This is a genomic window from Mesorhizobium sp. LCM 4577, from assembly GCF_001854795.2.
Lineage (GTDB): Bacteria > Pseudomonadota > Alphaproteobacteria > Rhizobiales > Rhizobiaceae > Mesorhizobium > Mesorhizobium plurifarium.
On record NZ_MDDU01000003.1, the window covers coordinates 1 to 56,046 of the forward strand.

Consider the following 56,046-nt stretch of genomic DNA (forward strand, 5'->3'; position numbering starts at 1 on the left):
CCCGGAACCGCTGCACACTTCCGGGCGACATGCATTTGTTTTGATGCATGTCGTTGCCCCGGAACCGCCACACACTTCTGGGCGACATGCATTTGTTTTGATGCATGTCGTTCTCCCGGAACCGCTACACACTTCTGGGCGACATGCATCAAGCCTTGGCGAGCCGCTTCTTCCAGTAGCGGATCTGCTTTCGCACTTCCGACGGCGCGGTGCCGCCGAAGCTCACCCGGCTCTTCACCGAATTCTGCACGGCAAGCACCGAGAAGATGCCGTCGGTGATGCCGGAATGGATCGAACGCAGGTCGTCCAGCGAGAGCTTCTCCAGCCCGACCTTCTTTTCCTCGGCGAGCGCCACGGCGCGGCCGGTGACATGATGGGCCTCGCGGAAGGGCAGGCCTAGATTGCGCACCAGCCAGTCGGCAAGGTCGGTCGCGGTGGCGTGACCGGCGCCGGCGGCCTTCTTCATGGCGGCGGCGTTGACGGTCATGTCGCGCACCATGCCGGTCGTCGCCGCCAGCATCAGGTCGAGCGTCTCGGCGGCGTCGAAGACCGCTTCCTTGTCCTCCTGCATGTCCTTGCCATAGGTCAGCGGCATGCCCTTCATCACCGTCAAAAGGCCGACGAGATGGCCGTTGACGCGGCCGGTCTTGCCGCGCACCAGCTCGGCGGCGTCCGGGTTCTTCTTCTGCGGCATGATCGAGGAGCCGGTGGAAAAGGAATCCGAGAGCCGGATAAAGCCGAATTGCGGCGTCGACCAGATGATGATCTCTTCGGCCAGCCTGGAGAGATGCGTCGCGCAGATTGCGGCGAGGCTCAGGAACTCGAGCGCGAAATCGCGGTCAGAGACGCTGTCCAGCGAATTGCGGGTCGGCTCGCGGAAACCCAGCGCCTTCGCCGTCATATGGCGGTCGATGGAAAAGCTGGTGCCGGCAAGGGCCGCCGCGCCCAGCGGGCTTTCATCCATGCGTTCGATGGCGTCGCGGACGCGCGAGAGGTCGCGGCCGAACATCTCGACATAAGCCATGCAGTGGTGGCCGAAGGTCACCGGCTGCGCCGCCTGCATATGGGTGAAGCCGGGCATGACGGTCGCCGCGTGCTCCTCGGCGCGTTCGAGGAACGCGGCGATCAGCTCTTTCAGCGCCTGGGCGAGGCGCTGGCATTCCTGCTTGACCCAGAGCCTCAGATCGACGGCCACCTGGTCGTTGCGCGAGCGCGCGGTGTGCAGCCGTCCGGCCGCCGGGCCGATCAGGTCGGCAAGGCGGGCCTCCACATTCATGTGGATGTCTTCGAGCCTGGTCGAGAATTCGAACGTGCCGGCCTCGATCTCTTTCAGGATCGTGTTCAGCCCGTGAGCGATTTTTTCTTGATCGGCCGCCGAAATAATGCCCGTTTCGGCCAACATCTCGCTATGGGCGATCGATCCGCTTATGTCCTGCGCATAGAGCTTGCGGTCGAAGCCGATCGACGCGTTGATCGCTTCCATGATCGCGGCCGGACCCGAGGCAAAACGTCCGCCCCACATCTGGTTGCTGGCCTTCTTGTCGCTCATCGCTATAACCCGTGCTCCGGAGCAGTTTTGAAATGGCAGACGGCAAGAGATTCTTTTTTCCGGCTACGCGCCTCATCCTTGCCGCCTTGGTGGCGGGCGTGCTGGCCGGCGCGGTGGCGGTATATGTCAGCGAGAGCGGTTCTGGCAACAACGCTCCCGAGAAGGTCGCCGCAACCGCCGACAAGGACGATGCCGCCTGCGCGGCCAAGGCCGGGCGCGCCAAGCAGATCGCCGCCAAGGCCGTCGGCCAGGTCGCGGCGCTGCAGCCGGCCGATCCGCCGCAGTCGCTGAAGAGCCTGGCCTTCAACGGTCCCGACGGCAAGCCGATGACCATCGCCGACCATGCCGGCAAGACGGTGCTGCTCAATCTGTGGGCGACATGGTGCGCGCCGTGCCGCGCCGAGATGCCGGCGCTCGATGCGCTGCAGAAGGAGAAGGGCAGCAACGCCTTCGAGGTGATCGCGGTCAATGTCGACACCGGCGACGATACCAAGCCGAAAAAGTTCCTCAAGGAGATCGGCGTCGAGACGCTCGGCTTCTACCGCGATCCGACGATCGCCCTGTTCAACGAGGCGAAAACGCGCGGCCTGGCGCTGGGGCTTCCGGTCACCATGCTGATCGACGCGGACGGCTGCCTGATCGCGCACATGAACGGCCCGGCCGAGTGGTCGAGCCCCGACGCCAAGCGGCTGGTGGAAGCGGCGCTCGCGCCGTGACCGTGTAGTCTTTTTGCATTGACGCAATTCCGGACGGAAAACCGCTACGCACTTTTCCTGGAATTGTTTAGGCTGAACGCGCGGCCGCGGCCGGCTGCAGCATCAGGATGCTGCCACTGCGGACGTTTTCGACCTTGGCGGTTGCCTCGACGACGACGTCTTCCATGATGCTGTCATCTGCCGCCCGAACACCCGTCAGCTCACCGAACGCCTCGATCGGGCCGGGCCTGCCCAGAAAATATCCCTGACCGATGTCGCAATCCTCGGCGTCGAGGAAGCGCAGTTCGTCCAGCGTCTCGACGCCTTCGGCCAGAACCGGCAGGCCGAGGCCGCGTCCGAGGCCAAGCACGGCGCGCACGATGGTCGCGACCTGGCCGTTGCGGTCGACCGACTTGATGAAGGAGCCGTCGATCTTGATCTTGTCGAAGGGGAAGGCGCGCAGGTTGGACAGCGAGGAATAGCCGGTTCCGAAATCGTCCATCGCCACGCGCACGCCGAGCGCCTTGATCTGACGCAAGGTGGCCAGCGCGCGCGGCATGTCCTTCACCAGCGCCGTCTCGGTGATCTCGAGCTCGAGCCTGCCCGCCATCAGGCCGGTACGCAGCAGCACCTCATGCACCTTGCGACTGAAATCGGGATTGTGGAGCTGCACCGCCGAGACGTTGACGGCAATCGTCAGCGGGTTCTTCCACGTCGCAGCCTCCTTGCAGGCGGTCGCCAGCACCCACTCGCCGATCTGGGCGATCGAACCGCTGTCCTCGGCCACGGGGATGAACACCGAAGGCGAAACCTCGCCGCGTTCGGGATGCTGCCAGCGCAGCAAGGCTTCGAAGCCGACCATCCTGCCGCTGCTGATTTCCTTCTGCGGCTGGTAGACGAGCCGGAATTCGCCGCGCGCCACGGCCTGGCGCAGATCCTGCTCCAGGCTGCGCCGGTCGCGTGCCTCGGCGCCCATCGAGGCCTCGAAATAGCGGAAAGTATCCTTGCCTTCGGCCTTGGCGCGATAGAGCGCAGTGTCGGCATGGCTGACCAGCGCCGCCTGCTCGTCGGCGTCGAGCGGATAGAGCGCGATGCCGATGCTGGCCGACACCATGCCGCCGGGCGACAGCCGGTTTTCCTGGCGCAGCGCCGAAAGCACGGCTTCGGCGATGCGGCCGGCCGCCTGCGGATCGGGAAGGTTAGGGGCGATGATGGCGAATTCGTCGCCGCCGAGCCGGGCCAGCATCTGGCCGTGGCGCAGCACGCTGGAGGCGCAGTGCGCCACCTTCTGCAGCACGGCGTCGCCGGCGGCGTGACCGAACAGGTCGTTCACTTCCTTGAACCTGTCGAGGTCGAGCAGCATGAGCGCCAGCTGGCCGCCTTTGCCGCCTTCAGCTGACGCGGCGATCTCGGCTTCCAGGCGGCTGGTGAAGCTGCGGCGATTGGCCAGTCCGGTGAGCGGGTCGTAATGCGCAAGCCGCATGATCTCCTGCTCGGCCTTCCTGCGTTCGCGTATGTCGCGCACGGCCACGACCAGATGCCCCTTGCCGCAATAGTCGATGCTCCTGGCGATCAGCTCCACCGGCATCCGGCTATCGTCCTGACTGCGGAGGTCGGCTTCCTGCGCCTGTCCGTTACCGGCGGCGATAGCCGACGCAATCCGCTCGCCGAACAGGTCGCCCAGCGTCATCGTGTTCAGCGTGCCGGCGGCGATGCCGCTCAGCGCAGCGATGCTGTCATTGGCGCTGACGATGCGGTTGCCGTCGCAGACGATGAGGCCTTCGACAGCGGCATTGGCGAGGCCATGCATGCGTTCCGCCTCGACCCTGTGACGGCGGAAGCGCAGATCGATCCATAGCGCCGTGGCCGCCAGCACCAGGATGACGAGGCTTGCCGTGGCGGCGGCGAAGGCCTGCGACATCGGCGCTATCGTGAATTTCGAGATCTCGATCGATGAATCCGGATAGATCGATACGGCGGCCATGGCGATGAAATGCAGCGTGCAGATCGCCAGCGTCAGCAGGACGGCGCCGAAGACCGTCGCCAGGGTCGATGGCCGGCGAAGCACGACAAGCAGCGAGAGCGCGGCAAGCACTACGCCCGAAACCAGCGAGGCGGCGACCAGCAGCTGGTTCCAGCCGATCCGGCCTTCGACCTCGAAAGCCGCCATGCCGGTATAGTGCATCGCCGCGATGCCGATGCCGAGCACGGCGCCACCGACGAGATAGTGGTCGATGCCGCCGCGCACGGTCGCAATCCACATGCCGGCGGCCGTCAGCAGAACGGAAACCGCCAGCGAAGCGACCGAGAGCTCCGCGTTGTAGGCGTTGGGTATCCCCGGCGTGAAGGCGATCATGGCGATGAAATGCGTCGCCCAGATGCCGAACCCGGTCGAGGCTGCCGCAATCAGCAGCCACGCATAACGGTTCCGGCTGGTGGATTGCACGACATGGCGGAGCAGATTGACAGCGGCGAAACAGGAAATTCCACAAATGAGCGCCGCGAGCGCGACCAGTCTGAGATCGTGCTCGTTCACGATACAATTATAGACGGTCAGCATCTTCCTTCACCTGATCTTCCCGCATCAATCAAGGCAACGGGATTGATTAGGGCCGGACGCCTGAAGAATCGATTATGCCGCCCGCAACCAATGCGTGCGTCCCAGGTTGTACCTCCGGACGGATAGAGCGGCTCGCTCCGTGCTGCATCCGTCCGAACGCCGTCACCTCACCCGCACCGTCACCACCAGCGCCTCGTGGTCGGCGCTCGGGCTGCCGTCCGGCAGCACCGCCGGCAGCGTCGCCGGCGCGCTTGCCGAAAGGCCGCGGATAAAGAACCAGTCGATGTGGCCGGCAGGTGTGGCGTCGCCTGCCACGCGCCGCTGGGTCGGCTTGTCGAACGCGTTGGCATCGCGCCAGTCGTAGCCGCGTTCAGCCATGATCGCGAAGAGGGGCTCGTGGCGATCGGGGCACATCAGCCGGTCGGGTTCGGCGGCAATGCGGGCCCGCCATGCGGCCGGATCGGCGTGACGCTCTTCATAGGTGGCGGTCAGCGTGTTGAAATCGCCGCCGATCAGCACCGGCGCTTCCGCATCATATCTGTCGATGGCATCGAGCAGATGGCGCGTCTGGTCGGCGCGGCCGGCGGGATTGGTGCGGTTCTCGAGATGCACCGAAACGACGGTGACCCGGCGCTCGCCGACCATCACCTGGCCGCCGAGCGCCATGCGGCCGCCGACGCGCGGCTGGCCGTGCTCCGGCAGGAACCAGGCGCCGGCCGCGTCCAGGCGAACGAGAAACGGCCGCAGCAGCGGGACGGCGCTGGTTATGGCGTTGCCGTGGAAGCCCTCGATGTTCTCGGCGCCGCCATTTGCCGCCTGCTCGGCCTCATTGCCGGTGCCGAGTTCCAGGAACTCGACGCCATAGGCATAGGAATGGCCCAGACGATCGGCAAGCCGGCTCAAAAGATGGCCGTTGCCGGAGCGCGCCATGCCTTTGTCGACTTCGGACAGCAGCACGACGTGCGGCGCCTGGCCGGCGATCGTTGCGGCGACGGCATCGACGTGACGCAGCCGCTCGACGTTCCAGGCCATCACCGTCAGGCTCTCGCCGGCGCTCCCGCGCGACGCCTGGCCGCCGATCTCGATCTCGCCGAGGGCCGGAACGGCGGCGGCGTGGCGCAGATGGGTGGCGCTGTCGCGCGGGCCGTCCCGCATCGCGTTGCGGGCGGTGACGGGCACGTGCGTGAGCTGCGGGACCAGCATGTCTCTTCTCATCCAGTTAGCCAGTTAACGACGTAGGTCTTTTCGCCGCTTCGAGGCGCCCTAGCTTCCTAGAGCGCCGATGTGACGTTTTCATGCCGGCGCGGCCGCTGCCAGGGGAGGAGAGACTGGCTGTCCACAGGGCCTTCGGGCCCACAACAGAACTGTCACATACCTTCTCTATGAGAGCGGGCAAGGACTTGCGCAAAAACCCTTGTCACACTGCCACTCAAGAGGGAAAACCATGACGATCATCAAGCGGGGCTTCACTGCCCTTGCCGCCGGCGCGCTCAGCACCGCGCTCGCGGTTCCTGCTTTCGCGGAGCCGGTCAAATTCGATTTCTGGTTCGGTCTTTCGGGCGATCTCGCCCGCGTCGTCGACACGCTGTGCAAGAACTTCAACGATTCCCAGAAGGACTACGAGGTCGTCTGCACCAGCCAAGGCAATTACGACGCCACGCTGCAGAACACGATCGCCGCCTTCCGCGCCGGCAAGCAGCCCACCGTCGTCCAGGTCTATGACGTGGGCACCGCCACCATGATGTTGTCGGGCGCCTACAAGCCCGCCGACAAGCTGATGGAGGAGAACGGCTACAAGATCGACTACAGCGACTATTTCCCCGGCATCGCCCGCTACTACGCGACGTCGAAGGGCGAGATGCTGTCCTTCCCGTTCAACTCGTCGACGGCGCTGATGTACTGGAACAAGGACGCCTTCGCCAAGATCGGCAAGACCGAGGCGCCGAAGACCTGGGAAGATGTCGGCGCCGACCTGAAGGCACTGAAGGACGCCGGCTATGATTGCCCGATGGCGATCAACATCTCGGCCAACGAGAGCTGGCAGCTGATGGAGCAGTTCTCGGCGCTGCACAACCAGCCGGTCGCCACCAAGAACAACGGCTATGACGGTCTCGACGCGCGTCTGGAAGTCAACAAGACCAAGTTCGTCCAATACGTCACCGACTTGAAGAAGTGGTATGACGCGGGCCTGATCAAGATCAAGTCGAAGGATCTCGGTCAGGACATGGTACAGGCCTTCGCGACCGGCACCTGCCAGGTCATCCTGACCTCTGTCGGCGATCACGGCACGGTCGGCCGCACCCAGAAGGAAGGCATGAACTGGGACGTCGCCGAGCTGCCGGTCTATGCCGGCACCGAGCGCAAGAACTCGCTGGTCGGCGGCGCTTCGCTGTGGGTGCTGTCGGGCAAGTCGGACGCCGAATACAAGGGCGCGGCCGCGTTCCTCAACTTCATCCACGACCCCAAGACCGCTTTGTTCTGGTCGACCAACACCGGCTATATCCCGGTGACGAAGTCGGGCTTCGATTTCATGAAGTCCAACGGCTTCTACGACAAGGCGCCTTATAAGGGCCGTGAAGTGGCGATCGAGAGCCTGACCGCGTCGGAGCCGACCGAGATCACCCGTGGTGTGCGCCTCGGCAACTTCACCCAGATCCGCGCCGAATTCGGCACGCAGATGCAGGCGATCTTCGCCAACAAGGTCAGCGTGCAGGAAGGCCTCGACACGCTGGTCAAGAACGGCGACGCCATCCTAGAGCGCTTCCAGCAGACCTATCCGGGTAAGACCCTGCCCTGATCCCGGATAGCGGAACGGCCGCCCGTCGAACCTCGACGGGCGGCCATTTCATATGGTTTTGATTCCACGCATGTCTTTGTCCCGAAACCGGTTCCCACTTTCGGGAGACATGCTCTAATCTGTCCCGCGAAGGCGGGCTGATGGTTCCACTGCATCGGCGGATCGATGGAAAAACGCGTCACTTTCGGCAGATGGACGATCGGCATCCTGTTCGCGGTGCCGCAACTGTTCCTGATCTTCACCCTCTTCTACTGGCCGGCCGGCCAGGCGGTCTACTGGTCGCTGACGCTGCAGCAGCCCTGGGGCGGCGGCAACATCTGGGTCGGGCTCGACAATTTCCGTTCGATCCTCGCCAACGCCGACTACTGGAACTCCATCACCGCCAGCATGATCTTCGCCGGCATCAGCACGGGCCTGGCGATGGTCATCGCGCTGGTGCTCGCCGCCCTAACCGACCGGCAGCTTGCCGGCTCATGGCTCTACCGCGTCGTTCTGATCTGGCCCTACGGCATCGCCGCGCCGGCTCTGGCGCTGGCGTTTCGCTTCATCCTGGCGCCGGAGGCCGGCTTCATGGCTGTCGTCAACAAATTCTGGCCGGGCCTCTGGGATCCCGGCCTCGACGGCGCCGACGCGATGGCCTCGATCATCATCGCCTTTTCCTGGAAATATGTCGGCTATAATTTCATCTTCTTCCTCGCCGCCTTCCAGGCGATCCCGCGTTCGCTGATCGAGGCGGCTGCGATGGATGGCTCCGGCGTCATCCGGCGCTTCTGGGACATCCAGTTCCCGCTGATCACGCCGACCATTTTTTTCCTGCTGGTCATCAACATCACCGAGAGCTTTCAGGATTCCTTCGGCATCGTCGACATCATGACCGCCGGCGGACCGGCCAACGCCACCAATCTGATGGTCTACAAGATCTATTCCGACGGCTTCAAAGGCCTGGATTACTCAGGGGCCGCCGCGCAGAGCATCATCCTGATGCTGCTCATCGTCGCGCTTACCATCGTCCAGTTCCGCTTCATCGAGCGGCGCGTGCATTATCGTTGAGGCGGGCCATGGTCGAGCGCACCCCGATCCTCAATTTCTTCACGCATCTCATCCTGTTCGCCGGCTTCGTGTTCTGCGTGGCGCCGTTCGTCATTGTGGCGATCGCCGCCTCGCACAATCTGAAGGACGTCAACGACGTGCCGATGTCGCTGCTGCCGGGCAGCGATTTCTGGGTCAACATCAAGACGGCGTGGACGACCGCCGATCTCGGCCCGAAGCTCTTCAACTCCTTCATCATGGCATTCGGCGTTGCCGCCGGCAAAGTGATCATCTCGGCGCTGACGGCCTTCTCGATCGTCTATTTCCGCTATCCTGGCCGCATGCTGATCTTCTGGCTGATCTTCATCACGCTGATGTTGCCGCTCGAAGTGCGCATCGTGCCGACCTATGCGGTGGTCGCCAATGTGCTCGAGCCTTACCAGACGATCATGGACCTGACAGGGCTGTCCTGGCTGATCGAGAAGGTTTCCGGCGTTCAGGTCCAGCTCAGCCTCGGGCTGCTCAATTCCTATAGCGGCCTGATCCTGCCGCTGATCGCGACCGCCACCGGCACCTTCCTCTACCGCCAGTTCTTCCTGACCGTGCCGGACGAATTGACCGAGGCCGCGCGCATGGACGGCGCCGGCGCGTTGCGCTTCTTCGTCGATATCCTGTTGCCGCTGTCGCGCAACAACATGGCGGCACTGGGCACCATCATGTTCCTGTGGGCCTGGAACCAGTATCTGTGGCCGCTGCTTATCACCACCGATCAGTCGCATGCGATGGCGGTGACCGAGCTGAAGCAGCTCATCCCCAATGTCGGCGGCGCGCCGGAATGGCATATCGCCATGGCCGGCACGCTTATCATCATGCTGCCGCCGCTCTTCGTGGTGGTCTTGATGCAGCGCTGGTTCGTGCGCGGCCTGATCGCCACCGAAAAATAAGGGAGACGGAAAATGGCCTCCATCACTATTCGCGGCGTCAAGAAGAACTACGTCAAGACGCAGGTCGTGCACGGCGTCGACCTCGACTTCGCCTCGGGCGAATTCGTCGTCATCCTGGGGCCGTCGGGCTGCGGCAAGTCCACGCTGCTCAGGATGATCGCCGGGCTGGAAGAGATTTCCGACGGCACGATCGCGATCGACAACACGGTCGTCAACAAGCTCGAACCGCGCGAGCGCGGCTGCGCCATGGTGTTCCAGAACTATGCGCTTTACCCGCATATGAGCGTGGCGCAGAACATCGGCTATTCGCTGAAGGTGGCAGGCGTTCCGTCGGCCGAACGCGCCCAGCGCATCCAGGCGGTGGCGCGCGTCCTGGAGCTGGAGCACCTGCTCGACCGCAAGCCGATGGCGCTCTCCGGCGGCCAGCGCCAGCGCGTCGCCATGGGCCGCGCCATGATCCGCGAGCCGAAAGTGTTCCTTTTCGACGAACCGCTCTCCAACCTCGACGCCAAGCTGCGCGTGCAGATGCGCTCCGAGATCCGCAAGCTGCACCGGCGTCTCAGCGCCACCTCGGTCTTCGTCACGCATGACCAGGTCGAGGCGATGACGCTGGCCGACCGGCTGGTGGTGATGAATGGCGGCCGCGTCGAGCAGGTCGGCACGCCGGCGGAAGTCTACAGCCGGCCGGCAAGCCGCTTCGTCGCCACCTTCGTCGGCGCGCCGGCGATGAACATGCTGGAAGGCACCGTCACGCTCGATGGGCTGTCGCTGCTCGGCGACAGCCGCAAGCTCAACGTGTCGCGCACGGGCCTGCCCGTCGGCGCGAAAGTCGCGGTCGGCATCCGGCCGGAGGCGGTGCGCATGGTGGCGCCGGGCACGCCCGGAGCGCTGGCGGCGAGCGTCGACCTCATCGAGGAATTGGGCGCCGGCCGGGTCATCTATGTCGATCTCGACGGCGCGCCGTTCTCTATCGTGACGTCGGAGACCGTCCATCCCGAACCGGGCAGCACGGTCGGCCTGCAGTTCGCAGAGGCGGACCTGCATTTCTTCTCCTCGGAGACAGGCGGCAGGCTCGACGTGTTCAAGGCCTCGCTGCCGGAGCCGGCGCTGTAGGCGATCCTTCCCGCGATTTCGAAAGAACTGATTGAGGGTTCACGCATGAAAATAATCCAGGTCACCGACGTCCATCTCGGTCGTCGGCGCGAGATGCGCTATGGCGCAAATCTGAATGAGCGTCTCGATCGATGCATCGATCATATCAATCAACGTCACGGCGATGCGACGCTCTGCATCTTCACGGGCGACCTGACCGATGACGGAGAGGCCGAGAGCTATGCCGACCTGAAGGCGGCGCTGAGCCGACTCACAGTGCCCTACCGGCTGCTGCCCGGAAACCACGACCGGCGCGCCAACCTCATCGCCGCCTTCCCGGAAAACGGAACCGACAGCAACGGCTTCGCGCAGTCGGTTTTCGATACGCCGGAAGGGCGGCTTGTTTTCCTCGACAGCCTGGCGGAAGGCCGCGTGACGGGCGAGTTGTGCGACAGCCGGCTTGGCTGGCTCGACGCACGGCTTGGCGAGGCGGCGGGCAAGGCGGCTTATATTTTCCTGCATCATCCGCCGGTTGAGCTCGGGCTGACGCTGCTCGACCCGCTCGGCCTCGAACAGCCGCAGCGGCTCATCGATGTGCTGACCCGCCATGGCAATGTCCGCTACATCTTCTTCGGTCATGTCCACCGCGACATCGCCGGCACCGTCGCCGGCATTCCGTTCTCGGTGCAGCGCGGCCTGCATGCCCGCTTCATGCTCGACCTCGTCGGCGACGAAATGGTCGAACAGGCGCCGCCCGCCTATTCGATCATCCTGATCGACGGCGCCCGCGTCGTCATCCACAGCCACGATTTCCTGGAGCAATGGCCGCTCTGGTCACCGGCGACGGGGCAGCGGGTGCGGTAGATCACCCGAGCAGCAGTGTCGGCGTTCCCTGTCCCTCGACCAGCTTTACCGCTTTCCTGTCGAAGGACACGAAGGTTTCGCCACCGAGCCACTGACCGTCGAACGCGATCACGCCATCGGCGAAATCGCCACCGGCGTCGAGCACGGCCAGGCCCGCCTCGATCGTCGGTCGGTTGGCTACGACGTTGCGCATGTCGAGGATGCGGCGGATCGAGGCGGATATATCGGGCCGTGCGACCCGGTAACTTCTGTCCAGCACCCAGACAAACTCGCAGAGCGCTTGAACGCTGATCGCGACCAGTTCGGCTTCTTCCAGGGTCGCGGCTGCTGTCCGCTGCTGCGCTTCGTCGTCGCCGATGACAAGGCGCAACAGCACGTTGGTGTCGAGGCTGACCTTCACTTGCGCTCGAGTCCACGCATCCCGCTCGAAGCGCCGGCGTCGGCGATCGCATCGTTGATCTCCTCGATCGACAGCCGTGCGCCGTTCGTCTTGCCCTTGAGCATCCCGCTCAGCTCCTGCCAGGAGCCCTTGCCCTGATCGGCTTTCAGTTCCGCCCGTCCACCGGGCAGAAGATCGAGCCGGATCTTGTCGCCGGGCTGGATGCCGAGGTGCTTGAGCACGTCCTTCCGGAAGGTGACCTGGCCCCTCGCGGTAACCGTCAATGTCGTCATGATGTGCCTCCGAGTTTCCAAAAATAATGCAAAATTGCATTATTTTCAAGTTAGAGGCTAAACGAACACATGCGCCTTGCCGGTGACGGTGAGGCGCACGATCTCGCCGACAGCCGGGGCGTCCATGCCTGTCCTGCGCAGGATGAGCGGCGCGTTGCCGATGGCCGCCGCATCGGGCGGATCCGGGCTGTTGAGCAGCCGCACCGCGACGGTGCAGACCGAGCCGGCGAACTCGCAGTCCGTCACTTCGCCGAACAGCATGTCCGGCGTGCCCGACATGCCTTCGCGCGAGGTGAGCTTGAGCAGGATTTGCTCGGGCCTGAGCATGATGCGCGCGACATCGCGCCGTTCGTTCGTGTCGACCGCGATGCGGCCGAGCCGTGACACGGCGAAGCCGTCGGCGATCCTGGCGGGCACGATGATGGCGTCGCCGAGGAACTCGGCGACCATCCTGTCCCGCGGCTTAAAATAGAGCTCGCGCGGCGTGCCGACCTGCGAGAACAGGCCGTCGCGCATCACCGCCACCTGGCTGGCGAAGGACAGCGCCTCGGCCTGGTCGTGCGTGACCAGGATGGTGGTGATGCCCGCCTCCTCCAGAAGCTCGGCCACCGCCTTGCGCATCGAGGCGCGAAGCCCGGTGTCGAGGGCCGAGAACGGCTCGTCGAGCAGCATCAGCCTCGGCTTCATCGCCATGGCGCGGGCAAGCGCGACGCGCTGCTGCTGGCCGCCGGAAAGCTCATGCGGCCGACGTTTCAGGACCGCCTTGTCCAATCCGACGATGTAGGCGAGCTCGACGATATGTTCGGCCCGGTTGCCGGCATTCCGCGCGATGCCGAAACCGATATTGTCGGCGATGCTGAGATGCGGGAAGAGGGCGCCATCCTGGGCGACCACGCCGATGCCGCGGCGATGCGCCGGCACGGCGGCGCCGCCATTGGCCAGCACCTTGCCGTCGAGCGCGATGCGGCCGCGGTCCGGCGCCTCGAAGCCGGCGATCAGCCTGAGCAAGGTGGTCTTGCCGCAGCCGGACGGGCCGACGATGGCTGTGCGGCTGCCGCTTTCGACTTTCAGGTCGACGCCGGCGAGCGCCGTCACCGGGCCGTAGCTTTTCGCGACGCCGCTGAGTTCGAGGAAGCTCATCGTCCGGCCATCCGCTTCGACTGGATGTAGAGCCACCAGGTCATCGGCAGCGACATCGCCACCATGATCAGCGCGTAAGGGGCAGCGGAGGCGTAGTCGATCTCGCCGCTATAGGACCAGAAAGCCATCGCCAGCGTGCGGGTGCCGTTGGGCGCCAGCATCTGGGTGGCGGTGAGCTCGTTGGTGATGCCGAGCGCCACCATGGCCATGCCGGCCGCGGCGCCCGGCGCCGACAGACGGACGGTGGTCGACCACAACGCCTTGACCGGCGGCCGGCCGAGGCTGGAGGCGGCGCGCTCCAGTTCCACCGGCGCCTGCGCGATCGAGGCGCGCAGGCTTATCAGCGCGCGCGGCAGGAACATCAGCGCGTAACCGAACAGGATGGTGAACAGTGTCTGGTAGAGCGGCAGCGCGACGCGCACGGTGATGGTCACCAGCGCCAGCGCGATGACCACGCCCGGCAAGGCGCCGACGATGTAATTGCAGCTCTCGAGCAGGCGTTGCAGCCGCCCCGGGGCGCGGATCGAGATCCAGGCCATCGGCATGGCGGCAATCGTTGCAAGCACCGCGCCGGCGATGGCAAGGAACAGCGTCTGGCCGAGCGCCAGGCCGATCTCGTCCCACCGCCAGACGTCGGTGCCGCCAGCGAGCAGCCAGCGGCCTATGGTGACGAAGGGCACACCGAGCGACAGCAGCGCGACGCCGGCGGGCAAAAGCAGGCATGGCAAGGTGGCGCGGCCGAGGCGAGCGCGTTGTTGCTTGCGCGCGGCGCCGGAACCGACGCGGGCATAGCGCTCCTCGCCGCGTATCATCACTTCGAGGACGAGCAGGAAAAGGCAGCAGACCACCAGCACGGCGGCCAGCATGTTGGCGGCCGGACCGTTGAAGGTCGACTGGAATTGGTCGACGATCGCGGTGGTGAACGTGTCGAAACGGATGAAGACATAGAGACCGTACTCGGCCAAGAGATGCAGGCCGACCAGCAACGAGCCGCCGCAGATGGCGAGCCTCAGTTGCGGCAGCACGACGCGCGCGAAAACCCGCCACGGGCCAAGACCGAGTGCCGCCGCGGCATCCTCCAGCGCCGGGTCGAGGCGGCGCAACGCGGCGGCGATCGGCAGATAGAGGAACGGGAAATAGGCGATGACGGAGACCAGCACGCCGGCCCAGAGCCCGTGCAGGCCCGGAACGAAGCTGATCCAGGCATAGGAGTGCACGAAAGCGGGGATGGCGAGCGGCGCGACCGACAGCCACGACCAAAGCCGATTGCCCGGCAGGTCGCTGCGCTCGGTCAGCCAGGCCAGCGCCACCGACAGCGCGATGGCGATCGGCACGGTGACGATGACGAGGAGTCCGGTGTTGACCAGCAGTTCGCCGACGCGCGGACGGAAGATCAGCGCCACCACCGTATCCAAGCCGGTCTGGATCGCGATCCAGACGATGAAGGCGAGTGGCAACAGCGCGATGAGCGAGATCAGAGCCGCGGCGAGCGTGATCCATGACATGGACCGGCGCTTCTTCATCGCGCCCACCGGCAACCTTGCCGGGGTCATGTCGATCGCCGACTGCATCAGGCGCGCTGCCATGTCGCCGGCGCCGCATGGCGGAAGCGATCTGATACGCCGCGCAAGCGGCTCGAGGCGCAGCCGATCRTCATTCGACGAAGCGATCTCCAAACAAAAACGCTCCCGCGGAAGGCGAATTGCCGCGGGAGCACGGTCGTTCGCCCTTTTAGGACGAACGCGAACTAAAGCAAGCCGGCTTGCGTCATCAGGTCGATGACCTTCTTGGAATTCAGCGTCGCCGGATCGACTTTCGGCGCCTGCAGATCGGCCAGCGGCACCAGCTTCGGGTTGGACTGGGCATCCTTGCCGACCGCATATTCATACGAGGTCCCGGTCTTCAGCACGTCCTGGCCGCCCTTGCCGGTCACCCACTTCAGGAAGGCCTGGGCTTCCTTGGGATGCTTGCTCGATGCCAGCACGCCGCCGCCCGAAACCGAAACGAACGCGCCCGGATCCTGGTTCTTGAAATAGTGCAGGCCGACATTCTTGCTGTTCTCGCCGGTCTTGGCCTGATCGCCGAACCAATAATAGTGGTAGATCACGCCGCCATCGATCTCGCCGGCATTGACCGCCTTCATCACCGTCGAGTTGCCCTTGTAGGCTGTGAAGTTCTCCTTCATCGCCTTCAGCCAGCCGGCGGTGGCAGCCTCGCCCTTGATCTGCAGCAGCGCGCTGACGATGGCCTGGAAATCGGCGCCCGACGGCGATGCGGCCCAGCGGCCTTTCCAGCTCGGATCGGCGAGATCGAGCAGCGACTTCGGCAACTGGTCTTCCTTGAGCTTGTCCTTGTTATAGGCGAAGACGGTGCTGCGGGCGGCGACGCCGACCCACTTCCCGCTCGAGGGCTGGTATTCCTGCGGAACCTGGGCGAGGGTCTCGGCGTCGACCGGCGCGAACAGGCCCGCAGCCTCGACCAGCGCCATGGCCGGAGAATTCTCCGTCAAGAAGACGTCGGCCGGCGAGGCCGCGCCCTCGGCGACGATCTGGTTGGAGAAATCGCTGTCGCCGCCGTTGCGCAGCGTGACCTTGATGCCGGTTTCCTTGGTGAAGCCTTTCGCCCATTCCTTGGCCAGGCTCTCATGCTGGGCATTGTAGACGACGATGCCTTGATCCTCGGCCATGGCCGGGCCGGCGATCAGGCCGAGCGCCAGCACGGCGCCGGCAAGCGTGGAAAGGGCAATTTTCATGGGCATCGTCCTTAAAACTGGAGACAGGGGTTCGAACATGGCTGCTCCTATCAATACCTGATTGTTGTAGTCAACATTGTGACCCTGCTTCAATCGGTCGCCGCGCCGCAAACTTTCGTGATTTTGCGGCAGTTTGGCTTGGACATTATTTCGCCGGCCACGTAACAAACCAGGGCCGAAGCACGAAAATCGGGGGAGTGGACTCTGTGACCGGCAAGGACGAGGCCGAGCTCTCCGGGCTGTTCAGGGCTGCGATCGCGGGCGATGAAAGGGCGTATGYCGACTTTCTGCACCGGATTGCCGCTCTCGTTCGCGGCTTTGTCCGGCGCAAGATCGTACAGGGCGGGGTCGACCCCGAGGATGTCGTGCAGGAAACCTTGCTGGCAATTCACGTCAAACGGCATACTTGGCGCGAGGATGCGCCGGTCTTGCCGTGGGTCTACGCAATTGCCCGCTTCAAGCTGATCGACGCTTTCCGCCGGCGCGGACGGCGTATCGAGGTCGAGATCGATGAGATCGCCGAAACCTTCGCGGAACCGGAGGCGGAAACGGTGAGCGAGCGCGACATCAACCGGGCGCTCGACGGGCTGCCGCCGGCGCAGCGCTCGGTGGTGTCGTCGATCTCGGTCGACGGCCATTCGATCGGCGAGACGGCGAGCAAGCTCGGGATCAGCGAGACGGCGGTGCGCGTCTCGCTGCATCGCGGTCTCGCCGCGATCGCCAAACGGTTTGGACGACAGTGACATGAGGACAGAGGATCTCATCAAGGCGCTCGACGCCGATGCCCGGGACAAGGCGATGCCGCTCGGCAAGGCCTGGTGGCTGGCGGTCGGCGTGGCCGTAGCGATCGCCGCGGTGGTCTTCTTTGCGACCATCGGGCCGCGCCCCGACATCATGCCCGCCATGCATACGATGCGCTTCATGTCGAAATTCGTGTTTACGCTGGTGCTCGCGGCCAGCGCTTTCGCGCTGATTCGCGCGCTGTCGGTGCCGGGCGCTTCGACCGGGCGGAGGATGGCCTGGATGCTCGCCGCGCCGCTTCTGGTCGTGCTGGCTGTGGTTCTGGAGCTCTTCGTCGTGCCCGAGGCCGATTGGGGCAAGCGGCTTATCGGCTCCAACATGATGATCTGCATGAGCTTCATCCCGCTGATCGGCATCGGTCCGCTGGCGGTTTTCCTCGGCATGCTGCGCTACGGCGCGCCGACGCGGCCGGTGCTGGCGGGCGCGGTGGCCGGCCTGCTCGCGGGCGGGCTCGCGGCAACCTTCTATGCCGCGCATTGCTTCGACGATTCGCCGCTCTTCGTCGCCACCTGGTATACGGTCGCCATCGCTTTCCTCACGCTGCTCGGCGCCATTGGCGGCCGGCTCTTCGTGCGCTGGTAGCCGCCGCACCCTGATCCTTTGATGCTGTTTGGAAACAGTACCTTAATCATGCCGGCAATTGTTTGCCGGTTAGCGGAGCGATGGCCGCCGTCCACGCAACCATTCCTTAAAACCGATCCGCCAGGGTTATGGCAACGTGCAGTTGCGTGTTGGGTGGGATCGCATCGTGGCGTGGTTGAACTGGAAAGGTCCGCGGGCCGGCAAGCGTGCCGTGTTCGCGTTCATGGCAGGGGGACTGGTTGCCCTGGCCGCATCGGTCTTGCTGCCGGCGCTGGGGCTCGGTGAAGAGGCGCTGAAAGTCTGCCTGCAGATATCCGTCGCCATCACGGCCGTGACGCTGTTTTTCTCGGGATTGTTCATTCGCAGGATCATCGACGACGGTCGGCAGATCGCCGAAAGCGAACAGCGCTTTCGTCGCGCCATGGAGGATTCGGCGATCGGCGTCGCCATTGTCGGCCTCGACGGGCGCATCGTTCAGGCCAATCCTGCCTTCGCCGATATGCTCGGCTACACACGCCCGGAGATCGAGGCGCTGACTTTCCTCCAGATCACGCATCCCGACGATCTGCAGATCGGCCGCGAGACGATGATGAGCCTGAAGGAAGGCAAGATCCACTCGTTCCACTTCGAGAAGCGGTATCTGCGCAAGGACGGCACTCCGGTCTGGGCGCAGCTTGCCGGCTCGGTCATTCGAGAAGAGGAGACAGGCCGTCCGCTCTATCTCGTGTCGCAGATCGAGGACATAGACGCCCGTAAGCAGGCCGAGGCGCGCATCGCCGAGGCGGAGACGCGCTGGAATTTCGCGCTGACCAGCGCCGGGCAAGGTATGTGGAGCCTCGACATGCGCAAGGGCGGCACGACCTATTCCGAAACCTGGGTCAAGATGCTGGGCTATGCCGATGGTGAACTCGACGGCGACCCCGACCGCTGGCTGACGATGATCCATCCGGACGACCGCGAAATCGTCGCCGAAGCGGATCGCGCGCATCTTGACGGCGAGACGCCCTTCTTCGAGGCCGAGTTCCGGATGCGGCACAAGGACGGCCATTGGGTCTGGATCCTTGACCGCGGCAAGGCGATCGAGCGCGACGCGCAGGGCCGGCTCGTCCGGGCCATCGGCAGCCTGACCGACATCACGGAGCGCAAGCAGGCCGAAGAACGGCTCAAGGTTTCCGCGGCCATGCTGGCCGACGAGAAGGAGAGACTCCGTGTGACGCTGCAGTCGATAGGCGACGCGGTGATCTGCACCGATGCCGCCAACCGCATCACCTTCATGAACCCGATCGCCGAAAAGCTTACCGGCGTCGATGTCGGCGAGGCCATGGGCAAGGTGCTCGGCCATGTCTATTGGGCGGTCGATGAGGAGAGCGGGCACAGGATCGGGCTTTCGCGCCCTCCGGCGGGCGAGCGGCCGCATTGCGACCAGAACACGCGAGCGGTCCTGGTGCGGCGCGACGACACGCGCTGCAGCATCCGCCAGGTGGTGTCGCCGATCATGAACGACCGCGAGGAGTTCTGCGGCCTGGTCATCGTCTTCCAGGATTTCACCGACGCACGCGCGCTGCAGCGCCAACTGGCCTATGCCGCCGCACATGACGCGCTGACCGGGCTCGCCAACCGTTCGAGCTTCATCCGCACCATGGAGGAGTTTGTCGACCAGTGCCGCCTCAATGGCGGCGAGCACCAGTTCATGTTCGTCGACCTCGACCACTTCAAGGCGGTCAACGACACCGGCGGCCATGCCGCCGGCGATGCGCTGCTCAAGCGCGTGGCCGACACCCTTCGCAATGTGCTTGGTCCGGAAGACATCGTCGCGCGGCTCGGCGGCGACGAGTTCGCCGTCCTTCTCAAATCGGGCGCCGGGGAGCGCGGGCCGGTCGCGGCGCGCTCGATCATCGATGCGATCCGTAATCTCAATTTCAGCTGGGACGGGCGCCCGCATTCGATCGGCGCCAGCATCGGGCTCGCGCCGATCCGCGCCGGCTGCGGCGAGGTCGACGAGATCATCGCCCGGGCCGACGCCGCCTGCTACGCCGCCAAGGCGGCCGGCCGCGGCTGCGTTTCCGCCGCTCCGGACGAAGCTTCGCCTGACGAGGTTTCGAAAGACGGCGTCACGTCGTTGCCGCTCGCAGCGGCGTCCTGAATCGTTGCGAAGACGCTCAATCGGAAAAGATCAGCGCGTCGGCACCGGATGATCGCCGCGATAGTCGTAGAAGCCACGGCTGGTCTTGCGGCCGAGCCAACCGGCCTCGACATATTTCACCAGCAGCGGGCAGGGGCGGTATTTCGAATCCGACAGGCCCTCATGCAGAACCTGCATGATCGACAGGCAGGTGTCGAGGCCGATGAAATCGGCAAGCTGCAGCGGCCCCATCGGATGGTTGGCTCCCAACCGCATGGCGGTGTCGATGGCATCGACCGTGCCGACACCTTCGTAGAGCGTGTAGATCGCCTCGTTGATCATCGGCAAAAGGATGCGGTTGACGATGAAGGCCGGGAAATCCTCCGAGACGGTGATCGTCTTGTCGAGGTGGTTCACATAGGTCTTGGCCGCCTCGAAGGTCTGATCCTCCGTGGCGATGCCGCGCACCAGCTCGACCAGCTTCATCACCGGCACCGGGTTCATGAAGTGGATGCCGATGAAGCGCTCGGGGCGGTCGGTCTGGGCGGCAAGCCGGGTGATCGAGATCGACGAGGTGTTGGTGGCGAGAATCGCTTCCGGATTGAGCTGCGGGCAGAGCTGCGCGTAGATCTTGCGCTTGACCGTCTCGTCTTCGGTCGCCGCTTCGATCACGAGGTCGGCGGCGGCGAGATCGGCCATGGCCGGGGCGGCGGAGATGCGCGCCATCGCTTCGTTGCGCGCCTTTTCCTCGAGCTTGCCGGAGCCGACCTGGCGGGCCATGTTGCCGCTGATGGTGGCGATACCCTTCTCGATCCGGTCGGCCGATATGTCGTGGATCAGGACCTTGTAGCCGCCCAGCGCCGAGACATGGGCGATACCGCCACCCAYCTGGCCCGCGCCGACAATGCCGATCGTCTCGATCTTGCTCATGACCCCAATCCCGTCCGGAGCAATCCCGCTTCGTTGAAGCCGAACGCTCCTGCTTGTTTGTTCCTAGCAATTCCGATGCAAACCGCCGGAATGGCTCAGACCTTGGCGGCCTGCTTTTTGTGCAGTGCAAACTAAAAGGGCGGGGCGACTTCGTCTACCCCACCCTTCGGATTTTAATATGCCAGAACTGGCGGCGTCAAAGCGCCTTTTGCAGCTCCGGCAGGATGACGAAGAGATCGCCGACCAGGCCGTAGTCGGCAACCTGGAAGATCGGCGCTTCCTCGTCCTTGTTGATGGCGACGATAACCTTCGAGTCCTTCATGCCTGCGAGGTGCTGGATGGCGCCGGAGATGCCGACGGCGATGTAGAGATCGGGCGCGACCACCTTGCCGGTCTGGCCGACCTGCCAGTCATTCGGCGCGTAACCCGCGTCGACCGCGGCGCGCGAAGCGCCGACCGCGGCGCCGAGCTTGTCGGCGACCGGCAGGATCACCTCCTGGAACTTCTCCGAGGAGCCGAGCGCGCGGCCGCCGGAGATGATGATCTTGGCCGAGGTCAGCTCCGGACGGTCGTTCTCGGAGAGCTTGTTCTCGACGAAAGACGACAGGCCGGGGTTGGCGGCGGCGCCGACCGTCTCGACCGAGGCCGAACCGCCTTCGGGTGCTGCTGAGAAGGAAGCGGTGCGCACCGTGATGACCTTCTTGGCGTCGGTCGACTGCACGGTCTGGATGGCGTTTCCGGCATAGATCGGCCGCTTGAAGGTATCCGGCGAGACCACTTCGATGATTTCCGACACCTGCGCGACGTCGAGCAGGGCGGCGACGCGCGGGGCGATGTTCTTGCCGGCGGATGTAGCGGGCGCGATGATCGTGTCGTAGCCGCCTGCAAGCGAGACCACGAGAGCCGCCGTCGRCTCGGCGAGACGCTCGGCGAGCTCGTCGGCCTCGGCGAGCAGCACCTTACGGACACCTTTCAGCCTGGCGGCGGCGTCAGCCGCGCCCTTGGCGCCCTTGCCGGCCACCAGCACGTCGACTTCCGCGCCGATCTGGAGAGCGGCCGACAGCGCCTTGGCGGTCTGGTCGGAAAGGCTTGAATTGTCGTGTTCGGCGATGAGGAGAATTGCCATTTTCTTTGTCCTTTCCCGATCGCTTCAGAGCACGCCGGCTTCGTTCTTGAGCTTCTCGACGAGCTCGGCCACCGACTTCACCTTGACGCCCGCCTTGCGGCCGCCCGGCTCCTCGGTCTTGATCACCTTGAGGCGCGGCTTGACGTCGGCGCCGTAGTCGGCCGGGCTCTTCTCGTCGAGCGGCTTCTTCTTGGCCTTCATGATGTTGGGCAGCGAGGCATAGCGCGGCTGGTTGAGGCGAAGGTCGGCGGTGACGATCACCGGCATCTTCAATTCGACCGTCTGCAGGCCGCCGTCGACCTCGCGCGTCACCTTGGCCTTGTCGCCGGCGAGCTCAACCTTGGAGGCGAAGGTGCCCTGGGCCCAGCCGAGGAGTGCGGCCAGCATCTGGCCGGTCTGGTTCGAATCGTCGTCGATCGCCTGCTTGCCGAGGATGACGAGGCCCGGCTTCTCCGCTTCGACCACGCCCTTCAGCACCTTGGCGACGCCGAGCGGCTCGGTCTGTTCGTCGGTCTTGACCAGGATGGCGCGGTCGGCGCCCATGGCGAGCGCGGTGCGGAGCGTCTCCTGCGCCTGCTGCGGGCCGATCGACACCACGATGATCTCTTCCGCCTTGCCGGCTTCCTTGATGCGGATCGCTTCCTCGACCGCGATCTCGTCGAACGGGTTCATCGCCATCTTGACGTTGGCAAGCTCGACGCCCAGTCCATCGGCTTTCACCCGGACCTTGACGTTGGCGTCCACAACCCGCTTCACGGGCACAAGGATCTTCATTTTCCTGTCACCTCTCCTGAGATAGTCGGGGCGCTATAGCAGCGTGCGCCCTGTCAGAGTTGTCGAAAGCCGACATTACGGGCGGAATATCCGCCCAGCGGTGCCGTTTCCGTAGTGGCGGCAAACCGGCGCGTCAATATCCCACGACACACCCAAATCGGTTCAGTCCCGGGGCGTCGCTGCTCCACGGCCCCATTGCGAGGCCGGCTGCGCCGGATCGCCGCCCGCCGGCTCGACGGGGAGGGGCGGCTGCTGGATGTTGGGCGTCGGGTCCGGCTCGCCGTCGGCGCCGGCCAGCAGCGGCACGCCGCGGCTGCGCAGCACCAGCACCAGGATCGATCCGGCGATGATGCCGCCGATATGGCAGGCCCAGGAGATCTGGTCCTCGCCGCCCGCGGCGAACATCACGATCTGGAACAGGATCCACAGGATCAGCGGAATGAAAGCCGGGATGCGCAACGGAATGCGGGCAAAGGCCAGCACCCAGACTTTCACCCGGGGATAGAGGATCAGATAGGCGGCGACGACGCCGGCAATGGCGCCAGAGGCGCCGATCAGCGGCACCTGTGAATCCCAGCCCACCAATCCCTGGACGAACGCGCCCGCCGCCGCGCAGGCGAGGTAGAAGATCAGATAGCGTATGTGGCCGAGCGCATCCTCGACATTGTCGCCGAACACCCAGAGGAACAGCATGTTGCCGCCGAGATGGAAGATGTCGGCATGCAGGAAGGAATAGGTGAGGTAGCTGAGGCTTTCGGGAATGACGACGAATTCAGGCGATAGCTCGACCTTGTCGTGGACCACTGAGGGGATGAAGCCCAGGCCGAGGACCGCGGCATTGGTGAAGTTCTCGCCGCCAAGCGTGGTCGCCAGATAGACCAGCACATTCGCCACGATCAGGCCGATGGTGACATATTGCAGCCGGATGTGGCGCAGCCTGTTGGTGTCGTAGAGCGGGATGAACATCGGACCCTCCCGCCTCCGGATTCAGCGGTTCTTGCCGGGAACCCATAGCACGTCGGCCTTTCCATTGTCATTGACCGCACGGGCGGCGACGAACAGGAAATCCGAGACGCGGTTGATGTATTTGAGCGCCTCGCGGTTGACGTGCTCGGCCGGATCCTGCGCCAGCGCCACCATGAGGCGCTCCGCGCGGCGCGCTACGGTGCGGGCCAGATGGAGCGCGGCGGCCGCGGGCGTGCCGCCATTCAGGACGAACGATTTCAGCGGCTGCAGCTCCTTATTGAGCGCATCGATGTCCTGCTCGACGCGATCGGTCTGGGCGGCGACGATGCGCAGCGGCTCGTATTCGAGGGGCTTGCCATCGTCCGGCACGGCGAGGTCGCCTCCGAGATCGAAAAGGTCGTTCTGGATGCGCGACAGCATGGCGTCGATCGCGGGATGTTCGGCGGCGGTGTGGATGCGGGCCAGGCCGATGCAGGCGTTGGTCTCGTCGACGGTGCCGTAGGCGTCGACGCGCAGGTCCGATTTCAGCCGCCGCTCCCCGCTGCCGAGCCCTGTCGTGCCGTCGTCGCCGGTGCGGGTGTAGATCTTGTTGAGCTTGACCATGCCGTCCCCCTTTAAGCGATTTGACGCAATTCCGGACGGAAAACCGTGTCACACTTTTCCTGGAATTGCTGAGACCCCGCTATTTGCGCGTGAAATAGACCACCAGCAACAACAACGCTAAGGCGAGGGCCTGCAGCATGATGCGCGCCTGCATCAGCTTGTTCGAGGTGATGCCCGAGCCACCGCGCATCATGTTGATCAGGCCGCGGACCAGCACGATCACCACGGCGGCCATCGCGACGATGGCGAGGATCTTCAAGGCGATAAGCATCTGGCTGGCTCCGGTTCAGGTTCGGTCAGGCGCGCCTGGCGAGCACGCGGTAGAGCAGGGACGCCGGCAGGATGCGCTTCAGCGCCACGCCGATCCTGGCCGGCAGCGTTACCACATAATGCGGACGCGGGCGCTGTGACAGAAGCGCGTGGCGCAGCGCCTTGTGCACGATCTCCGGCCCGGGCTTCAGCTTCGACACGCTGCCGCCGGCCTGAAGCCGGGCGAGCTGCGCCTGATAGTCGGCGCGGTGGACGGAATTCTCGACATCGATATTTTTCAGGAACCAGGTGAGGCCGTTGCTGGCGATCTTCGATGTCACCGGTCCCGGCTCGATCAGCGAGAGGTGGATGCCGCTGCCTTCGAGCTCTTGGCGCATGCACAGCATCAGGCCTTCGATGGCGTGCTTGGAGGCCGAATAGGCGCCCCTGAAGCGGACCGGCGCCAGCCCGAGGATCGAGGAGCAATGGACGAGGCGGCCGTGGCCCTGGCGGCGCATGACCGGCACGATGCGCCGGGTCAGATCATGCCAGCCGAAGAAATTGGCCTCGAACTGCTCGCGAAGCGCCGCGACGGCCAAGTCCTCGACGGCGCCGGGCTGGGCGTAGGCGCCGTTGTTGAAGAGCGCGTCAAGCGTGCCGCCGGTGCGCTCCAGCACCGCATCGACAAGCGCCGCGATCGATTGGGGTTCCCGATAGTCGAGATAGAAGGCTTCCAGTCCGTCGGCCTCGAGCGCGGCGATATCGTCCGGCTTGCGCGCCGTGGCGAAGACCCGCCAGCCTTCCGCTTTCAACGCCCGCGCGCAATAGGCGCCGATGCCGGAGGAAGCCCCGGTGACGATGACGGTGCGCAACTCTTCGGCGGCGGGGCGCGTTATGGGACCTGGGGTTGCCATTTGCCGCAATCACTTCCCATATTCGCGGCGTTGACACAATCGAGCGGAGCGCGGGCCCTTGCTGCGGAATATCGTCGCCGTCAAGCGCGTGCTCTACGATGCGATCGGCCATTTCAACACCGATGACGGCTGGGCGATGGCCAGCCATCTGGCGATCACCTCGCTGATGGCGCTGTTTCCGTTCCTGATCTTCGCCACCACGCTTGCCAGCTTCCTCGGGGCGCGCGCCTTCGCCGACACGGCCGTGCACCTGGTCTTCGACACATGGCCGGAGCAGATCGCCAAGCCGATCGCCCACGAGGTGCAGAACGTGCTCACCGTGCGGCGCACCGACCTTCTGACCTATGGCGTGCTGCTCGCGGCCTATTTCGCGTCCAACGGCATCGAGGCGCTGCGCACCTCGCTCAACCGCGCCTACCGGGTCACCGAGACGCGCGGCATCATCCACCGCAGGGTGCAGAGCATCATCTTCGTGCTGATCGCCACTGCCTGCTTTCTCGCCATCAGCGTGCTTCTGGTGTTCGCGCCGCTGCTCGCGCGGCTGGCGGAAGCGCATCTGGAGTGGATCAAGCCCTATATGGGCACGATCACCATCTGGCGTTACGTGATCGCCTCGACGGTGATCGTCATCGGGCTGTTCTCGGTGCATATCTGGCTGCCGGCCGGCAAGCGCCGCTTCGTCTCGATCATACCCGGCATCGTCTTCACGCTCATCGCCTGGCTGGTCGGATCGACGATCTTCGCCACCTATCTCGACCATTTCTCGTCCTATGTGACGACCTATGCCGGACTCGCCTCGATCATGATCGCGGTCGTCTTCCTCTACATCATCTCGGCGATCTTCATCCTGGGCGGTGAGCTCAACGCCTCGATCAGTCGGTATCTTGAGGCGCGGGCGCGCGTTGGCTGAGTTGGGCGGAAAGAGGAATTGAAGAACTGAAGAATTGATGAATTGAAGAAATCAAGAAGGAAAATCAGCACCAGTTATTGTCACCTCAGTTCCTCAGTTCCTCAGTTCCTCAGTTCCTCAGTTCTTCAATTCTTCAATTCTTCAATTCTTCAATTCCTCTTCCTGTCCTGCCCCGCCGTCGCCAGGGCGACGCCAAGCGTGGCGATCGCCATGCCGGCGATCTGCAGCAGGTTGAGCTGCTCGTCGAAAAGCATCCAGGCGATGACCGCGGTCACGGCCGGCACGAGGTAGAACAGCGAGGCGACCTTCGACATCTCGCCGTCCCTGATCATCACCATCAACAGGAATATGGCGCCGACCGACAGCACCAGCACCAGCCAGGCCATGGCGAAGATCAGCTCGCCATTGACGGTGACGGCGCGCGTCTCGAGGAAGAGCGAGCCCAGGATCATCACGGCGGAGCCVCCGACATATTGCCACATCGTGGCCGACACCAGATCGCCGCCGGAGGCATAGCGCTTCTGCCAGATCGTGCCGGCGCTCATGCCGAGCACCGAGACGAGTGAGGCGGTCAGCGTCGCCGGCGTGACGCCGCCGCCCAGCATGCCGAGCTTCGGCCAGAGCACGATGACGACGCCGAGCAGGCCGACGGCAAGGCCGGCCCAATGGCGCGGCAGGATCGCTTCGCCCAGGAACTTTCCGGCGAGCACGGCGGTGATCAGCGGCTGCAGGCCGACGATCAGCGCCGAAAGTCCGGCCGGCATGCCCCTGTGGATCGCCCAGAAGACGGCGCCCAGATAGATGCCGTGCATGAGGACGCCGGCCACCGTCGCGTGCAGCGCCTCTTCGCGCGTCGCCTTGCGCGAGCCGATGAGAACGGTGAGGCCGGCAAACAGGATCGCCGCGATCACGAAGCGGATGGCAAGGAAGGTGAAGGGTTCCGCCCAGGGCATGGCGTAGCGCGCGCCGATGAAGCCGGTCGCCCACAGGACGACGAAGGAGGCGGGAATGAACCGCTTGATGCTCTGCATTGGGGGAAAGCTGCCGGGGTGAACGGTTGATGACGGCAATTGCTCTAATGCCGATCAATCCCGCAAGCAAAACGAAACGGTTGWTCCATAAGCTAAGTTGAATTCAACAAACCGTGCCAACAGGGGCATGGCGCATCGCCGCGCCATGGTGAGGCATGTTTTTGCATCTGGACACAACCTGGCTTCTGTTCGCCTTCGCGATCATTGCCGCCTTCGGTTTCTTCTTCGGCACTTTGCTCGACGCGATCATGAAAGAGGGCGCCTTCGGTCCGACCGGCAACACRCTGCTGTTCATCTTCGGCTTTTTTGCCGCGGTGGTGATCGCCAACAAGCATGGCATCAGCCTGAGCGATCTCAAGCTGGCGGTTGCCTGGGGGCTGGGCGGCGCCTTTTCCTTCATCAGCGTGCTGGCGCTGATCAAGGCCGGGATGGCGCGCTTGTAATCGGCGCTTTCGCAATCAAAGCCCAAGCAGCCGCTTGACGTCCTGCGGCGACACGCCTGCCTCGCGAAGCGCGGCTAGGCCGGTATCCTTGAAGCTCTTGGAGAGCTTCCGGCCATCCGGGCCAAGAATCAGGCGGTGGTGGAAATAGCGCGGCGGCGAGAGGCCGAGCAATTCCTGCAGCAGGCGCTGCACCCCGGTCGCCGAATAGAGATCCTGGCCGCGCACGACATGGCTGACGCCTTGCAGCGCATCGTCGAGGACGACGGCGAGATGGTAGCTGGTCGGGATGTCGCGGCGGGCGACGATGACGTCGCCCCAGGCCTGCGGTTGCGCTTCGATCGCTCGCGTCGCGGACATCGTCTCGTCGGTGAACTCTGTCCATGACAGGCCGGCCGCGAGGCGCGCCGTCGCCGCCTCGACATCGAGCCGCCAGGCAAAGGGCATGTTCTCGGCAAGCCGCCGCTTGCGCTCCCTGGCCGGCAAGGCCTTGTCGAGCGGCGGGTAGAGCGGCACGCCGTCCGGATCGCGCGGCCAGTCGCGGCCGCCTGTCTCGGCGATGAAGGCGCGGATCTCGCCGCGGCTCATGAAAGCCGGATAGACGAGCTCCTCGGCGATCAGCCGGTCCAGCACCGCCCGGTATTCGGCAAAATGTTCTGACTGGCGGCGCACCGGTGCTTCCCAGCGCAACCCCAGCCATTCGAGGTCACGGAAAATGCCGGTTTCGAATTGCGGCGTGCAGCGGGTGATGTCGATATCCTCGATGCGCAGCAGCAGGCGTCCGCCCGCTTGCGCCGCCATCTTCTGGTTGAGCAGGGCCGAATAGGCGTGGCCGAGATGCAGTTCGCCATTGGGGCTCGGCGCGAAGCGGAATGTCAGGAGCGTCATCTTTCAGGCGGCATTCAGGTTGTGAGGTGCTTCCGCCGGTTGATAGTTAGCCATCATTTGTCGCCCTGGGAACAAGCAAACGTGCAACGCATCGCCTCGCTCGACGACATTGCGGCAGGGCTCGACGCGCTCTGCCGGATCGATCCGCGGCTGGAGACGGTGCGCGGCAAAGCGGGCGAGGTGCCGCTGCGGCTGTCGGAGCCGGGCTTTCAAAGCCTCGCCTCGATCATCGTTTCGCAGCAGGTGTCCCGCGCGAGCGCCGATGCCATTTTCGGCCGGCTGGTCAGGCTGGTCGACCCGTTGACGCCGCAGGCAATCCTCGCCGCGGGCGAAGACGTATTTCGCGAGGCCGGGCTGTCGCGGCCGAAGCAGCGCGGGCTGCTCGCCGTGGCCGAAGCGGTGGCCGGCGGGCTCGATCTCGATCACCTCTGCACCCTGGAAGCCGGCGAGGCGATCGCGGCGATGACGGCCGTGCCGGGCATCGGCCCGTGGACGGCCGAGTGCTACCTGCTGTTCGCCGCCGGCCACCCGGATGTGTTCCCCGCGCGCGACGTCGCGCTCCAGACGGCGGTCGGCCATGCGCTCGGCATCGACCCGCGTCCGCCGGAGAAAATGCTTATCCGGCTGGCCGAATCATGGAGCCCCTGGCGGGGTGTCGCGTCGCGGCTTTTTTGGGCCTATTACCGCGAACTGAAGGGCAGAGACGCGGCGCCTCCCGTCGAAATGACCAAAAAAGCATGAAAATCATGCGTTTTTGAGGGTTTCGGCGAGAGACAATCCGCTTCACATCCCTGTCATGTCGGGCTTACAGTATCCGCGCCGTTCGGTTTAGAACGAAGGAGGCGAAGGACGTGACGGTTGCCGTATCTCCGGATGGGCTTCCCGCGCTGGTGCTGAATGCGGACTACCGTCCGCTCAGCTATTACCCCCTGTCGCTCTGGTCGTGGCAGGACGCCATCAAGGCTGTCTTCCTCGACCGGGTCAACATCGTCGCCGAATACGAGCACGCCGTTTCCTCGCCGACCTTCTCGATGAAGCTGCCGAGCGTGGTCAGCCTGAAAGCCTATGTGAAGCCGTCGCGGCATCCCGCCTTCACCCGCTTCAACGTGTTCCTGCGCGACCGCTTCCAATGCCAGTATTGCGGCACGCCGGAGGATCTGACGTTCGACCACGTCATCCCGCGCCATCGCGGCGGGGCGACGACCTGGGAGAATGTCGTCGCCGCCTGCTCGCCCTGCAATCTTCGCAAGGGCGGCATGATGCCGGCCCAAGCCAAGATGTGGCCGCTGCAGAAACCCTATCAGCCGACGGTGCACGACCTGCACAACAACGGCCGCCTGTTCCCGCCCAACCATCTGCATGAAAGCTGGATGGATTATCTGTACTGGGATGTCGAGTTGGAGCCGTAGAGTTCGGCACAAATCCGTCATGCCGGCCGACTGCCGCGGTTTTCTGCGCTTCCGGTGCTCACGTACTTAAGTACGCTCCGCTCCGGTTCTCGAAAACCGCACCATTCGACTCAGCCTGCCGAATTTTTGTCCGAACTCTGCGTCGCGCCGCTCAATCGAATTTGGCTCAGTCGCGCGCGAGCGCGCTGCGGAAGGCGACTGCGGCGAGGATGAGGCTGGCGATGGCGTTCCAGCCGGCGAGTGACAGACCCAGGATGCGAAGCGCCGCCTTGTCGCAGGAGGGCGGCACGAATTTGTCGAGCGCGTCGAGCACGCCCTTGCCGCCGGTGTCGACCGGGCCGGCGCCGGCGGTGCAGTCGGCAGGGCCCGGCCACCACGCCCATTCGACGCCGGAGTGGTAGACGCCGAGATAGAGGCCGTAGAGCATCAACAGGCCGCCGATCGCCAGCAGGCCTCGCGTCACCCAAGCCGGCGCTCGCAGCATCGAGGTGATCGCCGCCAGTACCATCAGCGGCGCACCGATATAGTAGGGCGTGCGCTGCTCGAGGCAGAGATGGCAGGGGATGTAGCCGCCGATATATTGGAAGGCGAGCGCCGAGCCGACGGTCGCGGCCATGGCGACGGCGAGAAACAGCGCCGCGCGCGTGCGCTGGCGTCCGGTGTCGGCATTCATCGTCGCGGTCATCTATCGGGTCCGTTGTTGCGTCGCTATCCGTGGGCGTATCTGACGAGGATATAGAGCAAAATCAGGGCAGCGGCGCCCGCGCCGACAATCAATCCCAAGCGCTTTTCGATGAACTCCCTGATCGACTCGCCATAGCGACGCAGCAGCCAGGCAAGAAGCAGGAAACGCGCGCCGCGCGCCACGATGGCCGAGACGATGAAGACGGCGAGATTGACGTGAAGCGCGCCGGCCAGGATGGTGACGACTTTGATCGGCGGCAGATGCGCGGCGCCGGATGTTACGAGCAGAACCAGCATCAGCCCGGCGCCGGACGACTGCCACCTCTCGAATGTGGCAAGGCCGCCGAAATGCTCCAGGATCGGGCGCGCTATCGTGTCGTAGGCATAGTAGCCGATCAGCCAGCCGGCAATGCCGCCCAGCACGGACGCAACCGTGGCGGTCAGCGCGTAGCGATAGGCGCGTTCGGGCCGCGCCAACGCCATGGGCAGGAACAGCACGTCGGCCGGGATGAAGAACACCGAGCTTTCGACGAAGGCGATGAAGGCCAGCCACCATTCGGCGGACTTGCGCGCCGCCAGCGACAGGGTCCAGTCGTATAGTCCGCGAAGCATCGGCTCTCCTAATGCGGTCGACATAATTCCGGACGGAAAACCGCAGCGCGCTTTTCCGGGAATTGCTCTGATCAATGTCACCCGAGACGCTTGGCGGTTTTGGGCAACGGCAGGCAGGAAGACAAGGACCCAAAGCGCCGCATCCAGCTTTCGGATGCCAGGCGCTCAACGCTTCGTCTGTCTAGAAAGATTTTCCGCGCCGCACAATGTCCCGCGTGGCCACGATGGCCGAGAGGTGGGCAATGCCGCCGTTTGCGCGGGCAAATCCGCAACAGGCCAGTTGACGAACACCCATCCGCCCGTATAGTCCGCGCCCATCCAGGCCGCCCGGCCTGAGCCCCTATGGCGGAATTGGTAGACGCGCTCGACTCAAAATCGAGTTCCGCAAGGAGTGCTGGTTCGATCCCGGCTAGGGGCACCAAATTTTCAGTTGAGGGCTCCCAGTTTGTGGGCTTTCGCTCTTCTGCGCACCGCTGCCTCAGACTGGGTGACCGGCGAGGGGCTGGAAATTTCAGGCTTCGGGCGAAAGGTCCCAATTCAATTCCGCAGCAGGTGAAGTTTTGCCCTCAGCGTGGCGAGTATCTACCTGGTATCGGCATCTGGTAGAGAAACAGGATATCTTTTGCGAAGCCTTTATCGTCTGCCAGCGGTACGGCAGTCACCTTTTCGCTGGCAAAGGCAGCAGAGTAAATTTGTTCCTCCGTCATCGCTAGGTTGGACATAAGATGTAGGACGCTCCGCATCCCAGCGTCCCCAGAATTTTCCCGCTGATGTCTGAGATAGCTTTCTAGTCTCCACCGCCTGCGCTTTGCGTGCCAAAGAAATCTCGCCCAGGCCCAAATCGCAACAATTGCCGTAACTATGGCCGCCAAATTCGCGAGAAATGACGCCACATCCTTTGTGGTGTCCCACATCGATCTTGCCCCTTTTGCATTTGAACGGCTATCCGGTCTAACTTTTAGCTGCTCAGTTCAGTCCTGCGTCTTTCGCTTCCCGATCTATGGAAGAGCAACGACCGCCGCCCATGCCTGAATGACAGTGGCGGCAACGCCAACGCCGGCGATCACTAGGCCGATTACAGCTAGTCGCCRCTCATAGTCAGCAAAGCGCTTCTCGGTTATGAGCCGCTTGCCGTCCCAGAACAGCTCGTTCGTCGTCTCGTCGATTCCGATAAGCCCAAGCCCGGCAATACTCACCGACGTAACATTGCCTGGCCAGTCTGACGGCCGCGGCGGCACAACATTCTGTGCGAAGCGCTTTTTGCGGACAATATCCCAGTCGATGTAGGTAACGCCGTCCTTGAACGTGCTGGTTTGCTCAGACTCCATCTGGCAGCCTCCTCCTGAAATGGTCAAAATTGTAGAGCGGCCGGAGGGTGAAGCAGCCGACATCGATTGATGGTCAGCGCCCTAGGCGTCGGACTTCATCCGCTAGGCGCTTCAGTTTTCTCATGGCGTCGTCGACCTCGCTAAGAGCGCGCGTTTTATTGTCGCTTTTGATTGCGCGCTCGCAGTCGTCAAGTTCGTTGCGAACCACACGTTCGATCTCAGATGCGATGCTTGATGCGCTCGACATGTGCCAACCCCTGCTTCGAAAAAAATCAGACGTAATCAAACATTGCTCATTGTGACAAGAGCGAGCATCCATTCGTTGGAGAGCTGACGGCTCGCAAATCTTCTGAAGTAATAGGGGTCTCACATGACTCCCTATTCGACCATGATGGCTAGTAACGAAGACAACGAGGTGGTGAGCAACATCACTTCGGTTGCGAGCGTTGTCCCCAAAGACTGTCCCGGCGCTGGCGGGCAAGTAGCTGACGCTGGCCGACATAATCCGCGGCGGCAATCGGTCCGCCCTTATGCACCCTTATGGATCGGAATGCGCCAGTAAAAGCATGTTGTTTTTGGCTCGCTACCGCATATTCCCCGTATGCCCTTGCGAATACCTTCCGGGCTGTGGCCACACCGTCAGCCCATGCGGCTCGACGCCGACGCGGATTTTCGTCACGGCGCCGCTCGTCGTGTCGATCATGTAGACGTCGCTGTCGAAGCGGCCGGAGAGCCAGAGCTGCCTGCCGTCGGCGCTGACATTGCCCATGTCGGGGCTGYCGCCGCCGGGGATCGGCCATTGGGCGACCACGGCGCGGGTGGCGAAGTCGATCACCGTCACGCTGCCCGGGCCCTTGGCCTTGCCCTGCTCCATCTTGTGCGAGCCGCGGTTCGAGACATAGAGGCGCTTGCCGTCGCGGCTGACGACGAAGCCATGCGCGCCGATGCCGGTCGGGATGAAGCCGATTTCCTTGAAACTGTCGCCGTCGATCAGGAAGACGCCGTCATTCATCATGTCGGCGACGTAGAAGACCTTGCCATCGGGCGAGAGGCGGATGTCCTGCGGCATGCCCATCTTCGACAGGTCGAGATGACCGAGCACCTTCTGGTTCTTCAGGTCGATCTTGGCCAGGCCGCCATCGCCATATTCGCAGGTGAAGATCGCGTAAGCGCCGTCAACCGAAAAATCGGCATGGTTGATGCCGGGGCAGGTCGGCGTCGGCAGGCTCGATTTCAATGCCATGGTGTGCGGGTCGCGGAAATCGAGCTGCTTCATCGCCTCGTCGACGACAATTGCCGCGCTGCCGTCCGGCATGAAATAGAGATTATAGGGGTCGTCGACAGGAATCTGCTGGCCGGGCTTGGCCGTCATCGGGTCGATCGGCGTCAGGCTGCCGTTCCTGCCGGTGCCATTGTTGGCGACCCACAGCGTCTTCAAATCCCAAGACGGCACGACATGCTGCGGCTTGCTGCCGACATTGAAGCGGTCGATCTCTTTCAGCGTTACGGTGTCGATCACAGAGACGGAGTTGGAGGAGCGGTTCGGCACATAGACGCGCGGCAGCGCGCCGGCCGTGGCAGGGCTCAGATGGCCGGAAGTGGTCTGGCTGTAGATGTTGACCGGGGTCGGCGGCGGATCGGTGCAATCCTCCGGGCAGGTATCGGCGACGGCTCGAGCCGGAAACAGGGCGAGCAGGACAAGCGGCGCACAAAGGCGGGCGAAGCGCAGGACGGTATCGATCATTTGGAATGTTTCGTGGTGAAGGCCGGCCCTGAATTCGCCGCCCGGACCCATAGCTTGTGCCCCGCCGTTGATCTAGCGCCTTTTCAAGAGGCTCCGCATGCGGTTGCGCAGGATGCGCGCCATGTTGCGGGTCTCGCGGTAGAGGTGCAGTTGCGAGGCCGCCTGCCGGGCCAGCCGGTCGGCGTCCGGCGTCAGCCCGACCACCAGCGTGCCCATCGGCTTGCGCTCCGCCCACAGCCGGCTCATCACCGGATGGTCCGGAACCGCGCAGGAATCGGTCATGACGATGTTGGGATCGTCGAGATGCTGCGTGGTCACCTCGATCATCAAAAGCGTGCCCGGCGAATAGGCGGAAAGCGCCTCGTCATAGGCCGTCTTCCATGTGTAGGCGACGCCGGCCTCGACGAAGACGATCAGGCAGGCGATGGTGCGGCCGTCGAGCGTCAGGAGGTGGATGCGGCACATGTCCTGCTCGGCCAGCCGGTGAACAGCCTCGCGGGCGAAGGCGGCGCGGTAGCGGTCGATCGCCATCGCGGTGCGCTCGCGGCCTTTCCAGCCGGCCGCTTCCAGCGTCAGGAAGCTTTCGATGGCGTGGCGGATCTCGTCCGGTCCGCGCGCCACGACGTGCTCGAGCTTGCCCTGATCGGCAAGGCGCCGTTTCAGGCGGCGGAATTCGCGGTAGTGATGCGCGCGCAGCGACGCCTTGAGGTATTCCTCGCCATCGGCGCTGCTTTCCAGCACGGGGCGCTCGACCTTGCCGGTGGTCACCATGGTCAAGCCACGGCTGTCGGCAAAGGAGGTGAGCAGGCTCGCCACCGGACCGTCGAGGCGCATATCGGGCAGCACGAAGACTTTTGGCAGCTTGAGATGCGGCCTCGACAGCATCGAGAAGAAATCCTCGATGACGCCGATGGGATCGTCGCGGTCGACCAGGGGCGTGCCGAGCGGGCCGAACGGGCTCGACCATGTGCGCATCACCGGAACGCCGAGCGGGATCGCCGGCCGCTCGACCGAGAACGGCACCAGAAGCCGCAGCCGGTTGCGGTACTCGTCGCCGTCGCGGATGACGGCCAGCCGCACCTCGCGGTCTTCCAGCCTGGGCATCGCCGGCGCCAGGAAGCGCGGGTTGAAGAAGACGTTGGGCTCGATCGCGCGGGCGCTGAGATAGTCGAGCTCCTCGACGAGGTCGAAGCCGGCCGAGGCCGGATAAATGGCGAGCTTGCGTTCCGGCCGGTTGCTGGCGAAGAGCTCGATATGGGCCGGGTCGGCCTCGCGCGCGAGGCCGGCAAGGTTGGAGACCATGGCGCCGGCGGGGCCGCCGCTGGTCTCTTCGAGCAACGGGACGGCGGCCATTAGGCAATTTCCTTCTTTGCAGGCACGAAGATCGCCATCACGATGCCGAGCTTGCGCCAGACGGTGAAGGAGAGCGCGCTGGCCTCGAAGACCATGGCGAGGCTGGTGGCGATCGCCGCGCCCCAGAGGCCGAAGAGCGGGATCAGGATCACGTTGAGGCCGATGTTGAGCGCAAGCGTCATGGCATAGACGGCGGCGCAGATGTTCTGGTTGCCGCTCATGGTGAGCAGGCTCTCGCAGGGGCCGACAGCAGCGCGCGCGACGACGCCCAGCACAAGCAGGAAGAGCAGCGGATAGCCGGCGGTGAATTCGGGACCGAACAGCACCAGCATCGGCTCGCCCAACGCCAGCACCAGCAGCGCCATCAGCAGCGAGGGCCAGAAGGTCCAGGAGACGGTCTCGCGGGCGAAGGCGGCAAGCCGATGYGGTTCGCCATGGGTGAACTGGGCGTAGCGCTGGGCGACGCCGRCCTTGACCGCGAAATAGACGAAATGCACCAGCGCCAGCGTCTTCACCGTGGCGAAGTAGACGGCGACGTCATTGGGATCGAGATAGGCGCCCACCATCAGCACGTCGGCGTTGGTGAGCAGGAAGAAGAAGCCCTCGACCAGGAAGATCGGCAGCGAGACGAGGATCCACTGGCCGAAATGCACCCTCATCGGTCCGGGCGGAATTTTCTTTTCCATGCGCGAGGTGACGGCCATCAGCTGGCCGAGCGTGGTGACGTAGGTGGCGGCGATCGAGGCGAAGATCGCGGTCCTGGCGTCGGGCAAGTAGTGCAGGCCAAGCATCAGGGCCATGAACGCCAGGATCAGCACCGGCCGCACCAGATAGGTGGGCGACAACGCCAGCAGCGCCCAGGAATTGGCGCGCGCCAGCCCTTGCAGGAGATCGCCGAGCGCGATCATCGGCAGGCAGATGACGCCGAGGATGAAGGGGATGACGTAGTAGTTCTCGATCCAGTCGGAGGCGAGCCAGACGCCAAGCGCGCCCAGCCCCGCGACCAGCGTCGAGGCGACGAGCACGAAGAGGCGGCTCGCCTGCGCGATGCCGCGCAGCTCGGCCAGCATGCCGCGCTCGCGATATTCGGGGATGAAGCGGATGACCGAGGTGTGGAAGCCGAGGCAGGCGAGGTTGCCGACGATGACCATCGTCACCCAGACCAGCACCGAGATGCCGTATTCGAACGATCCCATCCAGCGCGCCATCAGCACCTGGCTGACAAAGGCGATCAAGGCGCTGACGATGCGGATGAAAAAGGCGATCAGCGACATGCGCCCGGCTTCGCCGCGCTCGTCGGCGGTGAACAGCGCGGCATCGATGCGGCCAAGCAGCGGCCGCATGCGCAGCGCCCAGCGCTGCGGCAGGAACCGCCCGGCAGTCGTCGCCGCGGAAAAGCGCACCCCGAATACTCTCCGTTTTCCGCCTCTTTCCAAGGTTTTGGTCTACCCGAAACACCTTAAGAAACGGTTGGGTGGGGTGCTTCCTTCTCCCCGTCATATACGGGGAGAAGGTGCCGGCAGGCGGATGAGGGGCGGAGCCGGCCTTGGAAATTTGGGATGAACCGCGTGTCGAAGAGGTTCTTTGCGGGAGGGTTCCCAAACAGAGTGATCATCCTCTGTCAGACTACGAGCGGCGGCCAATCGCAATTGCCGGCGCCGCCCCTCATCCGACCCTTCGGGCCACCTTCTCCCCGTGAAACGGGGAGAAGGAAGAGGCGCCTCTCACATCCCCTTCATCGCGTCGCAGGACACATTCGGGTTCATGTCGGCGAAGGCGCCGGTCGGGTTCTGCTTCCAGGCCCAGACATGCAATTCGTAGAACGGGCCGAGGCCGTAGCGGTTGGGGGCCGTGTTGAAGTTGAACAGATGGCCTTCGAGCGAGGCTGGACCTTTCGCGGTGATGTATTCGACCGCGATCAGCTTCAGCGTGCCGTCGGCCATCGGTTCGTACATCACCGCTTCCGGCTTGGCGACGTCGACGGCGTCGTCCTTCAGATAGGCGGCGTTGACGTAATGGATGCCCATGGCGCCGCCGGTGAGGCCGCTAGCGCAAGGGATCGGCGCGTAGCCTTCGGCCTTCGCCACCGCGACGTCCTCGAAGCGGCTGTCCAGCGCCCGCACCTTTTCGGCGAGCGGATTGACGGCTTCCGCCGTGGCAGCGCCCGCCATCATCATGATGATCGCGGCAGTGGCGCCGACAAGGCATCCGGTCAAATTGTGATTGGTCATTTCATGTCTCCCAATGCGGTTGAGGCGCGCAAACGGGGACCGCGAAGGCCGGACGTCAGCTGCGCCTGTCGATGAAAAGGAATGGATGCTGATCCCGACGAAGCGGGATCAGCGGTGATGCCACCAGTATTCCCAGTATTCACGCGGCATCTCGCGCTCTTCGAGGCCGATGTCGCGTTTCAAATAGTCGTCCTGAGGCGGCAGAAGGCGGCGCCGGTTCCACAAGGGCGAAAGCAGCGCCGACAGGGCCCGTCGCATGTAGCCACGCCGGGGCGAGGCCGCGTACGCCGCGGCGGATGTACCCTCGCTATCCGGCACGGCGTCAGGTCCGCCGGCGACGGGACCGATCTGCCCGACACGGTCCGCCCGGTCAGCGATAAAAGTAGGGGTCGAGAACCCGCACCTCCGTGATCTTGTCGACGGGAAGCGAATTCTTCTGCGCGGTGCTGCGGATCGCCTCTGGCGAGGGCGCGTCATAGATGCAAAAACTCTTCGACTTGTCGGGCGAGACGAAGGATTGCACCCAGGTCACGCCTTTCTCGGCATTGCGGGCGATGACGCCGCCCATCGCGGTGGCGCCGGCATCGTTCATCGGTACGTTCAGGCCTTCCGGGAAGGTGCGTTCAACGAGATAACGTGGCACGATCGTCGTTCCTTTCAGTGATCGGATTGCAAATCTCCACGCAATTCCAGACGGAAGGCCATGGCGAAGTCGCCGAGCTCAACCGCTACGCGGTTTTCCTTGGAATTGCCTGCGCTCGTTTCGAGCGAGGCGGATATCACCATTTCGGGCAAGGCCGCGCATCGGAGCCATTCCCCATATTGGCCGGGACGATTCCCTATCTTTGGGACGTTTTATGTGGAAGATGGCACCTTAATGTGTGGAATGTCACATTTTAGGGCTGTCTCCCACGCTATCGCGGCGGCGACCCGCCACGATGGAATTCCGCGAGAGAGCGATGATGCTTCTGGAACGGCAGCCGCAGCTGCAGCAGATGGGTGCCTTGTTGGCGGAGGCAATAGCGGGCCGCGGCCGCGTCGTGGTCGTCTCGGGCGAGGCCGGCGCCGGCAAGACGGCGTTGGTCGAGGCCTTCGCGAGCCGGCTGGACGACGGCCTGAGCGTGCTTCGCAGCGCCTGCGAGGACCTGTCCATTCCGGATCCGCTGGGGCCGCTTTACGATCTGGCGCGCAACGGGCAGTGGGAGCTGCCGCGGGCGATCGACGACCGCCAGGTGCAACGGCTGCCCCTGTTTTCCGAGGCGCTCGACGTCTTCGAGGCGAAAGGCCCATGCCTGCTCGTCATCGAGGATCTGCACTGGGCGGATGACGCGACGCTCGATTTCGTGCGCTTCCTCGGCCGGCGTATCGCGAACACCCACATCCTGCTTCTGATCACGGCCCGCACCGACCGCAGCGAGGGGCAGATGCGGGTGCGCCGGGCGCTCGGCGAGATCCCGGCCGGCAATGTCGTACGCATCGACGTGCCGCTGCTTAGCGAAAGCGCGGTGCTGTCGCTGGCCGAAGCCGCCGAGCGCGATGGCGGCGCGATCTACCGGGCGAGCGCCGGCAACGCCTTCTTCGTCACCGAGCTGCTTGCCTCCGAGGGAAGCGGCGCCTTGCCGGCAAGCGTGCGGGACGCCGTGCTGGCGCGCGCCGAAAAATTGTCGCCGGGCGCCCGCTCGATGCTCGACGCGGTCTCTGTGTTCCCGCGCCGCGCCGATGCCTGGGCGCTCAGCGGCCTTTGCGGTATCGCCGCCGCCGGCCAGCTTGCCGAGTGCGTCGCCCACGGCCTGCTCGAGGATTTCGGCGACGGCTATGCCTTCCGGCACGAGATCGCCCGCACGGCCATAGAGATGGCGCTGACGCCCAGCAAACGGCGCGAGTACAATGAGCGTGCCCTGGCAGCCTTGCGTGACAATCCGGACGTCGCCACCGCAAGGCTGGTGCATCATGCCGTGGAAGCGCAAAACCTGGACGTGGTGCGCGAGCTCGCGCCGGTCGCCGCGCGTGAGGCTTCCCGCGTCGGCGCGCATCGCGATGCGGCGGGCTATTACGAGGTCGCCCTGCGCTACGCGGATATCCTGCCGATGGAGAAGCGGGCGGAGCTTTACGAAGGCCATGCCTTCGAGTGCCACCTGATCGGCCGCGTCGACGCGGCGATGGAAGCGCAGGGCCGGGCGCGCCTGCTGCGCCAGGCGCTGGGCGACCGGCTCAAGGAAGGCGACAGCCTCAGGTGCCTGTCGCGCTTCGCCTATCTGCTCGGCGATCGCGAGTCGGCGGACCGTTTCGGCGAGCAGGCGGTCGAGCTCCTGGAGACCGCCCCCGACAGCGCCGAGCTGGCGATGGCCTATTCGAACTTCTCGCAACTGGCGATGCTCGCCGAGCGGCTCGAGGACACGCTTTTGCTTGGCGGCAAGGCAGTCGAGCTGGCGGAGCGGCTCAACCGCCCGGACATCCTTTGCCACGCCCTCAACAATGTCGGCGCCGCCGGACAATGGCTGGACTTTGCCAAGGGCCGGCGCGATCTCGCCCGCAGCCTTGGGATTGCGCTGTCGGGCAACTTCCAGGAGCACGCGGCGCGCGCCTTCACGAACTGCGCCTGCGTCGAGATGAACAGGCTCAACTTCAAGGAGGCGGCGGCGTTCCTGGAGCGCGGCATCGGCTATTGCGTCGAGAACGATCTCGCGACATGGCGCGATTACATGCGCGGCGTGCAGGCGCAGCTTCTGCTTCGCCGCGGGTTTTGGAACGATGCCGCGGCAATGGCGCACGAGGTGGTCGACGACGACGCAACGACGCCGCTTGTGCGCTATCCGTCGCTGGTGGCGCTGGCAAGGTTGCGCATCCGACGCGGCGACCCATCGGCCGAGCCGATCGTCGAAGAGATGCGGCGGTTCCTGGACAAGGGCATGGAGCTGCAGCGCCTCGTGGCCTTTGCCGGGGTGCTGGCCGAACTGGCGTGGCTCGGGCAAGCCGACAGGCAGGAAGCCTTGCGCCTGATCGCGGTGGCGGAAAGCCTCGCRCCGACGCCGGCCGTGTTCGGCGAGCTTGCTGTCTGGCGGGAGCTGTTGTCGCCTGGATTCGAATCCGGCGACATGGATCGCATGGCGGAGCCGCACCGCCTGCAACTGAGCGGCGACTGGCGCGCCGCCGCCGCGCTATGGGCCGAAATGGGCGCGCCTTTCGAACAGGCCATGGCCCTGTTGCTCGGCGACGAAGCGGCGCAGCGCGAGGCACTCGCCATTTTCGAGGAGCTCGGCGCGAGAGCGATCGCGCAGCACGCCCGCGGCCTCATGCGCGAAAGCGGCGTCAGCCACATCGCAAGAGGACCCCGACAGGCGACGCGCGCCAACCAAGCCGGCCTTACGCAGCGCCAGATGGAAGTGCTGGAACTTCTAGAGCGGGGCTTTTCCAACAAGAAGATCGCCGCGCATCTGACGATTTCGCCCAAGACGGTCGATCACCACGTCTCGGCGGTGCTGGAGAAGCTGGAAGTCATCTCGCGCGGCGAGGCGGCAGCCGCGGCGCGCGCGTCGGGGCTGGTGTAAAGGCCAGTTGTCTGGAAAGCCTGAAATAAGTCCGGCGTTCTGCGAGAACTATCAGCGTCGGCGCTGCCCCTCATCCGGCCCTACGGGGCCACCTTCTCCCCGCAAGCGAGGAGAAGGAAATAGGCGTCAGGCGAAGGCGCCGTGGCAGTGCTTGTATTTCTTGCCGGAGCCGCAGGGGCAAAGTTCGTTGCGGCCGACCTTGCCCCAGGTCGAAGGGTTCTTCGGATCGCGGTTTTCCGGCGCGACGACGGCGTTGGTGTCCTGACGCATCAGAAGCGCGGTCTCGCCACCCTGGAAATCGTCCTCGCCGGTGGAACCGTCGATATGGCTGCCGAACATCTCCGGCGTTTCGGGCGGCGGCGCGTCGGCCGCCTGGCGCACCAGCTCGACGCGCATCAGCTGCGCGGTGACGGCCTGGCGCAGATTGCCGAGCATGCCCTGGAACAGTTCGAAGGCTTCGCCCTTATATTCCTGCAGCGGGTCGCGCTGGGCGTAGCCGCGGAAGCCGACAACCGAGCGCAGGTGGTCGAGATTGACAATGTGCTCGCGCCACAGATGGTCGAGCGTCTGCAGCACCACCGAACGTTCGACATAGTTCATCACGTCGGGACCGAAGCGGTCGGCGCGCTCCTTGGCGGCGGCGTCGGCCGCGGCCGTGATGCGCTCGCGGATATCGTCCTCGGCGATGCCCTCTTCCTTGACCCATTCCTCGATCGGCAGGTCGAGGTTGAGGTATTGCCCCACCTCTTCCTTGAGGCCGGCGACGTTCCACTGCTCGGCATAGGCGTTCTCGGGAATGTTCTTGGCGACGATCTCCTCGATCACGCCCTCGCGCATCTCGGCGATCGTCTCCGACAGGCCTTCGCCGTCCATCAGCTCGATGCGCTGCTCGAACACCACTTTGCGCTGGTCGTTCGAGACGTCGTCATATTTCAGGAGGTTCTTGCGGATGTCGAAGTTGCGCGCCTCGACCTTCTTCTGCGCCTTCTCCAGCGCCTTGTTGATCCAGGGGTGGATGATCGCCTCGTCTTCCTTGAGGCCGAGCTTCTGCAGCATGCCGTCCATGCGCTCGGAGCCGAAGATGCGCATCAAATCGTCCTGCAGCGACAGGAAGAATTTCGAGCGGCCCGGATCGCCCTGACGGCCGGAGCGGCCACGCAACTGGTTGTCGATGCGGCGCGATTCGTGGCGTTCCGTGGCCAGAACGTAGAGGCCGCCGGCGGCCAGCGCCTTTTCCTTCAGGCGCTCGACGTCGTCGATGATGGCCTTTTCCCGCGCCTCGCGCTCGGGTCCGGGCGGCATGTCGCCAAGCTCCTCGGCGATCCGCATCTCGGCGTTGCCGCCGAGCTTGATGTCGGTGCCGCGGCCGGCCATGTTGGTGGCGATGGTGATGGCGCCGGGCTTGCCGGCCTGGGCGACGATGGACGCTTCCCGTTCATGGTGACGGGCGTTCAGCACCTCGAAGTCCTTGATGCCCTCCTTGCGCAAGCGCTCGGCCAGCAGCTCGGATTTCTCGATCGAGGTGGTGCCGACCAGGATCGGCTGGCCACGATCGCGGGCGTCTTTGATTTCCTTGACGATAGCCTTGTATTTCTCGTCGACCGTCCGGTAGACCTCGTCGTCCTCGTCCTTGCGGGCGACCGGCAGGTTGGTCGGGATCTCGGTGACTTCGAGATTGTAGATGTTGGCGAATTCCTCGGCCTCGGTCAGTGCCGTGCCGGTCATGCCGGCGAGCTTCTTGTAGAGACGGAAATAGTTCTGGAAGGTGACGGAGGCCAGCGTCTGGTTCTCCGGCTGGATCTGCACATGCTCCTTGGCCTCGAGCGCCTGGTGCAGGCCTTCCGAATAGCGGCGTCCGGGCATCATGCGGCCAGTGAACTCGTCGATGATGACGATCTCGCCGTTGCGCACGATGTAGTCCCGGTCCTTCTGGAACAGCAGATGCGCCTTCAGCGCGTTGTTGACGTGATGGACGATAGCGACGTTCTCGACGTCGTAGAGCGACTCGCCCTTCAACAGGCCGGCGTCGCGCAGCATGTTTTCCAGCTTCTCGGTGCCGTCCTCGGTAAAGATCGTGGTTTTCTGCTTCTCGTCGACCTCGTAGTCGGCCGGGCCGAGCTTCAGCATGAAGGTGTCGATGGTGTTGTACATCTCCGAGCGGTCCTCGAGGGGGCCGGAAATGATCAGCGGCGTGCGCGCTTCGTCGACAAGGATGGAGTCGACCTCGTCGACGATGGCGTAGGAGTGTCCGCGCTGCACCATCTGCGAGCGCTCATACTTCATGTTGTCGCGCAGATAGTCGAAGCCGAGCTCGTTGTTGGTGGCATAGGTGACGTCGCAGGCGTAGGCCTCGCGACGCTCGTCGTCGGAAAGGCCGTGGACGATGATGCCGACGGTCAGGCCGAGGAATTTGTAGACGCGGCCCATCCATTCGGCGTCGCGCTTGGCGAGGTAGTCGTTGACGGTGACGACATGCACGCCCTTGCCGGCGAGCGCGTTGAGATAGACCGGCAAGGTGGCGACCAGCGTCTTGCCTTCGCCGGTGCGCATCTCGGCGATGCCGCCATTGTGCAGCACCATGCCGCCGATCAACTGGACGTCGAAAGGCCGCATGCCGAGCACGCGGCGGGCCGCCTCGCGCACCGTGGCGAAGGCCGGGACCAAGAGATCGTCGAGCGAAGCGCCGTTGGCGAGATCCTGGCGGAACTTTTGCGTGCGCCCCGCAAGCTCGGCGTCGGAAAGCGCCCGCATCTCGTTTTCCATGGCGTTGATGGCTTCGACCCTGGGCCGGGTCGACTTGACGCGGCGGTCGTTGGAAGAACCGAAAACCTTACGGGCGAGACCGCCGAGACTGACCATCCAATGGTCCTTTCGATAGCAATTTTAGCCGTTTGCGACAGGCGCCGGGCGGGCCCATCAAATCCGCGTGAATGCGGACAAACGCAAAAAGCGCCCGGAAAACGGTTCTGGACGCCAAGTCGATGGACAGATAAGAGGGGGCTCAATCGATGTCAACGCCGCGTTAGCCCCATGGGCAGCGCCAAATTCCGCCACAATCCGACTGATCTGGAACCCTTTCGCTCCCGCGATCCTTACTGGCAATCCCCATTGGAGTTTATCTCGATGTCCCTGTCGTTCCGCCGCGCCTCGCTCGCCAGCCTCGGTCTGGCCTTCGGGCTCTCGGCTCTTTGCCTGTCGCCGCTGATGGCGCAGGAGACCAAGCCCGCGGACGCTGCCGCGCCTGCCGCCGCTCCCGCGAAGCCGGTCGACCCCAATGCGGTGGTAGCAACCATCAATGGCGAGAAGCTGACCGAGGCCGATCTGCAGCTCGCCGAAGGCGAACTGTCGCAGCAGTTCGCCCAACTGCCGCCCGATCAGCGCCGCGCGGCTGCCCTTTCGGCGGCGATCGAGATCCGCGTCATGGCCAAGAAGGCGGTCGATGCGGGCCTCGACAAGGACGCCGACTTCCAGCGCCGCATGGCTTTCCTGCAGGCGCGCGCCCTGCATGGCGAGGTCGTCGAGAAGGAAGTGGTCGACAAGGTGACTGACGCCGAAGTGCGCGCCCGCTACGACCAGGAGATCGCCAACACGCCGCCGGTCAACGAAGTGCATGCGCGTCACATCCTCGTGAAGACGAAGGAAGAGGCCGAGGCGATCATCAAGCAGCTCGACGGCGGCGCCGACTTCCAGAAGCTCGCCAACGAGCACACCAATGACCCCTCGGGCAAAACCAATGGCGGCGATCTCGGCTGGTTCGGACCGGGCCAGATGGTGCCGGAATTCGACAAGGCGGCCTTCGCGCTCGATGTCGGCAAATACACCAAGGAGCCGGTGCAGACGCAGTTCGGTTGGCACGTCATTAAGCTCGAGGACAAGCGCGCCAAGCAGCCGCCGGCCTTCGACGACGTCAAGGACCAGGCCAAGCAGGCGGTGATCCGCGACAAGTATTTCGCCATGGTCAAGGAACTGCGCGCGGCAGCCAAGGTCGAGATCCCGGACGAGAAGCTCAAGAAGGACATCGACACGCTGGAAGGCGGCAAGTGACAGCCACCAGCTGACTGTTCGGCAAAGGGCGCCTTCGGGCGCCCTTTGCATTATGAGGCCTGGCCGATCCCTCGCACCAGGTAGCGCACGGCGGCGCGGATCGCCGCCGCGTCCTCGTCGAGCCGCCCGGTCAGCAGATGCCGCCAGGCGAAGGAAGCGATCAGGTCGGCGACGATCCCGGCATCGACATCGGCCGCCACCTCGCCCCGCGCCTTGGCGCGCTCGATCATCCGGCCGGTATGGCTTCGGCGTCCCTTTGAATATTCGGCAAGTGCCGCCGCGGCTGTCTCGTCCGACTGCGCCTCCGCGATCAGCGAGCGGAAGATGTTGCCCGACGGGGTGTCGCGCCAATGCGCGAACAGATTTTCGAGGAAGCCGGCCAGGTCGTCCTCGATGTTTCCGGTGTCGGGCGTCTCGACGCGCTTCTGCCGCTGGTAGATCTCGATCAGCAGCGCCGCCTTGCTCGGCCACCAGCGATAGATGGTCGGCTTTCCAGCCCGCGCCCGCCGGGCGACGGCCTCGATCGAGAAGCCGGCATAGCCCGCCTCGCGCAACACCGCTTCGGCGGCCTTGACGATGGCATCGGCGCTCTCGGGATTGCGTTTCGCGCCGATCGACTTGCGCCCGCGAGCGGCGGCTTCGCCCATCGAGGTCTTCCTTAGCCGGTGAATCTGCCGCCGATCATATTGGCTTCGGCGATGAAACGAAACGACGCGTTTCCAATCGCGAAGCCGCCGGCCAGGCCGGGAGGGCGCGGCCAGAACGCCCCTTGCGCCGGCGCGCGCTATCGGGCAAACCGGCCTTCCTTTCGTGTTCTTGCCGCTCCGGGGTCCCGATGTCCGCTACGATTTCGCCGCTCGCACCGAAGAAATATCCGAAGATGCCGGTCATCGAGGGTGTGCGCATCGCGACCGCCGAAGCCGGCATCAAATACAAGAACAGAACCGACCTGCTCGCCATGGTCTTCGATCCGGGCACGGCCGTCGCCGGCGTGTTCACCAGGTCGAAATGCCCGTCGGCGCCGGTCGACTTCTGCCGCCAGAACCTGCCTGCCGGCAAGGCGCGCGTGCTGGTGGTCAATTCCGGCAATGCCAACGCCTTCACCGGCAAGAAGGGCAAGGCTTCGACCGCGCTGACCGGCGAGGCGGCGGCCAAGGCCGCCGGCTGCTCCGAGAGCGAAGTGTTCCTGGCCTCGACCGGCGTCATCGGCGAGCCGCTCGACACCACCAAATTCAGCCACCTGCTCGCCGGCCTGGTCAAGGACGGGAAGCCGGATCTGTGGACCGAGGCGGCGAAGGCGATCATGACCACGGACACCTATCCGAAGGTGGCAACTCAGATTGTCAAGCTCGGCGACGTTGACGTGACCATCAACGGCATCGCCAAGGGCGCCGGCATGATCGCGCCCGACATGGCGACGATGCTTTCCTTCATCGCCACCGACGCACCGATCGCCGCCCCCGTGCTGCAGGACCTGGTGGCGCGCGGCACTGCCAAGACCTTCAATGCGGTGACCGTCGACAGCGATACCTCGACCAGCGACACGCTGCTCATCTTCGCGACCGGCAAGGCCGCCGCGCGCGGCGCGCCGGCGATCGCCGATCCCAAGGACGCGCGGCTCGGCGCGTTCCGCCGGGCGCTCGGCAAGGTGCTGAAGTCGCTGGCGCTGCAAGTGGTGCGCGACGGCGAGGGCGCACGCAAACAGGTCGAAGTCACCGTCACGGGCGCCAAATCGGCGCGTTCGGCCAAGCGGATCGCGCTTTCGATCGCCAATTCGCCGCTGGTCAAGACGGCGGTCGCGGGCGAGGACGCCAATTGGGGCCGCGTCGTCATGGCCGTCGGCAAGGCCGGCGAGCCGGCCGACCGCGACCGGTTGTCGATCTGGTTCGGCGACAATCGGCTCGCGCATGAGGGCGAGCGCGATCCGGGCTATTCGGAGGAAGCGACCTCGGCCTATATGAAGCGCGATGACATCCGCATCCGCGCCGATATCGGCATCGGCCGCGGCAAGGCGACGGTGTGGACCTGCGACCTCACCAAGGAATATGTCGCCATCAACGGCGATTATCGGAGCTGATGGCGCCGGTGTCCGGGCATCCGGCAAGCGTGCTGGCGGTCGTGCGCCGCTACGAGGCGGCGGGTTTTCGCGCCTGGCCGGCGGCCGCCGTCCATTATGACGGGACCTGGGTGGTGCGGCTGACCGCCGGTCTCCCCGCCAAGCGCCTGAATTCGGTCAATCCGCTCGATCCCGGCGACACGCATGCCATCGAGGAGCGCATCGGCCGCGCCGCAAGACGCTTCGATGCTTATGGCCGGCCGCTGACCTTCCGTATGTCGCCGCTGTCGGGACAGGTGCTGTCCAGGCATCTCGACAAGGGCGGCTGGAACAGGTTCGACGAATCCCTGGTCATGCGGCTGCCGCTGAAGGACCTCGAGCTTGGCGCGGCCATGGACCAGATACCGCTCAAGGACATCAGCCGCTTCATCGGCGCGTCGCTCAGGACGAGCGGCTCGGACGCCTCGCTGYGGCCCGGCCTGTCGGAGGTCATCGGCGCCATTCAGCCGGAAGCGGGGCTGTTCGCGCTCGAGGACGGCAACGAGCCGCTGGCGACGCTGATCTGCGTCCATGACGGCGATCTCGCCGGCTTGTTCGAGGTCGCCACTGAAAAGTCCGCGCGCAAACAGGGCCATGGCCGCAATCTCATCCTCTCGGCGCTGAAATGGGCGCGGTTGCGCGGCGCGCGCGAAGCCTGGCTGCAGGTCGAGGCCGGCAATCTACCGGCGCTCTCGCTCTACCGGTCGCTCGGCTTCGAGGAAGTCTATCGCTACCATTATCGACGGCCGCCGGGCGCATGAGCGAGGTCAAGACAACCGGAAAGCGCCTGCTCCTGGTCGCTGCCTGCGCGCTGGTCGACGCCGACCGGCGCGTCCTCCTGGCGCAGCGTCCCGAGGGTAAACAGCTCGCCGGGCTGTGGGAGTTTCCAGGCGGCAAGGTCGAGCCCGGCGAGACGCCGGAGGAGTGCCTGGTCCGCGAATTGCATGAGGAACTCGGCATCGAAACGGAGATTCCGTGCCTGGCGCCGCTCACCTTCGCCAGCCATTCCTATGACGATTTCCATCTGCTGATGCCGCTCTATGTCTGCCGCCGTTTCAGCGGCATCGCGCAGCCCAGGGAAGGCCAGGGGCTGAAATGGGTCCGGCCAAAACAGATGCGCGACTACCCGATGCCGCCGGCGGACGCACCGCTGATCCAGTTCCTCATCGATCTTTTGTGATTTTGCGGCCCGCCTCGGCGGCAGTCCACCGTTTCCGGAAGGCAGCGGCTGTTTCGCACTTTTCCTGGAGCTGCTTTAGCCAGCGTTAATGGAAGATTTATCTCGGCGTGAAAAATTGCCCGAGGCCGTTTCGCGCGGCGGGATCGTCGATGATTGGGAAACACGGCATGAGCCTTGAAAGAGACTGGGACTCGATCCGGCCCGACCGAGGCTTCCGCGTGGCGGACGCCGGCATGGGCATCCTGCGGATCACGCTTCTCTTCGGCTCGGCCGCCGTGGCGCTGGCGCTGATCGCGACGCCTTTCCTGGACAACCAGACCCGGCCGCAAAGCGCCCGCGACGGCTTCTCCGGCGGGCTCGACATGACAGCGACCGGATCGATCGGCCATCGCCTCAATACATATACCGTGCGCCGCAGCGTGCTGCAGCCCTTGCCCAGTTCAATCTGCGTGATCCGCAATGACGGTAGCCGCAGCGGCGAGTGCTGACGTGGTTAACATTTTGCGGCACAGCGATGTTTCACTTGCTGTTAAGCTTTTACCGTTAACCTTTCTTAACAGGTAGGACATTAGAATTTCTGCATGAGGGATCGATGGCGATGAAAAACCTGCTGCAGCAATTCATTGAAGACGAAACGGGCGCCACAGCCATCGAATATGGTCTGATCGTTACCGTGCTGTCGCTGGTGATCATCGGTGGCGTCGGCAGGGCCATGGATGCGCTACAGTGGTTGTTCAGCGATAATAACAGCAGGCTGGTCCAGGCCTTCTCCCCCTGACGAAGCCGATCAGGCCTTCGTAGGCGCAGCGGTCAACCTTTCGGCGGGTTCTCCAGGATTGTCTTCAGCGAGACCCTGGCCGATCCGGGCTTGAGCGGCTTCTGCTGCGAGGCGTCGGGCGCCCAGCCCGACATCCAGACGATCGAAAAGCTTGCTCTGATACGGCCGTCCGGATCCGAGAACCGCTCGGCATAGATTTCGGCGGCGCGAGCAAACAGGCGTCTGCCGGCCGGCCGGCGGCTGCGATCGAAAAGAGGGCTGGTTTCGCCCATGGCGCGCAGATCGCTAGCCAGATCGAACAGCGTATCGTAGCGCACCGCGACCGTTTCGACATCGGCGACCGGCAATGCCAGGCCGGCGCGCTGCAACAGCGCGCCCGCGTCGCGCACGTCGGTGAAGGGAAGGATGCGCGGGCTGGCGCCGCCGTATAGCTCCGTCTCGGCCGCAAGCATGCTCTCGCGCAATTCCGCCAATGTGCCCGCGCCGGCGAGAGCGCCGAGGAACAGCCCGTCCGGTCGCAGCGCCCGGCGGATTTGCGCGAGCACGCCGGGAATGTCGTTCATCGCATGCAACGAGAGCAGGGAGACGACGAGATCGAGGCTGCCCTCTTCGAACGGCACGGTCTCCGGCGGCGCTACCAGGCCGGGATTGCCGGCCAGAAACGCTTCGTCCATCTCCACGCGCAGGATTTCGCCGGCCTTGCCGCTGTCGGCAAGCACCTGTGCCGCCGCCGATGTCTGACAGAACATGGCCGCTGCCTTGCCGAAACGGCGTTCGACGGCACCCAGCCGATCGGCAAGGTCCTCCGCGGCGCGCCGCATCAGGAAATCGGCGCCTTCGACGGGGCGGGCAAGAGCCCTGCGCTTGCGCGCGAGCCAGAGCTCGGTGTCGATCAAGGGCTGCAATGAAAAGCTTCCTGTTGTCCGCGCATGCCGGAGTGGTGTTAAGGTGGCGCGAGGTTCCTTTCACGTGGCCGATCCGGTGCACAAGATCAAGACCATAGCGATCCAGGATATGACGCGGCAGGCACTTGCCTGGCCGGCGCGCCTGTTGTTCCCACCGGTCTGCGCAGGCTGCCGTCGCCATGTGTCGCAGCCTGGCGTCTTGTGCGGCGCCTGCTGGCCGAAGCTGAGACTGCTGGAAAAACCCTGGTGTCCGGTGATGGGAACGCCCTTCACCCACGACATGGGCGAGGGTTTTTTGTCCGCCGAGGCGATCGCCGATCCGCCGCCCTTCGAGCGGGCGCGGGCGGCCGTCATCTATTCGGGCGTCGCGCGGCAGATGGTGCAGGGGCTGAAATATCAGGATCGAACCGACCTTGCGCCCTGGATGGCGAACTGGATGATGCGCGCCGGCGCGGAGCTGATCGCGGAGGCCGACCTGATCGTGCCGGTGCCGTTGCATTGGCGGCGCTTCTTCCGGCGCCAGTTCAACCAGTCGGCGGAGCTCGGACGAGCCGTTGCAAAGCTCGGCGGGCTGCCCTTCTCGCCGTCCGCGGTCAGGCGCGTGAAGCTGACGCGCCAGCAGGTCGGGCTCGAACGGCACGAGCGCGAGGAGAATGTGCGCGCCGCCTTCCGCGTGCCGCCGGACGCCGAAATCGAGATAGCGGGGCGCCGGGTGCTGGTCGTCGACGATGTCTACACCACCGGCGCCACGGCGCGGGCGGTCGCCAAGGCGTTGAAGAGGGGCGGCGCCGGTGCGGTCGACGTCCTCACTTTCGCCCGTGTGCTGCCGGGGGACTTTCGGCCGGATGAGTCTGCAACTATATAGTGCTTAACTTGTTGTTTTGACGCATGTCGTTCTCGCACAGCTGTAGGGCGACGTGCGCAGGCAGGATTGCTGATCGATGGTAGATGTGACGATCTATACGCGGATGATGTGCGGTTATTGCGCGGCCGCAAAGCGGTTGCTCGAGCGCAAAGGTGTGACCTATACCGAGCATGACGCTTCATTCTCGCCGGAACTGCGCCAGGAAATGATTTCGCGGGCGCATGGGCGCACCACCTTTCCGCAGATATTTATCGGCGACACACATGTCGGCGGCTGCGACGACCTCCATGAATTGGAGTCGCAGGGCCGGCTGGATGTGTTGCTTGCCAACGGAGCGAGGGCTTGATCATGGGGGTTTTCAAGGCGGCGGCGGTGCAGATGCGTTCGGGAACCAGCCCGGAGCGCAACGCCGCCGACATGGAGATCCTGGTCCGGCAGGCCGCCGGCCAGGGCGCCACCTACGTCCAGACGCCGGAAATGACCGGCGCGCTGGTGCGCGACAAGGAAGCCGGTGCGGCCGCTTTTACCACCGAGGACAAGGACGTGGTCGTCGCCACGGCACGCAGGCTGGCGAAGGAGCTCGGCATCTATCTGCATGTCGGCTCGACGGCGATCCGTCGCGCCGACGGCAAGCTTGCCAATCGCGCGTTCCTGTTTTCGCCTGACGGCAGCCTGATCGCCGGCTATGACAAGATCCATATGTTCGATGTCGATCTCGACAATGGCGAGAGCTGGCGCGAATCCGCGTCCTACGAGCCGGGAACGGAAGCGGCCGTGACCGACGTCAACGGAACGAGGCTGGGCTTTGCCGTCTGCTACGACCTGCGCTTCCCGCAGCTGTTTCGCGCCGAGGCGATGGCCGGAGCCGAGGTGCTGACGGTGCCCGCCGCCTTCACGCGCCAGACCGGCGAGGCGCATTGGCATGTGCTGCTGCGCGCCCGCGCCATCGAGAACGGCGCCTATGTCATCGCCGCCGCGCAGGGCGGCCTGCATGAGGATGGGCGCGAAACCTATGGCCATTCGCTGATCGTCGATCCGTGGGGACGCATCATCGCCGAGGCCGCGCATAACGAGCCAGGCGTGATCGTCGCCGAGATCGATCCTGCCCAGTCGCTTGCCGCGCGCCGCAAGATCCCCAATCTGAAGAATGCGCGGGACTTCACCGTCAATGCCGGGGCAAGCGAAGCGCCGCGTCTCAGGGGTGCCGCCTCTTGATCCGTTTTTCCCTGATCTGCGAACACGAGCACGAATTCGAGGCGTGGTTCCGCAGCAATGACGATTTCGATACCCAGAAGAAGCGCGGCTTCGTCGATTGCCCGACCTGCGGCTCGCACAAGGTCGAGAAGGCGCTGATGGCGCCGGCCGTCTCGACCTCGCGCAAGCAGGAGAAGGTGGCGTTGGCCATGGGCGAGGCGCAGAAGCAGGCGCTGGCGCAGCTTAAGGCGCTGGCCGAGAAGGTGCGCGAGAATGCGGATTATGTCGGCGACAAGTTCGCCGAGGAGGCGCGCAAGATCCATTTCGGCGAGACCGACCCGCGCGGCATCTATGGCGAAGCGACACCGGAAGAGGCGCAGAGCCTTGCCGAGGACGGCGTCGAGTTCATGCCGATCCCGAGCTTTCCGGAGGATCGGAACTGAGTTCCACGGCGACTTCGCGCCGGCCGATGGGGGCCGGAAAGCGAAATACTCCAACGGTATCGCTTGTCGCCATTCTTGACTGGCTGGCCTTTAAGTTCAGCGACAAGAGAACGGTCGGCGGAATGCTGATTGTTTATGACGCAAAAAAGGGCGGCAAGGATGCAGATAAGGTTTCCGCCGCACTGCAACTGATATGCGATGTCGATCCTATACGGCACCGGCAGGTGGTGCGGGATCTCAGCAGCATTTGGATCACGACCGTCGTGGCCGCCGCTGGCAGGTTTATGCCGTTGACATCGATTTGCGAACTCGACGAACGGTTCCTGATGCGCGAAGACATATCGATCGAAGAAGTGGCTGGGGCTATCGTGCATGAAGCCACCCATGCCCGTCTTTTTCGGCGGGGTATCGGTTACGAAGAGAAATTGCGTGACAGGGTAGAGAATACTTGCATGGCGCGCGAATTGGCCTTCGCAGCCAAATTGGCGAATGGCGCTGCTATTCGTCGCTGGGTTGAAACCAGACAAAACGGATCCCTGGACTATTCCAATGCGGCGTTCGACGCTAGGGACGTCGCCGGAATGAGAGATGCACTGATCCATCTCGGCACGCCGGGTTGGATAGCGGACATCGTTATCGCGATAGCACGCTGGCGGCGGCGGAGGGCCAAGGAACTGGGACCGGGATCGGTTTCTGATCCCAAGAACTAGGCCTCCGTTGCGAGCCTAGGTCAAAGGCTTCCGATCAGTTTTTCCAGCAGTTTCGCCAGCATTTCCCGGTCTTCGCTCGTCAGACCTGAAAGGATCTGGTGCTCGTTGGCGACGTGGACGGTGAGCGCATCGTCGGTGAGCTCGCGGCCTTTTGCGGTGAGCTGCACAACAACGCCGCGCCGGTCGCTGGGGTGTGGCGCGCGCTGGATCAGTCCTGCCTTTTCCAGACGGTCGAGGCGGGCGGTCATGGCGCCCGACGTCACCATCGTCGCCTCATAGAGCTCGGTCGGCGTCAGCGCATAGGGCGTGCCCGACCGGCGTAGCGTCGCCAGAACGTCGAATTCGCCGGCCTGCAGCCCGAAGCGAGCGAAGAGCGGCGCGAGCCGGTCGCGCGCGATCAGCGCCGAGACCTCGTTGAGGCGCCCGATGACGCCCATCGGCGATACGTCGAGATCCGGCCGCTCCCGTCGCCACTGCTCCATGGCCCTGCCCGCTCGATCCATATCTCTCACCGCAAAGTATCTTGACATAAAGAATCTTTACGCTATCTTACCGGAAGATGAACCGGCCGCCAAGCGGCTACGCAGCGACAGGACAGCCCGATGAAATTTCTCTGGGATTCGGCGATTGGTCTTTTGGTCGTGACGGGTGGCCTGCTTGGCATGACGCTGCCGTTCGRCAAGCTTGCGACCGCGGCCGGGGTGCCGGCGATGGTCTGGGCCTTCGTCATTTCGCTGGGCGCCGGCGGCGTGCTGCTCTTGGCGCTTCTCTTACGCGGCGAACGCATCCGGCTGACCCCGCACAAGCTGCGCTATTTCTTCGTCACCGCGGCGATTTCCTATGCCTTTCCCAATCTTTTGATGTTCTCGGCCATCCCGCATCTCGGCGCCGGCTACACCGGCATCATGTTCACGCTGTCGCCGGTCATCACGCTGGTATTCTCGATCCTGCTCGGCGTCAGGCGTCCCAATCTGCTCGGTACCATCGGCATCGCCGTCGGCTTCGTCGGCGCGGTGATGGTCGCGCTGACACGCGGCGAGGCCGGCCAGCCGGCCGATTATTTCTGGGTGGCGATCGGACTGCTCATCCCGGTCAGCCTTGCCGCCGGCAACATCTACCGCACCGTCGACTGGCCGGAGGGCACCGGTCCGATCGAGCTTGCCGTCGGCAGCCACCTGGCCTCGGCCACGCTCCTGGTCGCCGGCATTCTGGCGCTTCTGGGCGGGCAGGCCTTCGTCCCGCTCGGCGGCGTGCCGCTGGTGGTGGTCGGCCAAGTGGCGTCGGCCTCGGCGATGTTCGCCTTCTTCTTCCGCCTGCAGGCCGTCGGCGGCCCGGTCTATCTCAGCCAGATCGGCTACGTGGCGGCGGCGGTCGGCCTGTTCGCCGGCACGCTGTTCCTGGGCGAGCATTACCAGCTTCTGACCTGGCTCGGCGCCGCCATCATCACCGCCGGCGTCTTCATCACGACCAAGGCGCAAAGCCAGGCCGGCGCGCCGGCGCCGGTTCGGATCGAGCCGGCGGCGTCCCGCAGCTAGAGAGGGGGCATCAGCATCCCGCCGGCCGCGATGCAGTCGGCGGCTTAAGGCGCGTCGCGATCTTTCAGTTTCGCTCCATGCGCTTTAGCTTTGATCTTATGCATGTCTTTATCCCGAAACCGGTTCCCACGTTCAGGAGACATGCTTAGGAAACAGAGGAGGCGGCAATGCCCAACGCAGAAGGCCCGGTCAGCGTCGTGGATTTCCGCGCCGCCATGCGGCTCATCGTCGGCAATGTCAGTGTCATCACCGCCGGCGTCGGCGACGACCGCACCGGCCTCGTCGTGATTTCCGTGGTGTTGCTGTCAGGGGAGCCGCCGAAGGTGATCGCCTGTGTCAACCGCTCCTCGTCGACCTGGCCGATCATCGAGCGCTACCGGCATTTTTGCGTCAATTCGCTCGGGCCTCAGCATCAGCGGGTGGCCGAGCGGTTCTCCGGCTTCGGCGGCATCAAGGGCAAGGACCGCTACGAGGGCGCCGAATGGACGGCGCTGAAGACCGGCGCGTCGCTGCTTGCCGGTGCGGTGGCTGCCTTCGACTGCAGCCTCGACGAGATGATCGACCGCGGCGCGCACTCGATCGTCATCGGCTCGGTCGAAGCGGTCAGGACTCAGGATGCCGGGCAGGCGTTGATTTACTGGCGGGGCGGTTATCGGCCACTCGAAGCGTAAGACGAGCGTCTCCGGCTGCTGCCGCTCAGACGGAAGCCTTCTCGGCCAGCACCATATAGTTGACGTCCATGTCCCTGGACTTCTGCCAGCGGTCGGCCAGCGGATGATAGATGACGCCGGTGCGGTCGATCACCGTGAGGCCTGCGGCGCCCAGCGCCTTTCCAAGTTCCTCTGGCCGCACCAGCTTGCCGAACTGATGCGTGCCGCGCGGCARCCAGCGCAGAACATACTCGGCGCCGATGATGGCAAGGCCGAGCGCTTTCAGCGTGCGGTTGATGGTGGCGACG

Annotated in this window: 58 protein-coding genes and 1 tRNA gene (1 of these 59 only partly in view); 28 read left to right on the forward strand and 31 right to left on the reverse strand. The window is 64.5% G+C overall.

All coding sequences use genetic code 11. From position 1 onward, the window contains the following. Positions 1-148: 148 nt before the first annotated feature. Positions 149-1,549, reverse strand: a complete 1,401-nt coding sequence (gene argH / locus LCM4577_RS07985) for an argininosuccinate lyase (protein ID WP_071070645.1) — start codon at positions 1,547-1,549, stop codon at positions 149-151. A gap of 32 nt (positions 1,550-1,581) precedes the next feature. Here argH and tlpA point away from each other — a divergent pair, with 32 nt between their 5' ends. Beyond that, positions 1,582-2,265, forward strand: coding sequence for a thiol:disulfide interchange protein TlpA (gene tlpA, locus LCM4577_RS07990; protein WP_071070647.1), 684 nt, complete (start codon positions 1,582-1,584; stop codon positions 2,263-2,265). A 67-nt stretch (positions 2,266-2,332) separates the two neighbouring features. On the opposite strand, the gene LCM4577_RS07995 is transcribed toward tlpA, so the two are convergent. Continuing rightward, positions 2,333-4,804: an EAL domain-containing protein gene (locus LCM4577_RS07995; protein ID WP_071070649.1), complete on the reverse strand. Its 2,472-nt coding sequence runs from the start codon at positions 4,802-4,804 to the stop codon at positions 2,333-2,335. A gap of 162 nt (positions 4,805-4,966) precedes the next feature. After that, positions 4,967-6,007, reverse strand: a complete 1,041-nt coding sequence (locus tag LCM4577_RS08000) for an endonuclease/exonuclease/phosphatase family protein (RefSeq protein ID WP_071033613.1) — start codon at positions 6,005-6,007, stop codon at positions 4,967-4,969. 241 nt (positions 6,008-6,248) lie between these two features. Here LCM4577_RS08000 and LCM4577_RS08005 point away from each other — a divergent pair, with 241 nt between their 5' ends. From LCM4577_RS08005 to LCM4577_RS08025, 5 genes are all read left to right on the forward strand, one after another. Continuing rightward, positions 6,249-7,601 carry an extracellular solute-binding protein gene (locus LCM4577_RS08005; protein WP_071070650.1) on the forward strand — a complete coding sequence of 451 codons (1,353 nt, stop codon included), beginning with the start codon at positions 6,249-6,251 and terminating at the stop codon, positions 7,599-7,601. Between the two features lie 165 nt (positions 7,602-7,766). Beyond that, positions 7,767-8,651, forward strand: coding sequence for an ABC transporter permease subunit (locus LCM4577_RS08010; RefSeq protein WP_071070652.1), 885 nt, complete (start codon positions 7,767-7,769; stop codon positions 8,649-8,651). A gap of 8 nt (positions 8,652-8,659) precedes the next feature. Continuing rightward, positions 8,660-9,574, forward strand: coding sequence for an ABC transporter permease subunit (locus LCM4577_RS08015; protein WP_071070654.1), 915 nt, complete (start codon positions 8,660-8,662; stop codon positions 9,572-9,574). Between the two features lie 12 nt (positions 9,575-9,586). Next, a complete protein-coding gene (ugpC, locus tag LCM4577_RS08020; protein WP_071070656.1) occupies positions 9,587-10,687 on the forward strand; it encodes a sn-glycerol-3-phosphate ABC transporter ATP-binding protein UgpC in 1,101 nt (366 codons plus the stop codon). 45 nt (positions 10,688-10,732) lie between these two features. Next, complete coding sequence (locus tag LCM4577_RS08025) at positions 10,733-11,530, forward strand: phosphodiesterase (protein WP_041000383.1); 798 nt, start codon at positions 10,733-10,735, stop codon at positions 11,528-11,530. Position 11,531: 1 nt separating this feature from the next. Here LCM4577_RS08025 and LCM4577_RS08030 read toward each other — a convergent pair whose 3' ends face one another. The 5 genes from LCM4577_RS08030 to LCM4577_RS08050 all read right to left on the reverse strand — a co-directional run bounded on the left by LCM4577_RS08030 (position 11,532) and on the right by LCM4577_RS08050 (position 16,094). Then, positions 11,532-11,930, reverse strand: a complete 399-nt coding sequence (locus LCM4577_RS08030) for a type II toxin-antitoxin system VapC family toxin (RefSeq protein ID WP_071070658.1) — start codon at positions 11,928-11,930, stop codon at positions 11,532-11,534. Next, on the reverse strand, positions 11,927-12,202 hold the full coding sequence (locus tag LCM4577_RS08035) for an AbrB/MazE/SpoVT family DNA-binding domain-containing protein (RefSeq protein WP_040989253.1): 276 nt from the start codon (positions 12,200-12,202) through the stop codon (positions 11,927-11,929). Before LCM4577_RS08035 ends, LCM4577_RS08030 begins: the two co-directional genes overlap by 4 nt. A 57-nt stretch (positions 12,203-12,259) precedes the next feature. Next, entirely contained in the window at positions 12,260-13,342 is a 1,083-nt protein-coding gene (locus tag LCM4577_RS08040; protein WP_071070660.1) for an ABC transporter ATP-binding protein, read from the reverse strand. Next, a complete protein-coding gene (locus LCM4577_RS08045) occupies positions 13,339-14,913 on the reverse strand; it encodes an iron ABC transporter permease (RefSeq protein ID WP_071070712.1) in 1,575 nt (524 codons plus the stop codon). The genes LCM4577_RS08040 and LCM4577_RS08045 overlap by 4 nt, the downstream gene beginning before the upstream one ends. Before the next feature lie 176 nt (positions 14,914-15,089). Continuing rightward, complete coding sequence (locus LCM4577_RS08050; protein ID WP_071070661.1) at positions 15,090-16,094, reverse strand: iron ABC transporter substrate-binding protein; 1,005 nt, start codon at positions 16,092-16,094, stop codon at positions 15,090-15,092. Positions 16,095-16,300: 206 nt separating this feature from the next. Here LCM4577_RS08050 and LCM4577_RS08055 point away from each other — a divergent pair, with 206 nt between their 5' ends. From LCM4577_RS08055 to LCM4577_RS08065, 3 genes are all read left to right on the forward strand, one after another. Next, entirely contained in the window at positions 16,301-16,837 is a 537-nt protein-coding gene (locus LCM4577_RS08055; RefSeq protein WP_071070663.1) for a sigma-70 family RNA polymerase sigma factor, read from the forward strand. Position 16,838: 1 nt separating this feature from the next. After that, positions 16,839-17,477, forward strand: a complete 639-nt coding sequence (locus LCM4577_RS08060) for an NrsF family protein (protein ID WP_041000389.1) — start codon at positions 16,839-16,841, stop codon at positions 17,475-17,477. Between the two features lie 166 nt (positions 17,478-17,643). Next, a complete protein-coding gene (locus tag LCM4577_RS08065; protein WP_244508251.1) occupies positions 17,644-19,620 on the forward strand; it encodes a PAS domain S-box protein in 1,977 nt (658 codons plus the stop codon). Positions 19,621-19,650: 30 nt separating this feature from the next. Here the strand turns inward: LCM4577_RS08065 and LCM4577_RS08070 are convergent, their stop codons facing one another. The 7 genes from LCM4577_RS08070 to LCM4577_RS08100 all read right to left on the reverse strand — a co-directional run bounded on the left by LCM4577_RS08070 (position 19,651) and on the right by LCM4577_RS08100 (position 25,161). Further along, complete coding sequence (locus LCM4577_RS08070) at positions 19,651-20,529, reverse strand: 3-hydroxybutyryl-CoA dehydrogenase (RefSeq protein WP_071070665.1); 879 nt, start codon at positions 20,527-20,529, stop codon at positions 19,651-19,653. 196 nt (positions 20,530-20,725) lie between these two features. After that, positions 20,726-21,655: an electron transfer flavoprotein subunit alpha/FixB family protein gene (locus tag LCM4577_RS08075; RefSeq protein WP_071070667.1), complete on the reverse strand. Its 930-nt coding sequence runs from the start codon at positions 21,653-21,655 to the stop codon at positions 20,726-20,728. 24 nt (positions 21,656-21,679) lie between these two features. Further along, a complete protein-coding gene (locus tag LCM4577_RS08080; protein ID WP_071033587.1) occupies positions 21,680-22,429 on the reverse strand; it encodes an electron transfer flavoprotein subunit beta/FixA family protein in 750 nt (249 codons plus the stop codon). Between the two features lie 162 nt (positions 22,430-22,591). Then, a complete protein-coding gene (locus LCM4577_RS08085; protein ID WP_071070668.1) occupies positions 22,592-23,395 on the reverse strand; it encodes a rhomboid family intramembrane serine protease in 804 nt (267 codons plus the stop codon). A 21-nt stretch (positions 23,396-23,416) separates the two neighbouring features. Beyond that, entirely contained in the window at positions 23,417-23,998 is a 582-nt protein-coding gene (locus LCM4577_RS08090; RefSeq protein ID WP_071070670.1) for a cob(I)yrinic acid a,c-diamide adenosyltransferase, read from the reverse strand. Between the two features lie 79 nt (positions 23,999-24,077). Then, entirely contained in the window at positions 24,078-24,269 is a 192-nt protein-coding gene (locus LCM4577_RS08095; protein WP_040989242.1) for a twin transmembrane helix small protein, read from the reverse strand. A gap of 25 nt (positions 24,270-24,294) precedes the next feature. Beyond that, positions 24,295-25,161: an SDR family oxidoreductase gene (locus tag LCM4577_RS08100; RefSeq protein WP_083354663.1), complete on the reverse strand. Its 867-nt coding sequence runs from the start codon at positions 25,159-25,161 to the stop codon at positions 24,295-24,297. Between the two features lie 58 nt (positions 25,162-25,219). Between LCM4577_RS08100 and LCM4577_RS08105 the strand changes: the two genes are divergently transcribed. After that, complete coding sequence (locus LCM4577_RS08105; RefSeq protein ID WP_040989241.1) at positions 25,220-26,071, forward strand: YihY/virulence factor BrkB family protein; 852 nt, start codon at positions 25,220-25,222, stop codon at positions 26,069-26,071. A gap of 149 nt (positions 26,072-26,220) precedes the next feature. On the opposite strand, the gene LCM4577_RS08110 is transcribed toward LCM4577_RS08105, so the two are convergent. Further along, on the reverse strand, positions 26,221-27,102 hold the full coding sequence (locus tag LCM4577_RS08110) for a DMT family transporter (protein WP_071070674.1): 882 nt from the start codon (positions 27,100-27,102) through the stop codon (positions 26,221-26,223). A 155-nt stretch (positions 27,103-27,257) separates the two neighbouring features. Between LCM4577_RS08110 and LCM4577_RS08115 the strand changes: the two genes are divergently transcribed. Next, entirely contained in the window at positions 27,258-27,545 is a 288-nt protein-coding gene (locus LCM4577_RS08115) for a hypothetical protein (RefSeq protein WP_041011325.1), read from the forward strand. Between the two features lie 15 nt (positions 27,546-27,560). On the opposite strand, the gene gluQRS is transcribed toward LCM4577_RS08115, so the two are convergent. Continuing rightward, positions 27,561-28,430 (reverse strand): tRNA glutamyl-Q(34) synthetase GluQRS, encoded by an 870-nt coding sequence (gene gluQRS / locus LCM4577_RS08120; RefSeq protein WP_071033577.1) that lies wholly within the window; start codon positions 28,428-28,430, stop codon positions 27,561-27,563. 81 nt (positions 28,431-28,511) lie between these two features. On the opposite strand from gluQRS, the gene LCM4577_RS08125 reads away from it, so the two are divergent. Together LCM4577_RS08125 and LCM4577_RS08130 are read left to right on the forward strand one after the other, a co-directional pair. Next, the gene (locus LCM4577_RS08125) at positions 28,512-29,171 is read left to right on the forward strand and encodes a DNA-3-methyladenine glycosylase (protein WP_071033575.1); all 660 of its coding nucleotides are present in this window, start codon (positions 28,512-28,514) and stop codon (positions 29,169-29,171) included. A gap of 110 nt (positions 29,172-29,281) precedes the next feature. Then, positions 29,282-29,839, forward strand: coding sequence for an HNH endonuclease (locus tag LCM4577_RS08130; RefSeq protein ID WP_027167440.1), 558 nt, complete (start codon positions 29,282-29,284; stop codon positions 29,837-29,839). Positions 29,840-30,005: 166 nt separating this feature from the next. Here LCM4577_RS08130 and LCM4577_RS08135 read toward each other — a convergent pair whose 3' ends face one another. Both LCM4577_RS08135 and LCM4577_RS08140 read right to left on the reverse strand, forming a co-directional pair. Continuing rightward, a complete protein-coding gene (locus tag LCM4577_RS08135) occupies positions 30,006-30,524 on the reverse strand; it encodes a disulfide bond formation protein B (RefSeq protein WP_071070676.1) in 519 nt (172 codons plus the stop codon). A gap of 23 nt (positions 30,525-30,547) precedes the next feature. Continuing rightward, on the reverse strand, positions 30,548-31,135 hold the full coding sequence (locus LCM4577_RS08140) for a YqaA family protein (RefSeq protein ID WP_071070678.1): 588 nt from the start codon (positions 31,133-31,135) through the stop codon (positions 30,548-30,550). A gap of 336 nt (positions 31,136-31,471) precedes the next feature. On the opposite strand from LCM4577_RS08140, the gene LCM4577_RS08145 reads away from it, so the two are divergent. Further along, positions 31,472-31,556 (forward strand) — tRNA-Leu (locus tag LCM4577_RS08145). 577 nt (positions 31,557-32,133) lie between these two features. Here the strand turns inward: LCM4577_RS08145 and LCM4577_RS08150 are convergent. The 7 genes from LCM4577_RS08150 to LCM4577_RS08180 all read right to left on the reverse strand — a co-directional run bounded on the left by LCM4577_RS08150 (position 32,134) and on the right by LCM4577_RS08180 (position 38,434). After that, a complete protein-coding gene (locus tag LCM4577_RS08150; protein ID WP_071070679.1) occupies positions 32,134-32,463 on the reverse strand; it encodes a hypothetical protein in 330 nt (109 codons plus the stop codon). Between the two features lie 583 nt (positions 32,464-33,046). Continuing rightward, positions 33,047-34,207, reverse strand: coding sequence for a YncE family protein (locus LCM4577_RS08155; RefSeq protein ID WP_071070716.1), 1,161 nt, complete (start codon positions 34,205-34,207; stop codon positions 33,047-33,049). Between the two features lie 72 nt (positions 34,208-34,279). Then, positions 34,280-35,560, reverse strand: a complete 1,281-nt coding sequence (locus LCM4577_RS08160; protein WP_071070681.1) for a GNAT family N-acetyltransferase — start codon at positions 35,558-35,560, stop codon at positions 34,280-34,282. After that, positions 35,560-36,963, reverse strand: coding sequence for a lipopolysaccharide biosynthesis protein (locus tag LCM4577_RS08165; RefSeq protein WP_071070683.1), 1,404 nt, complete (start codon positions 36,961-36,963; stop codon positions 35,560-35,562). Before LCM4577_RS08165 ends, LCM4577_RS08160 begins: the two co-directional genes overlap by 1 nt. 321 nt (positions 36,964-37,284) lie before the next feature. Next, entirely contained in the window at positions 37,285-37,737 is a 453-nt protein-coding gene (locus LCM4577_RS08170) for a hypothetical protein (RefSeq protein WP_052468089.1), read from the reverse strand. A 162-nt stretch (positions 37,738-37,899) separates the two neighbouring features. Next, entirely contained in the window at positions 37,900-38,049 is a 150-nt protein-coding gene (locus tag LCM4577_RS08175; RefSeq protein WP_157900451.1) for a hypothetical protein, read from the reverse strand. Positions 38,050-38,161: 112 nt separating this feature from the next. Beyond that, complete coding sequence (locus tag LCM4577_RS08180) at positions 38,162-38,434, reverse strand: DUF4242 domain-containing protein (protein WP_040989229.1); 273 nt, start codon at positions 38,432-38,434, stop codon at positions 38,162-38,164. A 316-nt stretch (positions 38,435-38,750) separates the two neighbouring features. Here LCM4577_RS08180 and LCM4577_RS08185 point away from each other — a divergent pair, with 316 nt between their 5' ends. Continuing rightward, the gene (locus LCM4577_RS08185; protein ID WP_371410032.1) at positions 38,751-41,339 is read left to right on the forward strand and encodes an AAA family ATPase; all 2,589 of its coding nucleotides are present in this window, start codon (positions 38,751-38,753) and stop codon (positions 41,337-41,339) included. A gap of 126 nt (positions 41,340-41,465) precedes the next feature. Here the strand turns inward: LCM4577_RS08185 and secA are convergent, their stop codons facing one another. Further along, entirely contained in the window at positions 41,466-44,198 is a 2,733-nt protein-coding gene (secA, locus tag LCM4577_RS08190; protein ID WP_071070684.1) for a preprotein translocase subunit SecA, read from the reverse strand. Between the two features lie 264 nt (positions 44,199-44,462). On the opposite strand from secA, the gene LCM4577_RS08195 reads away from it, so the two are divergent. After that, positions 44,463-45,383 (forward strand): peptidylprolyl isomerase, encoded by a 921-nt coding sequence (locus LCM4577_RS08195; protein ID WP_071033562.1) that lies wholly within the window; start codon positions 44,463-44,465, stop codon positions 45,381-45,383. Positions 45,384-45,433: 50 nt separating this feature from the next. On the opposite strand, the gene LCM4577_RS08200 is transcribed toward LCM4577_RS08195, so the two are convergent. Continuing rightward, positions 45,434-46,030: a TetR/AcrR family transcriptional regulator gene (locus LCM4577_RS08200; RefSeq protein ID WP_041011335.1), complete on the reverse strand. Its 597-nt coding sequence runs from the start codon at positions 46,028-46,030 to the stop codon at positions 45,434-45,436. Positions 46,031-46,218: 188 nt separating this feature from the next. Between LCM4577_RS08200 and argJ the strand changes: the two genes are divergently transcribed. From argJ to LCM4577_RS08225, 5 genes are all read left to right on the forward strand, one after another. After that, positions 46,219-47,460 carry a bifunctional glutamate N-acetyltransferase/amino-acid acetyltransferase ArgJ gene (argJ, locus tag LCM4577_RS08205; RefSeq protein WP_071070686.1) on the forward strand — a complete coding sequence of 414 codons (1,242 nt, stop codon included), beginning with the start codon at positions 46,219-46,221 and terminating at the stop codon, positions 47,458-47,460. After that, positions 47,460-48,239 carry an N-acetyltransferase gene (locus LCM4577_RS08210; RefSeq protein ID WP_198541028.1) on the forward strand — a complete coding sequence of 260 codons (780 nt, stop codon included), beginning with the start codon at positions 47,460-47,462 and terminating at the stop codon, positions 48,237-48,239. Before argJ ends, LCM4577_RS08210 begins: the two co-directional genes overlap by 1 nt. Further along, entirely contained in the window at positions 48,236-48,658 is a 423-nt protein-coding gene (locus LCM4577_RS08215) for a (deoxy)nucleoside triphosphate pyrophosphohydrolase (RefSeq protein WP_041011337.1), read from the forward strand. The genes LCM4577_RS08210 and LCM4577_RS08215 overlap by 4 nt, the downstream gene beginning before the upstream one ends. A 167-nt stretch (positions 48,659-48,825) precedes the next feature. After that, positions 48,826-49,146, forward strand: coding sequence for a hypothetical protein (locus tag LCM4577_RS08220; protein WP_041011338.1), 321 nt, complete (start codon positions 48,826-48,828; stop codon positions 49,144-49,146). A gap of 104 nt (positions 49,147-49,250) precedes the next feature. Beyond that, a complete protein-coding gene (locus LCM4577_RS08225; RefSeq protein WP_082047341.1) occupies positions 49,251-49,436 on the forward strand; it encodes a Flp family type IVb pilin in 186 nt (61 codons plus the stop codon). Between the two features lie 32 nt (positions 49,437-49,468). Here LCM4577_RS08225 and LCM4577_RS08230 read toward each other — a convergent pair whose 3' ends face one another. Then, positions 49,469-50,341 carry a methyltransferase domain-containing protein gene (locus tag LCM4577_RS08230; protein WP_071070688.1) on the reverse strand — a complete coding sequence of 291 codons (873 nt, stop codon included), beginning with the start codon at positions 50,339-50,341 and terminating at the stop codon, positions 49,469-49,471. A 64-nt stretch (positions 50,342-50,405) separates the two neighbouring features. Here LCM4577_RS08230 and LCM4577_RS08235 point away from each other — a divergent pair, with 64 nt between their 5' ends. The 5 genes from LCM4577_RS08235 to LCM4577_RS08255 all read left to right on the forward strand — a co-directional run bounded on the left by LCM4577_RS08235 (position 50,406) and on the right by LCM4577_RS08255 (position 53,553). Then, entirely contained in the window at positions 50,406-51,206 is an 801-nt protein-coding gene (locus LCM4577_RS08235) for a ComF family protein (protein ID WP_071070690.1), read from the forward strand. A gap of 76 nt (positions 51,207-51,282) precedes the next feature. Continuing rightward, positions 51,283-51,552 (forward strand): glutaredoxin 3, encoded by a 270-nt coding sequence (gene grxC, locus LCM4577_RS08240; protein ID WP_041011341.1) that lies wholly within the window; start codon positions 51,283-51,285, stop codon positions 51,550-51,552. A gap of 2 nt (positions 51,553-51,554) precedes the next feature. Further along, complete coding sequence (locus tag LCM4577_RS08245; RefSeq protein WP_071070691.1) at positions 51,555-52,421, forward strand: carbon-nitrogen hydrolase family protein; 867 nt, start codon at positions 51,555-51,557, stop codon at positions 52,419-52,421. After that, the gene (locus LCM4577_RS08250; protein ID WP_071070693.1) at positions 52,418-52,843 is read left to right on the forward strand and encodes a DUF1178 family protein; all 426 of its coding nucleotides are present in this window, start codon (positions 52,418-52,420) and stop codon (positions 52,841-52,843) included. The genes LCM4577_RS08245 and LCM4577_RS08250 overlap by 4 nt, the downstream gene beginning before the upstream one ends. A gap of 26 nt (positions 52,844-52,869) precedes the next feature. Further along, positions 52,870-53,553 carry a hypothetical protein gene (locus LCM4577_RS08255; protein ID WP_041000430.1) on the forward strand — a complete coding sequence of 228 codons (684 nt, stop codon included), beginning with the start codon at positions 52,870-52,872 and terminating at the stop codon, positions 53,551-53,553. Positions 53,554-53,573: 20 nt separating this feature from the next. On the opposite strand, the gene LCM4577_RS08260 is transcribed toward LCM4577_RS08255, so the two are convergent. Continuing rightward, the gene (locus tag LCM4577_RS08260; RefSeq protein ID WP_071070695.1) at positions 53,574-54,056 is read right to left on the reverse strand and encodes a MarR family winged helix-turn-helix transcriptional regulator; all 483 of its coding nucleotides are present in this window, start codon (positions 54,054-54,056) and stop codon (positions 53,574-53,576) included. A 99-nt stretch (positions 54,057-54,155) separates the two neighbouring features. Here LCM4577_RS08260 and LCM4577_RS08265 point away from each other — a divergent pair, with 99 nt between their 5' ends. Both LCM4577_RS08265 and LCM4577_RS08270 read left to right on the forward strand, forming a co-directional pair. Next, positions 54,156-55,088 carry a DMT family transporter gene (locus tag LCM4577_RS08265; RefSeq protein WP_071070697.1) on the forward strand — a complete coding sequence of 311 codons (933 nt, stop codon included), beginning with the start codon at positions 54,156-54,158 and terminating at the stop codon, positions 55,086-55,088. A 167-nt stretch (positions 55,089-55,255) separates the two neighbouring features. Then, on the forward strand, positions 55,256-55,759 hold the full coding sequence (locus tag LCM4577_RS08270) for a flavin reductase family protein (RefSeq protein ID WP_071070699.1): 504 nt from the start codon (positions 55,256-55,258) through the stop codon (positions 55,757-55,759). 25 nt (positions 55,760-55,784) lie between these two features. On the opposite strand, the gene ubiG is transcribed toward LCM4577_RS08270, so the two are convergent. Next, positions 55,785-56,046, reverse strand: the final stretch of a protein-coding gene (gene ubiG, locus LCM4577_RS08275) for a bifunctional 2-polyprenyl-6-hydroxyphenol methylase/3-demethylubiquinol 3-O-methyltransferase UbiG (RefSeq protein WP_040989215.1). The gene runs 488 nt beyond the window's last position; the window shows 262 of its 750 coding nt (coding positions 489-750); its start codon lies off the right edge, out of view; it ends in the stop codon at positions 55,785-55,787.

Coding starts and splice junctions, on each gene's coding strand:
- argH (WP_071070645.1), bottom strand. CDS start 1,549: ATGAGCGACAAGAAGGCCAGCAACCAGATGTGGGGCGGACGTTTTGCC.
- tlpA (WP_071070647.1), top strand. CDS start 1,582: ATGGCAGACGGCAAGAGATTCTTTTTTCCGGCTACGCGCCTCATCCTT.
- LCM4577_RS07995 (WP_071070649.1), bottom strand. CDS start 4,804: ATGCTGACCGTCTATAATTGTATCGTGAACGAGCACGATCTCAGACTG.
- LCM4577_RS08000 (WP_071033613.1), bottom strand. CDS start 6,007: ATGCTGGTCCCGCAGCTCACGCACGTGCCCGTCACCGCCCGCAACGCG.
- LCM4577_RS08005 (WP_071070650.1), top strand. CDS start 6,249: ATGACGATCATCAAGCGGGGCTTCACTGCCCTTGCCGCCGGCGCGCTC.
- LCM4577_RS08010 (WP_071070652.1), top strand. CDS start 7,767: ATGGAAAAACGCGTCACTTTCGGCAGATGGACGATCGGCATCCTGTTC.
- LCM4577_RS08015 (WP_071070654.1), top strand. CDS start 8,660: ATGGTCGAGCGCACCCCGATCCTCAATTTCTTCACGCATCTCATCCTG.
- ugpC (WP_071070656.1), top strand. CDS start 9,587: ATGGCCTCCATCACTATTCGCGGCGTCAAGAAGAACTACGTCAAGACG.
- LCM4577_RS08025 (WP_041000383.1), top strand. CDS start 10,733: ATGAAAATAATCCAGGTCACCGACGTCCATCTCGGTCGTCGGCGCGAG.
- LCM4577_RS08035 (WP_040989253.1), bottom strand. CDS start 12,202: ATGACGACATTGACGGTTACCGCGAGGGGCCAGGTCACCTTCCGGAAG.
- LCM4577_RS08040 (WP_071070660.1), bottom strand. CDS start 13,342: ATGAGCTTCCTCGAACTCAGCGGCGTCGCGAAAAGCTACGGCCCGGTG.
- LCM4577_RS08045 (WP_071070712.1), bottom strand. CDS start 14,913: ATGCAGTCGGCGATCGACATGACCCCGGCAAGGTTGCCGGTGGGCGCG.
- LCM4577_RS08050 (WP_071070661.1), bottom strand. CDS start 16,094: ATGAAAATTGCCCTTTCCACGCTTGCCGGCGCCGTGCTGGCGCTCGGC.
- LCM4577_RS08060 (WP_041000389.1), top strand. CDS start 16,839: ATGAGGACAGAGGATCTCATCAAGGCGCTCGACGCCGATGCCCGGGAC.
- LCM4577_RS08080 (WP_071033587.1), bottom strand. CDS start 22,429: ATGAAGATCCTTGTGCCCGTGAAGCGGGTTGTGGACGCCAACGTCAAG.
- LCM4577_RS08085 (WP_071070668.1), bottom strand. CDS start 23,395: ATGTTCATCCCGCTCTACGACACCAACAGGCTGCGCCACATCCGGCTG.
- LCM4577_RS08090 (WP_071070670.1), bottom strand. CDS start 23,998: ATGGTCAAGCTCAACAAGATCTACACCCGCACCGGCGACGACGGCACG.
- LCM4577_RS08095 (WP_040989242.1), bottom strand. CDS start 24,269: ATGCTTATCGCCTTGAAGATCCTCGCCATCGTCGCGATGGCCGCCGTG.
- LCM4577_RS08100 (WP_083354663.1), bottom strand. CDS start 25,161: ATGGCAACCCCAGGTCCCATAACGCGCCCCGCCGCCGAAGAGTTGCGC.
- gluQRS (WP_071033577.1), bottom strand. CDS start 28,430: ATGACGCTCCTGACATTCCGCTTCGCGCCGAGCCCCAATGGCGAACTG.
- LCM4577_RS08135 (WP_071070676.1), bottom strand. CDS start 30,524: ATGACCGCGACGATGAATGCCGACACCGGACGCCAGCGCACGCGCGCG.
- LCM4577_RS08140 (WP_071070678.1), bottom strand. CDS start 31,135: ATGCTTCGCGGACTATACGACTGGACCCTGTCGCTGGCGGCGCGCAAG.
- LCM4577_RS08160 (WP_071070681.1), bottom strand. CDS start 35,560: ATGGCCGCCGTCCCGTTGCTCGAAGAGACCAGCGGCGGCCCCGCCGGC.
- LCM4577_RS08170 (WP_052468089.1), bottom strand. CDS start 37,737: ATGATGATGGCGGGCGCTGCCACGGCGGAAGCCGTCAATCCGCTCGCC.
- LCM4577_RS08175 (WP_157900451.1), bottom strand. CDS start 38,049: ATGCGACGGGCCCTGTCGGCGCTGCTTTCGCCCTTGTGGAACCGGCGC.
- secA (WP_071070684.1), bottom strand. CDS start 44,198: ATGGTCAGTCTCGGCGGTCTCGCCCGTAAGGTTTTCGGTTCTTCCAAC.
- LCM4577_RS08195 (WP_071033562.1), top strand. CDS start 44,463: ATGTCCCTGTCGTTCCGCCGCGCCTCGCTCGCCAGCCTCGGTCTGGCC.
- LCM4577_RS08200 (WP_041011335.1), bottom strand. CDS start 46,030: ATGGGCGAAGCCGCCGCTCGCGGGCGCAAGTCGATCGGCGCGAAACGC.
- argJ (WP_071070686.1), top strand. CDS start 46,219: ATGTCCGCTACGATTTCGCCGCTCGCACCGAAGAAATATCCGAAGATG.
- LCM4577_RS08215 (WP_041011337.1), top strand. CDS start 48,236: ATGAGCGAGGTCAAGACAACCGGAAAGCGCCTGCTCCTGGTCGCTGCC.
- LCM4577_RS08220 (WP_041011338.1), top strand. CDS start 48,826: ATGAGCCTTGAAAGAGACTGGGACTCGATCCGGCCCGACCGAGGCTTC.
- LCM4577_RS08225 (WP_082047341.1), top strand. CDS start 49,251: ATGGCGATGAAAAACCTGCTGCAGCAATTCATTGAAGACGAAACGGGC.
- grxC (WP_041011341.1), top strand. CDS start 51,283: ATGGTAGATGTGACGATCTATACGCGGATGATGTGCGGTTATTGCGCG.
- LCM4577_RS08245 (WP_071070691.1), top strand. CDS start 51,555: ATGGGGGTTTTCAAGGCGGCGGCGGTGCAGATGCGTTCGGGAACCAGC.
- LCM4577_RS08255 (WP_041000430.1), top strand. CDS start 52,870: ATGGGGGCCGGAAAGCGAAATACTCCAACGGTATCGCTTGTCGCCATT.
- LCM4577_RS08260 (WP_071070695.1), bottom strand. CDS start 54,056: ATGGATCGAGCGGGCAGGGCCATGGAGCAGTGGCGACGGGAGCGGCCG.
- LCM4577_RS08270 (WP_071070699.1), top strand. CDS start 55,256: ATGCCCAACGCAGAAGGCCCGGTCAGCGTCGTGGATTTCCGCGCCGCC.